54 protein-coding genes, 2 tRNA genes and 1 other RNA gene (1 of these 57 running past the window's edge) are annotated in these 57,671 nt (G+C 43.1%); 25 read left to right on the top strand and 32 right to left on the bottom strand.

What is annotated here, in order from left to right:
• Positions 1-1,751, bottom strand: the 5' portion of a protein-coding gene (locus tag WJR50_RS19320) for an ABC transporter permease (RefSeq protein WP_341294956.1). Its footprint begins 616 nt before the window's first position; the window shows 1,751 of its 2,367 coding nt (coding positions 1-1,751); the start codon lies at positions 1,749-1,751; the stop codon falls past the left edge of the window.
• A gap of 450 nt (positions 1,752-2,201) precedes the next feature.
• Between WJR50_RS19320 and WJR50_RS19315 the strand changes: the two genes are divergently transcribed.
• Positions 2,202-3,320: a glycoside hydrolase family 43 protein gene (locus WJR50_RS19315; RefSeq protein ID WP_341294955.1), complete on the top strand. Its 1,119-nt coding sequence runs from the start codon at positions 2,202-2,204 to the stop codon at positions 3,318-3,320.
• An 86-nt stretch (positions 3,321-3,406) separates the two neighbouring features.
• Here the strand turns inward: WJR50_RS19315 and WJR50_RS19310 are convergent, their stop codons facing one another.
• The 8 genes from WJR50_RS19310 to WJR50_RS19275 form a co-directional block, all read right to left on the bottom strand.
• Positions 3,407-4,255 carry a helix-turn-helix domain-containing protein gene (locus WJR50_RS19310; protein WP_341294954.1) on the bottom strand — a complete coding sequence of 283 codons (849 nt, stop codon included), beginning with the start codon at positions 4,253-4,255 and terminating at the stop codon, positions 3,407-3,409.
• Positions 4,256-4,540: 285 nt separating this feature from the next.
• Positions 4,541-4,921: a hypothetical protein gene (locus tag WJR50_RS19305; protein WP_341294953.1), complete on the bottom strand. Its 381-nt coding sequence runs from the start codon at positions 4,919-4,921 to the stop codon at positions 4,541-4,543.
• Positions 4,922-5,072: 151 nt separating this feature from the next.
• Positions 5,073-5,849, bottom strand: coding sequence for a 2-oxo acid dehydrogenase subunit E2 (locus WJR50_RS19300; RefSeq protein WP_341294952.1), 777 nt, complete (start codon positions 5,847-5,849; stop codon positions 5,073-5,075).
• Between the two features lie 36 nt (positions 5,850-5,885).
• Positions 5,886-6,245 (bottom strand): cupin domain-containing protein, encoded by a 360-nt coding sequence (locus tag WJR50_RS19295; protein ID WP_341294951.1) that lies wholly within the window; start codon positions 6,243-6,245, stop codon positions 5,886-5,888.
• A 10-nt stretch (positions 6,246-6,255) separates the two neighbouring features.
• Positions 6,256-6,483: a toxin-antitoxin system YwqK family antitoxin gene (locus WJR50_RS19290; protein WP_341294950.1), complete on the bottom strand. Its 228-nt coding sequence runs from the start codon at positions 6,481-6,483 to the stop codon at positions 6,256-6,258.
• A 20-nt stretch (positions 6,484-6,503) separates the two neighbouring features.
• Positions 6,504-7,040, bottom strand: coding sequence for a YciI family protein (locus tag WJR50_RS19285; protein ID WP_341294949.1), 537 nt, complete (start codon positions 7,038-7,040; stop codon positions 6,504-6,506).
• A gap of 188 nt (positions 7,041-7,228) precedes the next feature.
• Positions 7,229-8,359 (bottom strand): AAA family ATPase, encoded by a 1,131-nt coding sequence (locus WJR50_RS19280; RefSeq protein ID WP_341294948.1) that lies wholly within the window; start codon positions 8,357-8,359, stop codon positions 7,229-7,231.
• A complete protein-coding gene (locus tag WJR50_RS19275; RefSeq protein WP_341294947.1) occupies positions 8,356-9,156 on the bottom strand; it encodes an RNA ligase family protein in 801 nt (266 codons plus the stop codon). The genes WJR50_RS19280 and WJR50_RS19275 overlap by 4 nt, the downstream gene beginning before the upstream one ends.
• A 455-nt stretch (positions 9,157-9,611) precedes the next feature.
• Here WJR50_RS19275 and WJR50_RS19270 point away from each other — a divergent pair, with 455 nt between their 5' ends.
• A complete protein-coding gene (locus WJR50_RS19270) occupies positions 9,612-9,740 on the top strand; it encodes a hypothetical protein (RefSeq protein ID WP_341294946.1) in 129 nt (42 codons plus the stop codon).
• A gap of 167 nt (positions 9,741-9,907) precedes the next feature.
• Positions 9,908-10,552, top strand: a complete 645-nt coding sequence (locus WJR50_RS19265; RefSeq protein ID WP_341294945.1) for a PQLLE family protein — start codon at positions 9,908-9,910, stop codon at positions 10,550-10,552.
• 90 nt (positions 10,553-10,642) lie between these two features.
• On the opposite strand, the gene WJR50_RS19260 is transcribed toward WJR50_RS19265, so the two are convergent.
• The 6 genes from WJR50_RS19260 to WJR50_RS19235 form a co-directional block, all read right to left on the bottom strand.
• Complete coding sequence (locus WJR50_RS19260) at positions 10,643-10,807, bottom strand: hypothetical protein (protein WP_341294944.1); 165 nt, start codon at positions 10,805-10,807, stop codon at positions 10,643-10,645.
• Between the two features lie 78 nt (positions 10,808-10,885).
• Positions 10,886-11,464 carry a nuclear transport factor 2 family protein gene (locus WJR50_RS19255; protein WP_341294943.1) on the bottom strand — a complete coding sequence of 193 codons (579 nt, stop codon included), beginning with the start codon at positions 11,462-11,464 and terminating at the stop codon, positions 10,886-10,888.
• 96 nt (positions 11,465-11,560) lie between these two features.
• Positions 11,561-12,502 carry a helix-turn-helix transcriptional regulator gene (locus WJR50_RS19250; RefSeq protein ID WP_341294942.1) on the bottom strand — a complete coding sequence of 314 codons (942 nt, stop codon included), beginning with the start codon at positions 12,500-12,502 and terminating at the stop codon, positions 11,561-11,563.
• A gap of 99 nt (positions 12,503-12,601) precedes the next feature.
• Complete coding sequence (locus WJR50_RS19245) at positions 12,602-13,522, bottom strand: endonuclease/exonuclease/phosphatase family protein (RefSeq protein ID WP_341294941.1); 921 nt, start codon at positions 13,520-13,522, stop codon at positions 12,602-12,604.
• A 65-nt stretch (positions 13,523-13,587) separates the two neighbouring features.
• Positions 13,588-14,109, bottom strand: coding sequence for a DinB family protein (locus WJR50_RS19240; protein WP_341294940.1), 522 nt, complete (start codon positions 14,107-14,109; stop codon positions 13,588-13,590).
• A 54-nt stretch (positions 14,110-14,163) separates the two neighbouring features.
• On the bottom strand, positions 14,164-14,667 hold the full coding sequence (locus WJR50_RS19235; RefSeq protein WP_341294939.1) for a hypothetical protein: 504 nt from the start codon (positions 14,665-14,667) through the stop codon (positions 14,164-14,166).
• A 476-nt stretch (positions 14,668-15,143) separates the two neighbouring features.
• Between WJR50_RS19235 and WJR50_RS19230 the strand changes: the two genes are divergently transcribed.
• Positions 15,144-15,593: an Hsp20/alpha crystallin family protein gene (locus WJR50_RS19230; RefSeq protein WP_341294938.1), complete on the top strand. Its 450-nt coding sequence runs from the start codon at positions 15,144-15,146 to the stop codon at positions 15,591-15,593.
• A gap of 91 nt (positions 15,594-15,684) precedes the next feature.
• Positions 15,685-15,894 (top strand): hypothetical protein, encoded by a 210-nt coding sequence (locus tag WJR50_RS19225; protein ID WP_341294937.1) that lies wholly within the window; start codon positions 15,685-15,687, stop codon positions 15,892-15,894.
• A 57-nt stretch (positions 15,895-15,951) separates the two neighbouring features.
• Here WJR50_RS19225 and WJR50_RS19220 read toward each other — a convergent pair whose 3' ends face one another.
• Positions 15,952-16,164, bottom strand: a complete 213-nt coding sequence (locus WJR50_RS19220; RefSeq protein WP_341294936.1) for a hypothetical protein — start codon at positions 16,162-16,164, stop codon at positions 15,952-15,954.
• Positions 16,165-16,309: 145 nt separating this feature from the next.
• Here WJR50_RS19220 and WJR50_RS19215 point away from each other — a divergent pair, with 145 nt between their 5' ends.
• The gene (locus tag WJR50_RS19215; protein WP_341294935.1) at positions 16,310-18,088 is read left to right on the top strand and encodes a GH39 family glycosyl hydrolase; all 1,779 of its coding nucleotides are present in this window, start codon (positions 16,310-16,312) and stop codon (positions 18,086-18,088) included.
• A 145-nt stretch (positions 18,089-18,233) separates the two neighbouring features.
• Here the strand turns inward: WJR50_RS19215 and WJR50_RS19210 are convergent, their stop codons facing one another.
• Positions 18,234-18,806 carry a DUF4136 domain-containing protein gene (locus WJR50_RS19210; protein ID WP_341294934.1) on the bottom strand — a complete coding sequence of 191 codons (573 nt, stop codon included), beginning with the start codon at positions 18,804-18,806 and terminating at the stop codon, positions 18,234-18,236.
• Between the two features lie 344 nt (positions 18,807-19,150).
• Between WJR50_RS19210 and WJR50_RS19205 the strand changes: the two genes are divergently transcribed.
• Complete coding sequence (locus WJR50_RS19205) at positions 19,151-21,520, top strand: TonB-dependent siderophore receptor (RefSeq protein ID WP_341294933.1); 2,370 nt, start codon at positions 19,151-19,153, stop codon at positions 21,518-21,520.
• Between the two features lie 2 nt (positions 21,521-21,522).
• Positions 21,523-22,713: a PepSY-associated TM helix domain-containing protein gene (locus tag WJR50_RS19200; protein WP_341294932.1), complete on the top strand. Its 1,191-nt coding sequence runs from the start codon at positions 21,523-21,525 to the stop codon at positions 22,711-22,713.
• Between the two features lie 56 nt (positions 22,714-22,769).
• On the opposite strand, the gene WJR50_RS19195 is transcribed toward WJR50_RS19200, so the two are convergent.
• Both WJR50_RS19195 and WJR50_RS19190 read right to left on the bottom strand, forming a co-directional pair.
• Entirely contained in the window at positions 22,770-25,100 is a 2,331-nt protein-coding gene (locus WJR50_RS19195) for a WG repeat-containing protein (protein ID WP_341294931.1), read from the bottom strand.
• Positions 25,101-25,267: 167 nt separating this feature from the next.
• A complete protein-coding gene (locus tag WJR50_RS19190; RefSeq protein WP_341294930.1) occupies positions 25,268-25,723 on the bottom strand; it encodes a DUF2383 domain-containing protein in 456 nt (151 codons plus the stop codon).
• 552 nt (positions 25,724-26,275) lie between these two features.
• Between WJR50_RS19190 and WJR50_RS19185 the strand changes: the two genes are divergently transcribed.
• From WJR50_RS19185 to WJR50_RS19160, 6 genes are all read left to right on the top strand, one after another.
• Entirely contained in the window at positions 26,276-28,372 is a 2,097-nt protein-coding gene (locus WJR50_RS19185) for an OmpA family protein (protein ID WP_341294929.1), read from the top strand.
• Positions 28,373-28,453: 81 nt separating this feature from the next.
• Positions 28,454-29,176, top strand: a complete 723-nt coding sequence (gene ubiE / locus WJR50_RS19180; protein ID WP_341294928.1) for a bifunctional demethylmenaquinone methyltransferase/2-methoxy-6-polyprenyl-1,4-benzoquinol methylase UbiE — start codon at positions 28,454-28,456, stop codon at positions 29,174-29,176.
• On the top strand, positions 29,125-29,871 hold the full coding sequence (porT, locus tag WJR50_RS19175; protein ID WP_341294927.1) for a type IX secretion/gliding motility protein PorT/SprT: 747 nt from the start codon (positions 29,125-29,127) through the stop codon (positions 29,869-29,871). Before ubiE ends, porT begins: the two co-directional genes overlap by 52 nt.
• A 48-nt stretch (positions 29,872-29,919) precedes the next feature.
• Positions 29,920-31,395: an FAD-binding domain-containing protein gene (locus WJR50_RS19170; protein ID WP_341294926.1), complete on the top strand. Its 1,476-nt coding sequence runs from the start codon at positions 29,920-29,922 to the stop codon at positions 31,393-31,395.
• Positions 31,396-31,408: 13 nt separating this feature from the next.
• Positions 31,409-31,564, top strand: coding sequence for a DUF2256 domain-containing protein (locus tag WJR50_RS19165; RefSeq protein WP_341294925.1), 156 nt, complete (start codon positions 31,409-31,411; stop codon positions 31,562-31,564).
• A 79-nt stretch (positions 31,565-31,643) separates the two neighbouring features.
• Positions 31,644-32,027, top strand: a complete 384-nt coding sequence (locus WJR50_RS19160) for a DUF7009 family protein (protein WP_341294924.1) — start codon at positions 31,644-31,646, stop codon at positions 32,025-32,027.
• A 12-nt stretch (positions 32,028-32,039) separates the two neighbouring features.
• Here WJR50_RS19160 and WJR50_RS19155 read toward each other — a convergent pair whose 3' ends face one another.
• Positions 32,040-33,248, bottom strand: a complete 1,209-nt coding sequence (locus tag WJR50_RS19155; protein WP_341294923.1) for a siroheme synthase domain-containing protein — start codon at positions 33,246-33,248, stop codon at positions 32,040-32,042.
• A gap of 277 nt (positions 33,249-33,525) precedes the next feature.
• Here WJR50_RS19155 and WJR50_RS19150 point away from each other — a divergent pair, with 277 nt between their 5' ends.
• The 5 genes from WJR50_RS19150 (at position 33,526) to WJR50_RS19130 (ending at position 41,034) form a co-directional block, all read left to right on the top strand.
• The gene (locus WJR50_RS19150; RefSeq protein WP_341294922.1) at positions 33,526-33,678 is read left to right on the top strand and encodes a hypothetical protein; all 153 of its coding nucleotides are present in this window, start codon (positions 33,526-33,528) and stop codon (positions 33,676-33,678) included.
• A gap of 126 nt (positions 33,679-33,804) precedes the next feature.
• On the top strand, positions 33,805-34,944 hold the full coding sequence (locus WJR50_RS19145) for a BamA/TamA family outer membrane protein (protein ID WP_341294921.1): 1,140 nt from the start codon (positions 33,805-33,807) through the stop codon (positions 34,942-34,944).
• A gap of 118 nt (positions 34,945-35,062) precedes the next feature.
• Positions 35,063-37,264, top strand: coding sequence for a glycogen debranching protein GlgX (glgX, locus tag WJR50_RS19140; RefSeq protein WP_341294920.1), 2,202 nt, complete (start codon positions 35,063-35,065; stop codon positions 37,262-37,264).
• Positions 37,265-37,489: 225 nt separating this feature from the next.
• Entirely contained in the window at positions 37,490-38,671 is a 1,182-nt protein-coding gene (locus WJR50_RS19135; protein WP_341294919.1) for a THUMP domain-containing class I SAM-dependent RNA methyltransferase, read from the top strand.
• 26 nt (positions 38,672-38,697) lie between these two features.
• Entirely contained in the window at positions 38,698-41,034 is a 2,337-nt protein-coding gene (locus WJR50_RS19130; protein WP_341294918.1) for a patatin-like phospholipase family protein, read from the top strand.
• Here WJR50_RS19130 and WJR50_RS19125 read toward each other — a convergent pair.
• The 3 genes from WJR50_RS19125 to WJR50_RS19115 form a co-directional block, all read right to left on the bottom strand.
• Complete coding sequence (locus WJR50_RS19125) at positions 41,031-41,960, bottom strand: histone deacetylase family protein (RefSeq protein WP_341294917.1); 930 nt, start codon at positions 41,958-41,960, stop codon at positions 41,031-41,033. The two genes, WJR50_RS19130 and WJR50_RS19125, sit on opposite strands and share 4 nt — an antisense overlap.
• The gene (locus WJR50_RS19120) at positions 41,941-44,052 is read right to left on the bottom strand and encodes a ComEC/Rec2 family competence protein (RefSeq protein WP_341294916.1); all 2,112 of its coding nucleotides are present in this window, start codon (positions 44,050-44,052) and stop codon (positions 41,941-41,943) included. Before WJR50_RS19120 ends, WJR50_RS19125 begins: the two co-directional genes overlap by 20 nt.
• A gap of 97 nt (positions 44,053-44,149) precedes the next feature.
• On the bottom strand, positions 44,150-44,911 hold the full coding sequence (locus WJR50_RS19115) for an L-type lectin-domain containing protein (RefSeq protein ID WP_341294915.1): 762 nt from the start codon (positions 44,909-44,911) through the stop codon (positions 44,150-44,152).
• Between the two features lie 195 nt (positions 44,912-45,106).
• Here WJR50_RS19115 and WJR50_RS19110 point away from each other — a divergent pair, with 195 nt between their 5' ends.
• Together WJR50_RS19110 and WJR50_RS19105 are read left to right on the top strand one after the other, a co-directional pair.
• Entirely contained in the window at positions 45,107-45,316 is a 210-nt protein-coding gene (locus WJR50_RS19110; protein WP_341294914.1) for a hypothetical protein, read from the top strand.
• Between the two features lie 77 nt (positions 45,317-45,393).
• Positions 45,394-45,789 (top strand): hypothetical protein, encoded by a 396-nt coding sequence (locus tag WJR50_RS19105; RefSeq protein WP_341294913.1) that lies wholly within the window; start codon positions 45,394-45,396, stop codon positions 45,787-45,789.
• On the opposite strand, the gene WJR50_RS19100 is transcribed toward WJR50_RS19105, so the two are convergent.
• Positions 45,773-47,041: a DUF5723 family protein gene (locus WJR50_RS19100; RefSeq protein ID WP_341294912.1), complete on the bottom strand. Its 1,269-nt coding sequence runs from the start codon at positions 47,039-47,041 to the stop codon at positions 45,773-45,775. The two genes, WJR50_RS19105 and WJR50_RS19100, sit on opposite strands and share 17 nt — an antisense overlap.
• Before the next feature lie 48 nt (positions 47,042-47,089).
• Positions 47,090-48,715, bottom strand: a complete 1,626-nt coding sequence (locus WJR50_RS19095; RefSeq protein WP_341294911.1) for a hypothetical protein — start codon at positions 48,713-48,715, stop codon at positions 47,090-47,092.
• Between the two features lie 212 nt (positions 48,716-48,927).
• Here WJR50_RS19095 and WJR50_RS19090 point away from each other — a divergent pair, with 212 nt between their 5' ends.
• A complete protein-coding gene (locus WJR50_RS19090) occupies positions 48,928-49,911 on the top strand; it encodes an ABC transporter ATP-binding protein (protein WP_341294910.1) in 984 nt (327 codons plus the stop codon).
• On the opposite strand, the gene WJR50_RS19085 is transcribed toward WJR50_RS19090, so the two are convergent.
• A complete protein-coding gene (locus WJR50_RS19085; RefSeq protein WP_341294909.1) occupies positions 49,908-50,615 on the bottom strand; it encodes a hypothetical protein in 708 nt (235 codons plus the stop codon). The two genes, WJR50_RS19090 and WJR50_RS19085, sit on opposite strands and share 4 nt — an antisense overlap.
• A gap of 62 nt (positions 50,616-50,677) precedes the next feature.
• Here WJR50_RS19085 and WJR50_RS19080 point away from each other — a divergent pair, with 62 nt between their 5' ends.
• Entirely contained in the window at positions 50,678-51,685 is a 1,008-nt protein-coding gene (locus WJR50_RS19080; protein ID WP_341294908.1) for an acyl-CoA synthetase family protein, read from the top strand.
• A 277-nt stretch (positions 51,686-51,962) separates the two neighbouring features.
• Here WJR50_RS19080 and WJR50_RS19075 read toward each other — a convergent pair whose 3' ends face one another.
• The 6 genes from WJR50_RS19075 to WJR50_RS19050 all read right to left on the bottom strand — a co-directional run bounded on the left by WJR50_RS19075 (position 51,963) and on the right by WJR50_RS19050 (position 57,157).
• Positions 51,963-53,114, bottom strand: coding sequence for a sigma-54-dependent transcriptional regulator (locus WJR50_RS19075; protein WP_341294907.1), 1,152 nt, complete (start codon positions 53,112-53,114; stop codon positions 51,963-51,965).
• Positions 53,115-53,129: 15 nt separating this feature from the next.
• Positions 53,130-53,550: RNase P RNA component class A (gene rnpB, locus WJR50_RS19070), an RNA gene on the bottom strand.
• A gap of 30 nt (positions 53,551-53,580) precedes the next feature.
• Positions 53,581-53,988 carry a hypothetical protein gene (locus WJR50_RS19065; RefSeq protein ID WP_341294906.1) on the bottom strand — a complete coding sequence of 136 codons (408 nt, stop codon included), beginning with the start codon at positions 53,986-53,988 and terminating at the stop codon, positions 53,581-53,583.
• Between the two features lie 101 nt (positions 53,989-54,089).
• Positions 54,090-55,268, bottom strand: a complete 1,179-nt coding sequence (locus tag WJR50_RS19060; protein ID WP_341294905.1) for an acetyl-CoA C-acyltransferase — start codon at positions 55,266-55,268, stop codon at positions 54,090-54,092.
• A 39-nt stretch (positions 55,269-55,307) separates the two neighbouring features.
• On the bottom strand, positions 55,308-56,192 hold the full coding sequence (locus tag WJR50_RS19055) for a hypothetical protein (protein WP_341294904.1): 885 nt from the start codon (positions 56,190-56,192) through the stop codon (positions 55,308-55,310).
• A complete protein-coding gene (locus WJR50_RS19050) occupies positions 56,189-57,157 on the bottom strand; it encodes a vWA domain-containing protein (protein ID WP_341294903.1) in 969 nt (322 codons plus the stop codon). The genes WJR50_RS19055 and WJR50_RS19050 overlap by 4 nt, the downstream gene beginning before the upstream one ends.
• Before the next feature lie 231 nt (positions 57,158-57,388).
• Here WJR50_RS19050 and WJR50_RS19045 point away from each other — a divergent pair.
• Positions 57,389-57,477 (top strand) — tRNA-Ser (locus WJR50_RS19045).
• A 54-nt stretch (positions 57,478-57,531) separates the two neighbouring features.
• Positions 57,532-57,606 (top strand) — tRNA-Pro (locus tag WJR50_RS19040).
• Positions 57,607-57,671 lie beyond the last annotated feature (65 nt).

The raw sequence follows: 57,671 nt of genomic DNA, 5'->3' as shown, positions 1-57,671 counted from the left end.
CCAATCAACGTGCGTTTACCTCCCCATAAATCCAGTTCCGTACCGATAGGCTCTTCCAGCCCCATGATATCCAGCGCAGCTTTGTTAATCACCATCGCAGACGTATCGCTAATAAAATCCCGGGAGAAATCGCGTCCTTCCAGTACTTTGATGCCCATGGTCTTGGCATAGTCGTACTCGGTGGCAATGGTGGTAAAGATCACCCGCTGGTCTTCCGGCTTGCCCGGCCAGCCCACAAAGTTGTTGGAGTTGATTTGGGTAATGGAACTGTTGGAGCGCGTTACAGCTTCCACTGCACCACTTTGCAATAGTTCTTGCTTCAGCACCTCGTAGTTTTTACCAATCTCTTCATTGAAGTCTACTGTGATCAGGTTTTCCTGATCATAGCCCAGTTGTCTTCCCTTCACCAATTGAATCTGCTCATAGATCACAATCGTCCCGATGATCAGCAGGATGGAAAAGCCAAACTGAAGTGTTACCAATACTTTGCGGGGCGTGCTGGCTTTCTTGCCTACTTTTACTTTGCCTTTGAGCACTTTGACCGGCTGGAAAGAAGAGAGATAAAATGCCGGATAGCTTCCTGCAATCAGCCCGGTAAGGAGTATCATGCTCAGGGAGAACAGCCAGAACAGGCTGGAAGTATAATCTATTGCCAGCTTTTTTTCTACCAGATCATTGTAGAAAGGAAGCAGCAGTTGTGTCAACAGGATAGCAATCACATATGCAATAAAACTGATAAAGATTGATTCGCCTATGAACTGTCCCATGAGGTCAATCCTACGGGAACCCACGCTTTTGCGTATGCCAACTTCTCTGGCTCTGCGCTCCGAGCGGGCGGTAGCCAGATTCATAAAGTTGATGCAGGCGATGATCAGGATAAATATAGCAATGATGGTGAAGAGGTTGACATAATCAATCATCCCTCCTTTCACGACGCCATTCTCAAAGTTGGAGTACAGCCGCCAGCGCTCCATGGGGTGCAGGAACAGCTCCGGCTTAAGGTCTTCCTCTCCATGCTCAATCAGTATATTTTTGATGCTACTCTCCACCGCTTCTTCACTGGTAGGATCATTCAACTCCAGAAACACCTGGAAGGAATAATTGCCCCAGTTATCTTCGTTCTCTACTACCCAGGGACTCACCTGTCGCCATTGAGAATAGGGAATCAGGAAGTCAAACTCAAAAGAAGAGTTGCTGGGCACATCTTTGAGGATACCGCTCACCTTAAGGTCGCTTTTGTCATCTACCCGGATAATCTGGTTGATGGGATCTTCATCGCCAAACAAGGCCCGGGCAGTAGACTCGGTAATCACGATAGAGGAAGCATCATCCAGCACACTTGCCGCTTCACCATACTGCAAAGGAAACTCAAACATCTCCAGAAATTCTTCCCCTACATAATAACCCTGCTTGATGATAGGATTTTCATCTACGGTGAGCAGATGCTCACCCCCCCAATCGGTTACCACTGAGTTTTTGATGTTTACATCTACATCCTTAACTCCCTGATAAGTAGGTAAAGGTACAGAATTCCAGGAGTTGATTTTCCCATCAAACTCTGCATTGACCATCAGCTGGTACAAACGAGCTGACTTAGGAATAAACTTATCGTAAGACATCTCATCAAATACCCAGAGCAGTATCATGATACTACAGCAGATACCGATAGAAAGACCTGCCACATTGATGAAAGAATACACACGATTCTTCAGCAGGTTACGAATGGTAACAAGGAAATAGTTTTTGAACATAGCGGCGAGGTAGTTTAGCGGGGTAACTCAAGCTTTGGTAAAAAGTAACAGATAATTGAAAATAAAATCCTCTCACTCCTTAGATGCTTAACCTGTACAGTAGGTTGCACCACTCAGCCCGGCAAAACATAAAAGTCAAACATTGTACCGCTACTTTACATCCTGTGTGATATAGCTGCCAAATGTCTCTCTATGCCTGTCTAAGGGCTGATAAAGTAAAATTGATGGCCAACTATTGTTTGATTCAAACTCTTCGGTATCGTACAGAAACGTACAGCACATGTTCATAAGCGAACACTTGTCAAAAATCTTTCCTGTACCCTTACTTAATTCTGGCGACTTTCTAAATATCAGTGCTACCCTATGTCACTCAGAAGAAGTCTTGTTTGTTTAATACGTCGTATATTTTTACCTTTTAAGCATATCAAACTACCACAAAAGCGATACAACATGAATAAACATTTTTACCGCACATTAGCATTCATCATTTTTCCCCTTAGCATTTTTATGCTTGCTGCCTGCCAGAGCAGTACTACCGAAAGCAGCAGCGATACCGAAGCAGAAGCTGCCAGCGATAGCCTAAGTGAAGATACGCTCAATGCCATCTCCGAGCCGCTGGTTTCTGACATTTACACAGCAGATCCTTCCGCCCATGTATTTGATGGCACCCTGTACATCTACCCCTCCCATGACATAGAATCGGGTATACCGCAGGATGATCTGGGTAGCCACTTCGCGATGGAAGATTATCATGTCTTCTCTATGGAAAGTATAGACGGAGAGGTAACCGATCACGGGGTAGCGCTACACGTAGATGATGTACCCTGGGCCAGCCGCCAGATGTGGGCACCCGATGCCGCTGAGAAAGACGGTACTTACTATCTATACTTCCCTGCCAAAGACGAGGAGAACATCTTCAGGATAGGCGTAGCCAGCAGCGACTCCCCTACCGGCCCTTTTACCCCTGAGCCTGAGCCGATTACCGGTAGCTACAGTATTGACCCGGCTGTCTTTAAGGATACCGATGGCACCTATTATATGTACCTGGGAGGTATCTGGGGAGGACAGCTACAGCGATGGAGCAGAGGCAATTATGCAAATGAGGATATTTACCCTGCCGATACCGAACCTGCCCTTACGCCAAAGATAGCCCGCCTAAGTGACGATATGACCAGCTTTGCCGAGGAACTTAAAGACGTAGAGATACTGGATGAGAATGGGGAACCACTGACCGCGGGTGATAATGAGCGAAGATTCTTTGAAGCGGCCTGGGTGCATAAGTACAACGATCAATATTACTTCTCCTACTCTACCGGCGATACCCATTACATCGCCTACGCCATCGGTGATAATCCTTACGGACCGTTTACCTATCAGGGCGTAATTCTTAATCCGGTGATTGGCTGGACCAACCATCACTCTATTGTGGAGTTTAACGGGCAGTGGTATCTTTTCTATCACGATACTGAGCTATCGGGTGGGCAGACGCACCTCAGAAACATCAAGGTTACTGAGCTTACTCATAATCCCGACGGCAGCATTGAAACCATTGACCCTTATCTGGAGTAAACACTGCTTTTATAGTAGAATGACCGCGTCACGGTGACTGGGCCACGGTGACGCAGTCATTCTACTCTTATTATCTTATCCTATATCTAGGCCAGACTACTCTTTACTGTTTTTGCCTTCATCAGTTCTATCGCTTTATAAAGCAGAATAACTTCTGCCAGTTCTGCCGGCAGCAAAACCATAAGTCCCAAAGGGAATAAGAATACCGTCAGAAAAAAACAGGCAGCAATTACTTCTAAGACTCCGGCTATGGTGGCAATGGTACCTAAAGACTTCTGCAGCCTGAAAAGCGCGAGGCCATACACTATGCCTATCCCTCCCAAAGTAATCATGGCTCCGAACAGCACCAGATCACGTGCCAGAGGGCCATAGAAGATAGAAATGATATCGTAAGTAAGGATGAGTGCGTAGCAACCGATCAGCATGACAGCGATTACTTTGAGCAAGTAATTACTGAACAGGCCACCGAGTATTACAAATCCCCGCATAAAGAACACATAAGAGATAAGTACAAATATTTTGATGCTGACATAAAGCGTACTCCCTACGACCATTTCTCCATCAGCAAAGCGGTAATACTCTACAATGCTCTCCGGTATGCCCAGCACAAAGTAAGCGATACCCAATATCCAGGCTATGTTCAGCTGCTTCATCAGAAAGCCGGATGCCTGGCTGAGGTCTACACCGCTTAAGAATAAGCCTTTTACGGAAAACGATTTTATATCCTCCTCTTCCTGTACGGCTATTTTGTCCAGGTCAGCATCCAGGGCGACAAGGATAGTCTTCACGGTATAACTTCTGGGAGTAACTTCTCCGGTTTCTATCCGCTGTATGGTCCTCACGCTGATGTTACACATGTCTACCAGTTCTTCCTGCGTGAGTCCTTTGGCTTTTCTTAGTTCGGCTATTTTTCTACCTAAATCTGGTTGTCTCATTGGTCTTATAAGCTTTTGGAGATTACAAATAAGCCTGATACTTCGGTATTATAGATGCCTTGATTGATAATATTGACACTGTAATCATGAGTATGGCTTTTTGATCTTTCAGCAATTTTGCCTTTAGACCTAAATTGTGCAAGGTATTGGTAGAAACTTCACCCGACATTCACCCGACATTTGGCATACCGTACTGTACCTCAGTGTATAGAGAACACTCTTTAATCTTTTTTTATCTGCTATAGTATTTATAATAATGAGCCTGGGGAGCAACATTTACTTTGTTCAGTAAGCTATTTCTTCTACTTCTGAAGAGAAATGATAGTCTTGTTTTTGGTCATAATCAGTAAAGAGGTTTACTGATAGCTGCACAGAGTCGCCCGGGGCCAGGTTTTCAAAGCGCGCTTCATTAGGATGCATTCCCTCTTTGTATCCGAGAATCAGCAAGCGGAGCTTGGCAGCCTTTATCGTTTGCTTATTATTGTTCTTGACAAAAAATGCGTAATGCGCATAGCCGTTTTCATCTTCGTACAGGCTTTTATGTCCGATTTCCAGCCCTTTCTTAAGTTTTTCCTTTTCCTTATCCAGGGCAGGTTCGCAGCCCATCAGGCAGATGAATAAGGTAATAGCCCATATCCTGTACTGATACTTTGTAGTCTTTAGCATACGTCTGGTGTTTAGTGTTTATGAATAGGGAATTACCTCTTTGCTGGTAGTTGGTGAATTGTAGTTTTGGAGCAATGAATAGAACTCCTCAGATCAACCAATGTTTAGGATATATTTTTCCTGTATATCCCAATCAGAAAAAGGAAGAAACCTATAGGGTTACTCCCGCTTCAAGATTAGCGGATAACTGACTGACAAAGCGCGCCATAGGCGCACCGTCCATCACATCATGGTCCAGCAAGACGGTCATGTGCAACACTTCCCGGATAACGATCTCATCCTTTATCCCTCTGGGCTTTCTGATGATACTGCCTATGCCAAAAGCCAGCGGGTGTACAGAAGTAGGAATGAACCAGCCGTTTACCTTGCCCATCATCCCGATAGAGGTGATAGACACATTGCCCATCTTATGATAAGCCAACTGAGGATGAGCCAGCAGATAATGCCAGAATAAGCGCCTGACAAAAGCTGGTAAGACGTAGTAAAGCTGCTCCCACCGGCTGCTCCTCCGCTGAAGTACAATATCATCCTTATCAAGGGGATTCTCCCGGGCCTCCTGTATCTGCTTCGTGATGGATGCAAGGCTTCGTTCATTGGCTTTTTCTATGAGCAGCGGCATAGGCACCTTATAGCCATTCAGTTCTTTTTCCACGATGATGGAAACATTGATGTCGCTGAAGAGGATAAGGCTTCGTTTTCCTTTCAGGTAAGCCGCTGCCTGTTCGTAATCTTTGAGCGTATGGCTGATGACTTTGATCAGCCAGGCGGTAAAGGAAACCTTCTCATGCTGCTGCCGGAGTTTTTCTCTGCTCTCCGTAACATCTACCTCAATCAGTGCGGCAATGTGGTGTTTCCTCAGGCCGAGGGAAAACACATCATGCGTAGCGATCCTGCTTTTGGGGAACTGTTGCACCCTATAATCAGCCATTACTGATAGTTTAAGTACACTGCCTGAAGTTTATTTTTATATCCTGTCCAGCGTATGCTTGGTCAACTCACTCTCAGTGTCGCCGGTATTTAAAGTTGAAGCAGGTTCAAACAGCATCACACTCACCTCTTCTTCTGCCACAGGCCGGTGTTCTATGCCCCGGGGTACGATCAAAAACTCTCCTTCATGAATCACCTCTGTCCTGTCGCGATACTCCATCCGGAGCGTACCTTTGATCACCAGGAAGAGTTCATCCTCCTGCTCATGCGTATGCCAGACAAACGCTCCCTTCAACTTAGCCAACTTGACGTGCTGCCCGTTCAGCTCACCTACAATCTTGGGCGACCAATGCTCGGAGAATAGTGATAGCTTTTGCGCGATGTTTACTTTATCCATAAGTTCTTAATTATTCAGCAGTGTTGCTTTGCATGTTTGTCACCTTATGTACCTTTCCTTCCTGGTCATAGGTAATCCACTCGCCTACCTGTTTTCCCTCATCAAAATAGCCGGAACGCTTGAGGCTGCCATCCTTCCTATACCATTCCCAGTAGCCATGCATCTGCTCTCCCAGCATTTTACCCCGGGCACAGACGCTGCCTTCCTTATGATAGTGTGTATATTCCTGCTCTTCCATATGTATTATTTGTATGATGACTAGGGATTTGCTTTGCTGATGCGGCTGTGGATGTCATTAAGCTGCATCAGGGCAGCCGAACCGTACCAGGGGTGCAGTTCCATCTCCAGCCGTCCGGCCTGTATGGCGGGATCGGTCTCGGTGAACTTACGGGCTTCTTCTACGTCTGATACATTAAACACATAAATACCCCTCAAAGCCCCTCCATCCAGCATAGGGCCGGCCAGTACCAGCTTACCTTCCTCCGCCAGCCTGCGAATATTGGCCATATGGGCCTGCTGTAGCTGCATAGCCTCGGTAGAATCCTGACCCTGATTAGGCCCCGCCCTGAGGAAGGCCATCACATACTGCCGCATCCCATACTGATCTGCCCCCAGTTCAGACGCCAGCAGAGAGTCATACCCCACTTCCGCAGCACCTGCCGGTGTATCCGCAGTCATGCTTTCCTGACTGCCGCTGCCATTACATCCTATCAGCAGCAGGAAGAGGAGTAGCAGACATCCTACCTCAGCAAGCAGGTTCAATCTGAAGGTGGGGATAGAAGGCGGTATCATCATCGTTAGGTTTAGGCTTGATGCATATACAGTACTAAAGATAACAGCTCGCCCGGACTTCTACCAGCCCGGAGGGCTACAAATGTATCCAATAAAGTTCATTCTCCCTCTGTCCATAACTCCCATCCATCCCGCAGTGCAACGGAGGGATCTTATCGACATTGAAGTAAAAGAGGGAAGTGTAGTTTCTTTTAGCTTACTACAAATTGGATGTCATGAGCCTCTTTTGGAGTAGGTATTTCCAACTTACCGATCATATTTTCAATCACCTTCTCAGGTACTTTATGTTGACGGTTATGGTTTTGAGCAATCAATTGCTTATACGGGACTTCCAAGTAGATGAGCTTTGCTCTTCCTCCATATTCTGTAAAGAGCGAAATCCATTTGCTACGCATATCACTGGTAATATTCGTGGCATTAAACACAAATGATTTTCTCGCACGCATAAATTCCTTTGCCTTTTCTTTTCCAAGTTGAATCACCTGACCATTCTTCTTTTTATCCGTAGGCTCTATTTTATTTTCTCTGCGTATGTCGTCTAAAGAAAGAATTGGTAGATCAAGATTTTGCTTGATGTAGGTGTCTTTTCCGCTTCCTGGCAATGCACACATTACGAAAACATCAAACTTCAGATCATCAAATGGAACATAATCAGGCGAATTATCAGGTTTATTCAAATATAAGTAGCGCCCATAGTCAGACTGAAACGCTCTTTGTATTCCGAAGCATTTGTTATCTCTGCATAACTCATTGAAAAGTTCTATGCGTAACAGTATCTCCTCCTGATCTTTACAAATTCTCCCCAGAACATCTGCTTTAGCTAGCATAGAAAGGTGCTTTGTATTTACCACCAAGCTTGCGCCAATCACCGCTTTATTTGGGTCTGACTTTTCAATGGCCCAAAGAGGCAGCCCGTGAAGTCTTACCAACTTGCAGATAGCCTCTCGGATAGGAAAGGACGTAACAATATCCTTATACAATATCTTTCGGGCAGTAAACTCTCCTTTCTTTGCATGTTTAGGGGAGACTATTCGTTCATTTCCATCAATAACTTCGGTAGTGGTAGTAGATCGCTTTTCTACGTCATGAAGCAAAGCAGCACTGAAAAGAACATGCTTGTCTTGTTCACTAAGTGAGTTGAATTCCGGCAACCTAATTAGGGCTTCAACTACCATTTTCGTATGGGTAAACACATCCCCTTCAGCATGCCATATTTCATCTTGAGGCACACCTTTCATCTCCCGAAACCAATCATATCTGGATTCTATGGCATCCCAATTTACGGGTTCACCAACTTCATATAGGGGAAACTTCCAGATCATAGCTTATTCATAAACTCATACCCAAACCACTTATACTTTTCATAGTCAACCAAAGAGGCAGGTTTCCATGATTTAGTCCAGTGAATATCCGTCTTAACATGCGACTGCCGTACTAACTTGAATAGATTATCAAATTCATTATCCGCTACGGGAAGATCACCATTATTTGTTATATAGTCAGCTTTGTTTCTGACCACAAACCCTTCTGAGCAATCTTTATGAGTGAGCGGGTCATAGCCCCCAAGAAGCCCGGAGGTTTCCACACTTTCTTCCCATGCCATTCCCAAATTCTTTATTAGCCAGTTTCTAAGTATTTGGTTCTCATCTTTATCTTCTTCAAATACTTCTTTAAGCTCAGTTGTAACAGGTACTTCCGGCACTACAGGAAAATCAAGCATGGCTGCATAAAACTTTACTTCTTCCCATGAAAGCCATCTGTCACCTTCACGGACAGCAAATACATAGAAATATGATTCAAGCTGCTTATACGCAATAGAGTGAATCCCATACATGTTCTCGCCAAAGATTTCAAGATCATTCAAGTCGTTCTTAATCAACTTCCACCTTTCACGCAGTGGCTTATCCCAAGGGTGTTCAGTAGGGGCACTATGAGAACGGGCAAATACACCGTATTTACTAAGACAGTTGTTTTGCCCATCAAGCTTTTCAGTAATTACCAATGCTTCCTTTTCTGCAAATGATTTTATGTAGCCATCAGGCATAAACCTGTCATCTGAGGTTGTACCCAGACTGATCTGTGCATGGAGGCTTCTACAATATTTTCGTGACTCATTCACTCTCGCAATCTGGTTTGTATGGTTAAATTTTCTTGTGCCGTTGCCTATATGCTTCTCACCTTAAACCTACAAATATAATGAAGTTTATAAACTTCAGCTTATCTATAAAACCTAAGTGGACAATACATTGCGGCAAAGATTCCTCCTTCGTCGGAATGACAGAACTAAAGAATTATCCATACTCTCCACCCTGCTGTCATCCCGGAGGGATCTTAGCCATGCTGAAGGTATATAGTTATCTTGGTCATTAAGCTTAGTGCAATAGAAGTGTATCGTGCGGACGCATTACAAATGTCCGGCGTGGAGCCCGAGATAGGAATAAAGTATAACGCAGTTTCACAGCAGTAAGCAAGTTTACGGATGCTTCCGGAAGCGTACTTTCGGGAGTGAGCAAGCTGTTACTCTATTGCTGCTACCTAATAACCGCTGGTTAGCATGACCAACACCTATGTCAGATGCTTCCCCTCCGTGGTGAGCATGCACCAGAGGTGGGTAGGGTATGTCCCCACGGGGGTGGGCGTAAGGCTGACGTAAGTTTTTGCGCGCTCTCCGCGGAGGGCACGCACTTTACCGCTTACTTTTAGGCGCCCTCCACGGTGGGCACGTCCCGGAAGTAAGGTTTGTACATCCCCACATCGGCGGGTGTAAGCTTGATGTAGGTTTCTGCATCCCCTCCAAGGGTAAAATGCACTGCTTAACTGTACATTTGCCCCAAAAGCCGGTATTTTTAGCTATTGCACTCAGATACTAAATGAGATTGGACAATGAAATGAAGATCATGGAAGCCGCCCAGCTGGCGCTTTCAGGTACGGTGCGGGAGGAGAGTGTCCGCCTGCAGATGGAGCCTTACGGGCTTACGCCTGCTTTTCAGCAGCAGGGGAATACGCTGATTGAGAAGGCCAAAGGCTGCCAGAGCAGGCAGATGAGCCTCTACGATGAGCAGTGGAGCATATCGCAGCAGCTTAATGCTGAGCTGGATGCGGTACATGGGCTGTTTAAGGAGCATGCCAAGGTAACGCGTATGGCACTTCGCAAAGAGCCTGACCTGCTGCATAGCCTTAAGGTAGAGCGCTTTGTGAAGCAGGCCTGGCCGCTGGTAAGGCAGGCAGGGTATTTCTACGGCCGTGTGCTGGAGCAGGAGCTTAACCTGCAGCCCTACGGCATCAGCAAGAAAGAGGTGGAGCAGGCCAGTGCGGCGGTCAACCGTTTGCTGGAACTGAAAGAGACGCGTACCCACAAGAAGGGGCTGGCAGAGAGCTGCACGCAGGAAAAGAACGCTGCCTTCAAGGAGTTGCGCGATTGGGTAAGCAGGTTCCGTGCCATCGCCCGCCTGGCGTTCAAAGACAACCCACAGATGCTGGAGATATTCGGCATACAGGTCCTCAGCAAGGTATAATGTACGTCCCTGAATGATTCCCCTGCGGTAGTTTTACAAAAAGTAAAGCTATGGCAGGGGATTATTGAATGAAAGTAGCCGCGTAATACCCTAAGATTTTTTCCTTGCAGCTTCTCTTTTCTTTTTCAGCATCGTTAGTTCCTTTTTGATGTATGACTTTTCCTGCTGAAAACTCATATGCTCAAACTGCTCATTTAATTCCTCCCTGATTGCTCTCATTCTTTTAACCATACTTTCTTTTTCAATCGTGCTCATATCCGAATATTTCTTTAGGAGTTCTTATTCATAATATACGCATCACCTAAATTACAGATTCCTTTTGCATAGGATTAATCAGGCTTTTACCTTCTTCAGCCTGCGCCTCAGGCGAAACATAAAAAAGGTGGGCACTAAGGCAATGCCCAGGCCTATCAGCAGTCCCTGCAGTACATACTTCATCGTCTGCGGTGTATCAATGTCATGGCGATGGTTCCAGATCTCCACGATTCTGCCCTCCTTTATTCGGAATACATTGATGATGGGAATCTCCCCCTTTCCTATTGCTACATTCCCCAGCAGGGTCTTAGGCTCATAAGCGGCGGTCCAGCGGGTAGCCACCAGATCACCTTCCGCAATCTGGTAGTCCATCTTGCAGTGTAAGGTGCCATTATTCCAGAAGAAGTCGGCGATCTTCTTTTGCTCCAGGGCAGTCTCGGTCACTCCTTTTCTGTCTCCGATATCATGCACCACATAGGTATCGGCTACGTAATCCGCATAGCGCTCGGTATGATTACTAAACCAGAGGTCCTGGTAGAAGCGGGCAACGATCTCTTTGTTGAGCTCAGTCTGGCTTTTTGATTCCAGACTGTCCTGCTGAGCATATAGATTGATACTAAACAGTAACATAAGGGTGAGGCTTAGCGTATTTTTCATCGTTTATGCATTTTGTTTGATGCAAGCTACTGCATCATGCATCAACGCTGTTAATGCGAAAGGTCACAGGATTAGTGCCAGCGGACGAAATGAAGCTCAGAGACCGGAGGGTAGCTCTCCAAAATACTTCTTATAAGCCGCGGTGAAATTAGAAGGGTGGGCATAGCCTAAGGCATAGCTGAGCTCGGTAGGGCTTTTGCCCTGTGTGCTAAGCTCCTGCCGGGCGAATTCCATGCGTATCTTATTCCGGTATTCAAAAGGGGGCATACCGAATAGCTGCCTGAAGGAGGTTTTGAATTTGGTAGTGCCCATATTGGCCTGCCGGGCCAGTACTTTCAGGGAGGGGACTTCCCGGGCAAGCGGGTCTCGCAGCACCGCCATTACCCCAAACAGGCTCTTGATATCTTCGGGGTGCAGCTTTTCGGCCTCTTTGACTTCCTCATGTTGCTTAAGTTTGTCAAAGTAGCGCTTCAGGAAGTCCAGGATAAGCGCGTGACATCTGATTTTATCCAGCATGCTGTTTAAGGCGGAAAGGAGTATGCTTTCCAGTCGCGCATCCAGCTCTTCATAAACGATATTCTTGTTCATATCCATCACCTGCTCAGCTGCACCGAAGTAATCCTTCAGGAGCGAACGGCTGAAGCGTAGGGTACAGACTTCGGAAGGGGTATTGGTGGGGAAGTGGGTACTGATCTCCAGCCCGGGGCCGTAGAGCAGGGTACCGATGGGCAGGTGTTTCTGAAAAGCAATCTTATCACCATTCACCTCTTTGATCTGCTTCACATGGGAGAGGTTGATGTGTACCACAAACCAGTCGGTATCTGCCGGGTTGACCGACTTCATATCAATCGGAACCTTAAACTCGGTCAGGCCGAAGTGATAAAACTCCAGTTGTCCGGGAAACTCAACATATTTAACGACTGCATTCTTTGTTCCTATATCAGGATGTATCCGGTAACCCTCTTCTGTAGGGATAAGCTTGAAGTAGCGGGCAAACTGCTCCTTTATATTGGTATTGATATCTATGAATACATCCATAATGGGTAGAAGGCGGCTTTTGGATTGCTGTACAAGATAAGCCTGTGCAGCGCATTTTACAAGTCTCCTGCCTGGCACTCCTTATTGGCAGTTGGTACATTACTTCCAGTCCAGCACCAGCGCTAGCGGAAAGTGATCGGAGCCTATGTAGGGCCCTTTAGCCCGTTGGAGCACTTCTACACTATCACTTACCAGCGCATGGTCAATGCTTACCGAGAGGATGAACCAGCGGGCATGCCAGCTGGGCAGCAAGCCGAAGCCCAAACGGGTATCTCGCAGCGATGTCCCTTCGGTGATCCGCTCAAAGTTGGGAGAGAAGCTACTACAGTTGAGGTCGCCCATCAGCAGTATTTCTGCTTCCGAGTCTTTTAGCAGTTGGTTGAGCTTTTGGAACTGCTCATTTCTGGCTTCAAACTGAAAGGCACCTACCGGAGGCACAGGATGTGTACCGATGATCTGTAGTACCCTGTCCTCATAACGTACAGAACTCACCAGCGTAGGCATATTTGCTTTGCTTAGAACCAACTCCCGGCTATCCCCTAAGGGAAGCTTGCTCATTAGGCCAATGCCAAAGTTATCTTCCCTGATCAGCTTTTGGGTGTAAGGGTAAGTATTGTCCAACCCACTAAGTGCTTCAGCCCATCGTTTGTTAAACTCCAGGAAGAGTACGATATCAAAATTTTCCTCCTCTATATAGCGGATCACCTCCTCATACTGATGGTTAGATGATAGCAGGTTGATGGAGCAAACTTTCAGCCCCTGCTCTCCGCTCTCGTCCGGTGCCGGGAAGTAAAACTTATAGAGGGAAGTAATGATGAACAGAGACGGCAGCGCATTGATCAGGAAAGCTACTTTCTGCTTACGGATAAAGGAGATGATCAGCAGCAGGAAGAAGTACAGCAGGAAGTATACCCTGAAATGTGTAAAAAGGTCAAGCAGCCAGCTATGCCTGCCCAGAAAGCCCAGTCCAAAAGCCAACACCCCGACAAGGGTTAGGGCACATAAGATATTCTTCTTCATAAGTAAAGTACACTGTCAGATCACGTTTGCAAAGCTAAGACAATAGCCCAGGCTGCGAACAGTTATCAGACTTTTTGTAGGCCAAAATCATAACGTTCGTGTACTACTCGTTTCAACATGCCTAATTGTCCGCAGTGCCACATGGTATGTTTGATGTTCCAGTCCAGGGCTTCAAACTTGGTTTTGGCAATGGGGTGTGGTGTACGGGTGGGTTCTAGCGGTTGCTCAAGGTCTTCCGGAGATAGTGCACGAATAACCTCCAGTGATTTACTTTCCATCAGCATTAAATGCTCATGAAGCTGTTGGGGTGATACTTTTCCCCGGGCACCAGAAGGTGCGGCATTGGTGTAGAGGGTTGCATACTCACGGAGAGGCACTTCCTCCATAATATCCGGCTGATGTCCCACAATGGTCATGACCGAGTGAAAATAAAAACTCATGATCAGGTGCCCTGCCTGCCAGCTTATGGTGGACTCCATAATGTCAGGCATGATGTCCCACCTGTCATGGGGAATGCCAGTGAGCAGCTGATTGGTCCAGTCATAAGCGCCTTCAGTTTGTCTAGCCAGGAGTTCTACGGTATTCATGGGATTGGATTTTTAGTTTTGCTGTTTGTTGTAGTATGCGCTTATCCATTAAAATTAAGTCTTACTATCGCTTTGCATATGTTTGGCTTGTACTTTTCTATATACCTCCTTCATATGATTCTCAAAGTTAAGCTCCCATTGCGTACCTAACCTTTCCCATGCTCTCCTGAAGTTATCTCTCTGCATCCAATCTTCCATGTACCTATTCCATCCTTCCCACTGTAGCTTCTTGATTTTTGAATCCTGATCGCGATACATCAGAAAAGCCCTTTCAAATAGGGAAATAAGTATTTCAAATATTATGAGCTCACGTGCATTTTGTTCGGGGGAATACTCACTTTTACCTTTTTTAGCTATATGATAAATATCCAGGTCGTGGTTTTCTAGACACAGATTGAGAAAATCAATGTACTTATCATCCAAGGCATTATAAGTACCATATTCGCGTTCTTTCCTTTCCTTGGATTTTTGCTGCCAATAGACATATATAGCAGATGGTACTCCAAATAACGTCACTAAGAGGGCGCCAATCTCTAGGTATAATTTATACTCTTGCATTTGACCCGATCATATAAAATGTAGACTTAAAAGAAACGAATCTTTGCCAACCAATTTAGCTATTTCATTCAGCAACTTCCTAATTACATTTCTGCAAATTGAAATTTACATGCTCAAAAAGCTGTTTGATATACTACCCCTTTACTCCTACTTATTAAAACTATGCCTGTCATATATCAGAGAAACCCTGTAAAAATTGCAGTCAGCATACGCTTTCTCTTCTTAAGTAAGGTAAAATACTGTCACAGTTTCTGCCAATTTGACATTTTATACTACATAACAAGGCTATACATTGTCATATTTTGAATTGGCATCTGATTTGTTTAAAATATGGTAGATCATGATCTAAGTTTTATTCTAACTTAATCACAAATGTTTTAACGCTCACGGCATCTAATAACAGGCTGTAGCGGCTGATTAGCGAAAGCTTATTTGTTTAATGTTTCACTTTTAAAATGAATAAAACCATGACACTTATGAAGAGAAACGGAGATTATGTACCTGAGAGGTATGTTCCCTCTGTATCACGATTCTTTGACGACTTTTTTACCCGTGATTTATTTGACTGGCCTTCTTTTTCCAATACCAACACTACCATCCCTAAGGTGAATGTGCAGGAAAACGACAATGACTTTAGGGTAGAAATGGCAGCCCCCGGTATGAAAAAGAATGACTTCAAAATAGAGCTGGATAATGATATGCTTACCATTTCTTCAGAAGTGAGCCATGAAGATGAGCATGAGGAAAAAGGCAAGTATTCAAGAAAAGAATTTAGTTATCAGTCATTCCAACGTTCCTTCCGCTTACCAGAAACGGTAGAAGCTGATAAGATTAAAGCAAAGTACGAAGATGGTATCCTCAAGCTGGTCATCCCTAAAAGGGAAGAGGCAAAACGTAAACCAGCCCGAACCATCAATATCTCATAATCCTTTTTGTAAACATTCAGGTGGTGTGTCCTGCAACAGGATGCACTACCTTATTTTTATTCATTTGTGTGGAAAGAAAATGCAATCAATCATGAAAACCTCTTTTCTTGACTACTACAAAATGATTCTGGAAAAGGTAAGTTTTGACCGTCAACTGCTTGCCAAAGAATATCGCAAAGCCCTTAATATACTGCATACCCACGAAGCCCGGCAGCTTGATCAATGGATGAAAGCCAAGGGGCTACAAATCAATAACACCTTCAACAATTCTACATATCAGGGTACAAGGGTCAGCGCTTAAAAAAAAGGCAAGTCTTATAGAATAGGGCTTGCCTTTTTTATTGCTTATGCATAAGTGCTAATGCTTTTTCTTTACTTTCTTTTGTTTTTGCTGTCCGGGCGCATACTGCCTGGCAGATTTAGCACCTGTCATCTTTTTCATCTGTCCCGGTGGGATATGCTGACCTGAGGGGGCAGGCCCCGTTGTGATAATGGTAGAGCTTCTACAGCCCATGCTAAGCGCAGAAAAGCCAATAAGTAATGCGGAAAAATATAAAGTGATTCTTTTCATAATGGGTTTAGTTGATCCACTTGCAGGATACAAACATTATGCGCAATAGCTTAAAAAGATAAATAAAGACGGTGCAAACAGTACTTAAAACAATTTATACTTACCTTAATACGAGACAAAGTATTATGCTACAACCCAACAACCTATGCTACGATTCGCTGCTAAGCAATTTTTTACAGCTCTGCTGATTAACAGCTTATTCCTCCTATTCATCTCTGTTCACTCCGCAGAAGCTCAGAAGGTGGATAATAGAGGAGAAGAAGTATCCATCCATGTCAATTTTGCCCAGAACATAGGGCCTATGAAACCCATCTGGGCCTGGTGGGGACATGATGAGCCTAACTATACTTACATGAAAGATGGACAGAAACTACTGACCGAGCTTGCTGATTTAAGTCCGGTACCGGTCTACATGCGGGTCCATAGCCTGCTGGTTACGGACGAAGGTCCACGAGCGGCACTCAAATGGGGTTCTACCAATGCATATACCGAAGATGAAAACGGCAATCCGATATACGACTGGACTATCATTGACAGCATTTTTGATGCTTATATTGAGAGAGGTATGAAGCCTATGGCACAGATAGGATTTATGCCCAAAGCATTATCTACTCAACCCGAACCCTATCGCCATTTCTGGCAACCGGGTGCGGAATACGACGACATATATACCGGCTGGGCCTATCCACCCAAAGATTATGAGAAATGGGCCGAGCTGGTGTACCAATGGGTAAGGCACAGTGTTGAACGCTACGGAAAAGACGAAGTGGAAAGCTGGTACTGGGAACTGTGGAATGAGCCTAACATTGGTTACTGGCGCGGCACTACTGAAGAATACATCAAATTGTATGACTATACCGCAGATGCGGTAAAAAGAGCTTTACCTACTGCCAGAATGGGTGGGCCGGAAACCACCGGCCCGGGTTGGGATGAGGCTGCTGATTTTCTTAGCACCTTCCTGGACCATGTGCTTCATGGAAAAAACCATGTGACCGGTGAGACGGGTGCTCCACTGGATTTCATTACTTTCCATGCCAAAGGCAGTCCCAAAGTAGTGGACGGCATGGTACAGATGAATATGGGGCAACAGCTCAGAGATATAGACAAAGGTTTTGAGATCGTAGCCTCCTACCCTGAGTTTAAGGATTTGCCCATTATCATTGGAGAGTCGGATCCCGAAGGCTGTGCTGCCTGCTCGGAAGCGGATTATCCCCACAATGCCTATCGCAATGGCACCATGTATTCCAGTTATACTGCGGCTTCATTTGCCCGTAAATATGCCCTGGCTGATTATCATGGGGTGAACCTGCTGGGGGCCGTCACCTGGGGCTTTGAGTTTGAAAACCAGCCCTGGTTCGCTGGCTTCCGGGATATGGCTACCAATGGGGTAGATAAGCCGGTATTAAATGTATTCCGTATGTTTGGGATGATGCGAGGACAGCGAGTAGAAGTAAATGGCAGTACCGAAACCAGTTCCAGCAATACACTCACGGCCAGTACAGAAAATGACCTAGCCTATGACTTCAGAGCAGTACGGGACGAAAGTGTTAGAGGAGAACAGGCGGATATCAATGCCCTGGCCGCCATCCACGAGGATGAGGCTACAGTAATGATCTGGCATTATCACGATGACAATGTAGAGGCACCAGTCGCCAATGTAACCGTAAAGATGGAGGGCATTCCAACTTCTCAGGTACTGTTGCATCATTACCGCGTGGATAAAGAGCATAGTAATTCTTATGAAGTATGGAAAGCCATGGGTTCTCCTCAGAACCCTACTGCCGAGCAGGTCGCCGAGCTTGAAAAAGCAGGACAACTACAACTGCTTACCTCTCCGAAATGGGTCAATATTGAAGAAGGAAGTGCTACCATTCAGATGCAACTTCCCCGCCAGGGTGTATCTTTGTTAAAGATGAGTTGGTGAGATTGGACACATGCTTTACTCTATAACAAAGCGTACGCTTGTTTTCTTTTGGACTACTGCAAATAACAAAAGAGCCTGAAACTATTCCATAGTTTACAGGCTCTTAAATAAGTTTTACTTATTCGTTATCAGCAACTACATAAAATTAACGACCCACACTAGTCTCACCTGCACGATGCTGATATTTGGAAAGTATCATTACCACTGCTTCATTGATCTCCTCCTGTCGGTTCTCAGTATCGGTATCTAATACACCAGAAGCATATCCTTGCCAAACCAGTTGCTGCTCGTTTTGGTCAATCAGTTCAATCACCACATCACCTTCTTTCTCACTGTCGGCTGAACGATAATTATTATATCCCCATCCCCAGTAAGAATAAGGGCCATAAGCGTAATTCTGAGAACTTCTCTCTTCCACCAGGACTCTGGCATTTACCAGCAGGTCAGGATTGTTTTCGGAAAGTGTATAACCTTTGCCTTCCAGTTCACGCTCAATAGCTGTCTTCAGGCGCTTCTTGTTTAGCGTATTGTAGAAGAGAGGATTATTTTCACCTTCCTTTTCATCATGCTGAAATTCATCAGACCAATAAAATGTCTCATACTGGCTAAATTCAGCATCTCTGTCATAGTCAGTATTTACCATCAAATTAGGACTACAACCCACAAATATTAAAGCTGCTCCTACTGTCATTATTAATTTATATGATATTCTTTTCATTGTTTTCAGTTTTTTGAGTTCAAAAAATGTGTTTGTATACACATCAACACAACAGCATTTGCATGGGGAAAGTTGGTTATTATCAGGTTTTATAAAACACAACTAACTGATTATCATAAATATATATGAGAATCAGACCAGCTTGTTACACTCTCCTTCGCTTACCCATTAATTTTAATTTATCCGATGCACCTGATTACACTACTACATGTAGTAGTATCAATTACTAATTATAGCTATTAAGCCTATCAGCATTAGTAAAAAAATAGGCTAAGACAAGGGATTGATGATAAGATATGCAGCTTATAGCTTTGCATTAATTTAAAATAAGTCTAAATAAAATAATGATACGTACTTTTACTCATCACCTATTATTTATTCTATGTCTGGGAATCGGCATGATTTCCCTTTCTTGTGATGTTGCTTATGCACAATCTGTCGGAGCCATCAAAGGGAGCATACAGTCTCCCGGAGGAGATCCGCTGGCTAATACCAATGTAGCATTGCAGGGAACCAGTCTGGGGACCTCTACTGATGAAAAGGGAGCGTTTACCATCACCAACGTACCGGCTGGTAACTATACCCTGGTAGCCACCTCTGTGGGATACACAGCAAAGAAACTGAATGTCAATGTGAAGCCAGGAGAAACTACTACGCTTGAGTTGCAACTGAGTGAATCTGCTTTGGAACTGAACGAAGTGCAGGTCAGCGGACAAACAGACTCTTATAAGGTAGATATTCCTTCTCCTACCTTACGCATCAGAACACCCCTGATAGAAGTCCCTCAGAACATTCAGGTGGTCAACCGGGAGATCATAGAAGATCAGCAGATTTTTGACATGCTGGAAGGTGTCTCACGCAATGTCAGCGGAGTCACCCGGCTAGAGCACTGGGACAATTACGCTCGCCTTAACATGAGAGGTTCACGCATTGCCCCTTTCAGAAATGGTATGAATATTCAGTCTGCTTGGGGACCGTTGACAGAAGACATGTCTATGGTAGAACGTATTGAGTTTGTAAAAGGACCTGCCGGCTTTATGATGGCCAATGGGGAGCCTAGTGGTTTTTATAATGTAGTGACCAAAAAGCCTACCGGCATCACCAAAGGAGAAGCTACTATTACTGTAGGTAGTTTTGATACTTATCGCGCTACTACCGACCTGGATGGTAAGCTTAGCGAAGATGGAAAACTACTTTATCGCCTCAACCTGATGGGACAGGCTAAAGGTTCGCATCGCCCTTATGAATACAACAATCGCTACACAGTAGCTCCGGTACTCAAATACCAGATTGATGAACGGACTTCCATCACAGCAGAATATACCTATCAGTACGCTCAGACTGGGCCTATTGGCTCTGCCTATGTATTCTCAGCCAATGGTTACGCGGACTTACCGCTGGACTTTACCATTGCCGAGCCAAACATGGACCCATCTACCATTCACGACCATAGCTCATACTTCATTCTGGAGCATCAACTTTCTGAAAACTGGCAGTTGACTGGTCAGGTAGCTTATTTCAACTATCAGGCAAGTGGCAGCTCTTTCTGGATAGCCGGAGTGGATGAAGCAGGAAATATGCAGCGTACTGTTAGCATCTGGGATGCCTTAAACATAGGTAAGTTTGGACAATTTTTTGTCAATGGTGATGTGCAAACTGGTGGCGTCAAGCACCGCATCCTGGCCGGGCTGGACTTAGGCTCTAAGCGATATATTGCTGACTGGAACCAGACTGTGAACCTGAACGGAACAGTACCTTTCAATATTTACGACCCCGTATATTCCGTGCCTTTGGATTCTTTACCTCAGTTTGATCGTACCCGCAGCCTGCGCCAACGTGCCGGAGCCAATATTCTGAGCCAGTCTTATTCCGGAGTTTATGTGCAGGATGAGCTACACTTCTGGGAGGATAAAATACGCCTGACATTAGCAGGAAGAATTACGTCTACCCAAGATAGCCAGTATGGTACCGGAACGGATGAGACTAAGTTTACTCCCCGAGCAGGTCTGAGCGTATCTATAAACCCTCAAACCTCTGCATATGCACTCTATGATCAGGCTTTTGTCCCTCAGGCGGGTGCAGATGTGAACGGTAATGCTTTTGATCCTATCACTGGAAATAACCTTGAAGCAGGCTTAAAGAAAGACTGGTTTGATGGTCGCTGGAACTCTACTTTGGCAGTTTACCAGATTACTAAAAATAATGTACTAGTGGCAGATCCTGAAAATATCAATTTCTCCACTCAACTAGGTCAGACGCAAACTTCAGGAGTAGAACTGGATGTAAAAGGTGAGATTTTGCCTGGCCTTACCATGATCTGGAACTATGCCTATACCAATTCTGAGATTACTGAGGATACTGATGAGTCTAACATTGGCAATCCTGTCCCAGGTTTTGCCAAACATCTCACCAATGGATGGATGGCTTACCGTTTTAGCAATGTGCTAGAAGGCTTCGGGATTTCTCTGGGTTATCAATGGCAGGTAGATCGTACTACCTGGTCCTGGGCAGGCAGCACCGGACAGGAAGCTCTGCCAGACTATTTTCGTATGGATGGCTCTGTTTCTTGGCAAAACGACAAATTTAATGTTGCTCTAAATGTTAACAACCTACTTGACGAGTACCTTTACTCCGGCTCTGCCTACAGTACTTATTACTACTGGCAGACCGAAGCGCCCAGAAATTTCCGTTTATCATTAGGTTATAAATTTTAAATATGACTTTTAAGAAAATCGTTGGGAAGATACACCTCTGGCTCGGAATTGCGTCCGGGCTGGTGGTGTTTATCGTAGCTATCACTGGCTGTCTGATTGCCTTTGAAGACGAGATCAAAAGTGTTACTCGTTCATTCAGGAATATTGATATTCCATCCGATGGAAAAACTATACTACCTCCCACCCAGCTCACTAGCATTGCCAAAGCAGCTTTAGAAACTTCAGACGAACCTAAGGGCTTTGTTTATAATGAGCAAGGTAAGACCACCAGCGTATGGTTCTGGGGATTTGAGCCGGAACATTTTTATACCGTTCATGTCAATCCCTATACTGGTGATGTAGTGGAAATTACCAATGAGGAAACTGATTTTTTCCATATCATGATCCACGGCCACTACTACCTCTGGTTACCCCCCAACATTGGCCAGCCGGTAGTAGCCTACAGTACGCTGATCTTTGCCTTCATGCTCATCAGTGGATTGATACTGTGGTGGCCTAAAAACAAAAAAGTACGTAAGCAGCGCTTTACCATTAAGTGGGATGCAAAATGGCGCAGAGTCAATTATGATCTGCATAATGTGATGGGTTTTTATATATTTTCTGTAGGGCTGGTACTGGCATTTACCGGTATGGTGATGGGTATGCAGTGGTTTGCCAACACAGTACATGTTGCTATGGGAGGCGATGGAGACGGAGTGTATACGATGCCTCCTTCAGACACCACTGCCTCGCTTACGAATGAAGAAATGGCAGGAGTAGATCAACTATGGACTAAGTTGGCCCAACAAAAACCTGCTAATGGTATTCTATACATTGGCCTGCCACAAGGTAAAGAAGGCGCTTATTACACCTACATTAATCATGATGCTGACTCTTATCATCAGGTAGACTATAAGCATTATGATCAGTATACACTGGAGCCATTGGATACTACAGGACCCTACGAAGGCAAGTATGAGGATGCTGATCTGGCAGATACCGTACTGCGCATGAATTATGACATTCATAGAGGTGCAATTCTTGGCTTACCTGGTAAAATTATTGCTTTCATCGCCAGCATAATTATCGCCAGCATGCCCGTAACCGGTGTAATGATCTGGTGGGGTCGCCGAAAAAAAGCTAAGAAATATTCACGAAGCGGTTCACCAACAATAAAAAGGAAGAAAGAAAAAGAGCTTGTAAGCAGCAGATAAATTATTGGTACTGCAAAAAATACAAAAGCGGCATGGTGGCCGCCTTTTTTATTCTTTTATTTCCCCGCTGTAGTAGGGGGTAAATCTATTGATTGCCAGCTTTGCTCTTCCAGCACCAAATAAAGTTCATTGTAAGGATCGTATTTAATATGATCATATTTGAGCGGAATAGTGCTTTTCCCTTGTAAAGTTAATAGCCCATAGCGACCATTTCTGCTGATGATGACATACCCATTTCCCAGGTCCTCCAGGGAGTCGTATTTAGGGTAGATAAGAGTATGGCCAGTTTCGCTTACTAACCCCATTTGGGCTTCTTTCTCCCCTTCGTCTACTTGCTCCACAATAAAACGATCTTTGATAGAAGGCCGAATTTTATCAAATTGGTTAAGGACAATAGTCTCTCCTTTTTTATTAACCATACCATACTTTCCACCTTTTTTAACAATTGCCAAACCACCGCTGTAGGGTTGAGCCTCTTCAAAATGAGGCTGCACTACCAGGTTTTCGTGAAGATCAATATACCCCCAGCGCCCCAGCAACTTAATGGCTGCCATATTACTCTGAAAACGACTGATTGAGTCATAACGGTTAGCAATACGTAGCCGTCCCAATGTATCTACAAAGCCAAATTTGTCATCAATCTTTACACCCAGGTAGTAATTGCTCATTGTATAGAGCTCCTGAAAGTTGTTGTCCAGATCTACCAGTACTTCTCCATCCCTGTTCATAATTCCGTAGTGTCCATCCTTTTGAAAGGTATAAATTGTGCCTTCCTGTAGCGCAGAGATCGTATCATATTTGGTATCCAGCAGGCGTTCACCTTCATAGGTAACTAAGCCATATTTACCTTGCTCATTTCTTTCCCATACTGTATGTCCATTGTTAATCAGGGCGTAGTTGCTAATGTAAATTTCATTTCCTTCATTATCCACCAGGCCATATTTTGCTGATTCGTAGCGATGCGCTTTGGTACTAAAAATGAAAAGGTCATCATGAATTCTTTCCAGATTCAGGCTGGCGCCTTGGTATTTGAAGGGCTTAATGGTCCACTGACCGTATGTATCAATAATCCCCTGTCCATCAATAAAGTCAACACTGGCTCTGCCCTGACGAAAAGGCGAAGCCGAAAGATACTGGCAGGGAATCACTTCTTCCCCCCTGCTATTCATATAGCCCCAATAATTCTTTCTTTTCACCGGAAATAGCGCTTCACTTTGAGGCTCTATATCCTGATAAGCATAACTTGTCAGTTGCTCGCCATTTGTATCAAACATGGACCAACTGTAAGTATCCTGGCTTACCTGCTGAGCGGCAAGCAGATAATTTTCTTCTACATACAAGGTATCATAGATCGTATCCAGAATAATTTCATTATTTTCTGACTTTATACTTTTCATCGCACCATACCTCTTTCCTTTCTTCAGAATGGCAAAACCATGCAATAAGGTATCAATCTTCCAGTTTTCTGAAAGTATGAGTTCTCCTTCCTGGTTTACAAAAGAATACACATCACCGATTTTGATCTGGTAGAGATTAACACCGGCAGGGCTCATATCTTCAAAAGTATAGGTGCGAAGCTTTTTGTTGTCTCCGGTATAAGCATGCCACTTGCTAAAAGGTAGTGCAGAGACTTCTCCCTCATCACTGATTCTAACCTTCTGATACTTTATAGGCAGAATAATATGTCCATCCTCCCTGATAACACCCTGCTTTCCGTTTTCATAAACCTTAGCTAAATGATGCTGATCAAACGGAGTAATACTATCGTAACGAAAAGTGGTAAGTGGGTTACCTTCAGAAGTGTATATTGCCAACTTATCTTGCTGATTGTATACAGCATAAGTGGTATTGGAGAGGCCTACGATTTTACTGTATTTGAAACCAATAACTGCCTGTCCGTCTTCATCAATTACACCATAGAGAGGTATGTGATTACTCATGACCGCAGCGATAAGTTGCTCATGGTTGGCCTGAAGAGAGTAGTAACGGAAGCTAAGTTCCTGTTCTCCTTTGGCATTGATAAGCCCATAAACACGCTTACGACTTATCTCTGTACCTTTTGAGGCAATTATTAACTTATCATAGAAAGGCGACAGACTATAGTACATAGCCTCTGTCACTTTTTTGTTTTTCACATCTATGAGCCCCCACTTCCCTTTTTCACGATAACCAATTACTTTATTGTATACTTTAGGAAGGCTACCCACCCAACCTAGATCTTCATATTCAATAGGAATAATCGTTTTCCCCTCTTCGTCAAACAGTCCTTTCAGCTCGTTCTTTTCTACAATTGTGAAGCGTACTTCATCATTATCAGGCGCATAAGAAGCGTAAGTATTAAAAGTAATCGACAAGGTAAAAAGAGCGAGAGCTATTCTCTTCATCATAAATTATCTCCGTAAAGCTTATTGATGTAAATTGTAATCTGCTGAATAGTGAATGATACAAATTTTTCTCCAATTTTTAAAAAAAAGCTATCCGAAGAAAGAGTTTTAGCCTAAAAATTCTGACTGCATGTAAGCTGAGAGAAGTTTTTAGTAAAAACTACGCATAATCAGTCACTTGCATACTGTTTTTCAAGCGCATCAACCTCAGAAGATAAGTTTTTGGCATAATCACGTTGAGCCCTGATTTTCTCCTTGATAGTATTATCTATGTCATTTCTATCTACTGCTTCATCATATAAGACAATAGCTTTCTCTTCTGCTTTCAAGCAGTTTTTCAGCATCGCTGATTCATTTCTTCGCACAATAATAGAGGCAAAGTCAGACCAGAAATTGTCTGTACTTACATTTACAGAGCTCTTCTTGTCTACCTTACTGCCCATTTGGGTGAGTTCATTTTTCAGCTCATCGGCAAATTTTTCGTGAGAAACTGCCGCTGTTTCAAAAAAAGAAGTGAGTGGTCTGTTGTGAACATTTTTTGAAGCATTACGGTATGTTTCACTTGCTTTAAGTGTTCTCCCGTATATTTTTTCCAAAAGTTTGATATTATCCTGTTGTGTATTCATACGATTAATAGATTAAAAAACATTACCATTTCATAACAAGTAAAAAATCATTTTGTGAGATAAAATATATATAAACACATTTTTACATGGTTTAACGCATAAAATTTGTACTACTCTTTGAGGCATTTTAGCAGTAGTATAAGGAGGGTAAATCTCTTGGCAAGCGCTTCTCAGGGGCAGTACAAAGTTGAAAAATAATATTTGCATGGGTGTTTTTTTGATAAATATCCTTCCAAACTGAGTAATTCAGGTGATGTTAATTGATTTCATTACGAATATCTACCCTTCTGAAGCTTAATTTATTTCTTGTCTTTAGATGAATTTGCAGCAGTTATACAAGAATAGTCATACTAAAAAAAGTAAAATTTATATAAATATTATTCTTTTTGCCGTGATGTACTCCTTAAATCCTTTTTCTCTCCATTAATATTACGTTGTAAAACATTGACATTTCATGGTAATGGAATCAATCCTAAATTGCCGACACTTATTTAACAGAATTTCAGACGTTTATCAATCAACGTATTTAATAAGCATAGTTTTGAAAACTTTATGGTAAGAGAAACGCCATATATACTATTTATTTTTCTGCTGATATGCATTTCTTTGGATACCTGGGGGCAGGATAATAAAGAACTTGCCCGCCAACAAGTAGAAATTGGGGATGAAATTTACTATGAACAAAAGGCTCCCGAAGTAGCCAAGGAATTCTATATCCTTGCTGCTCAGGCTGACCCTGATAATATTAAAGCCAATTATATGGCTGCCAAAACCATTACTGAAACGATCAATAAAGGTGAGGCTACGCCCTATTTCCTCCGTGTGCTTGAGCTTGACCCTGATTATCGCTTTGACCTCTTATACTCAATCGGTAGAGCATATCAGTACGGATTAGAATTTGAGAAAGCTTTTGAATACTATAGCTATTATCTGGCAAAGCTAGATAAGGATACCGAATACCGGGGTGAAGATAAAATTCCTCAAAGCCAGGTGAAAAGACGTATCTATGAATGTGAAAACGGGATGGAGTTTGTAGCCAATGCCCGTAATTTCACAATCACCAATATCGGTAGCGAAATCAATTCCAATAGTCTGGATTATGCACCTGTAATTAATGAGGATGAGACGATCATGATCTTTACCTCTCGTCGTAAAGAGGGTAACCTGAACGAAAACGTATATGATGACAACTTTGCCTATGAAGATATCTTCATCTCCCGTAAAGTAGATGGGAAATGGATGCCTGCCGAAAACATAGGTGAAACTGTTAACACACTTTATTTTGAGTCCAATTCTTCTTTATCCGCTGATGGACAGCAACTTTACATCTACCGAGATGAAAATAATGGCGACCTCTTTGTATCAGATAGGAAAAGTGATGACACCTGGTCACAACCGGTTCCTCTAAGTGATAATATTAACTCCAGCTATTCTGAAAACTCAGTATCTATATCTCCTGACGGACAAACGCTTTATTTTTCCAGCAACAGACCGGGAGGTTATGGTGGAATAGACCTCTATAAATGTGAAAAAGACCGAAGAGGAGAATGGGGTAAGGTGACTAATCTGGGAGACAAGATCAATACTCCTTTTGATGAAGATGGTGTTTTCATTGATTATGATAATACTACGCTTTACTTCAGTAGTAGAGGCCGCAAAGGAATGGGCGGATACGATATATTCAAGTCTGAACATGACCCAGAGACAGATACCTGGGGAGAGCCTGTCAACTTAGGTTACCCTATCAATACACCAGATGACGACATATACTTCGTAAGTACTAAGGATGGCATGCGGGGTTATTATGCTACTGTACGAAATGATGGGGCTGGTTACCTGGATATCTACATGGTAGAAGTGCCCGATTTGGACTCAGATCAGGAGCAGTTGGAAAAGCAAAAAAACAAACAACTTGCTGAAAACGAACAAAACCAGCTTAACAGAAACCTAAATAAGGTACAAAATAAAAACACCAATAGCACCTCTGCCTCTACCCTTCAGCCTGTACAGTTGCTACTCAAAGTAGAAGATGCTGCTACGCAGGAAACTATCTCAGCCAGTGTAAGTATTAAGGAGATGCAAAGCGGCAAATCCATCCCCGGCCAAAGTGTAGCAGAAGGAATCTACCGTTTTGATATCTTAAGTGAAGAGGAAACAAACTATGTTCTGGCTGTTGAGAAAGGGGGATACGTGTACAAAAGCCTTAAAGTAGGCATTCCTGCAGCTACCCAAGAAGCTCAGGAGTTTAGAAAGAAAGTAGCACTGGATAGGATTTCTTCCAACTACAAAATGATTCTGAACTTTATCTACTTTGATTTCAATAGTGCCCGCCTAAAAGAAGAGTCATTTGATGAACTGAACCGTCTGAAGCAATTTATGATGAGTAACCAGGGCACCAGCATTGAAATAGCCGGTCACACGGATGCAGTGGGGCCTAAAACTTATAACAAAGAACTTTCTCAGCAGCGTGCCCAGGCTATCGTAGACTTTTTGATCAACGAAGGCATAGATGCAGGCAGATTGATTGCTCAGGGCTATGGTGAAGAAGACCCTCTTGCCTCCAATGATGACGAAGTAGAAGGCCGAGAACTTAACCGCCGGGTAGAGATGCGTATTCTCAGCAATACCCAGATCAGCAGCAAAGAATAAAATAAGATCTCTTCTGCTAATCAGTAACAAATTTGTTTTTTGCTGTGTTGGATACTCGGAAAACCTTTACCTTTGTCCGCCATGGCAGTAGTCCCCTATAAAGATCAAAAAAGCAGTAAAAAAGAGCAGGTAGCCACGATGTTCAACAACATCAGTAAGCGCTACGATTTGTTGAATCACCTCCTCAGCCTGGGTATTGATATTATCTGGCGCAAAAAAGCCATCAAACAGCTTAAGGCAGATCGCCCCCAACTCATTCTGGATATGGCCACCGGCACCGCCGACTTCGCCATAGAATCCCTCTCTCTGAATCCTGAAAAAGTCATTGGCGTAGATATTTCAGAAGGCATGCTGGAGGTAGGTCGCAAAAAGCTCAAGAAGATGAAGCTTGATCATAAGATTGAGCTAAAGCTGGGTGACTCAGAAAGAATACCTTTTGATGATAATATATTTGATGCCATCATCGTTGCTTTTGGTGTACGGAACTTTGAAAACCTGGAACAGGGCTTGTCTGATATGTTCAGAGTACTTAAGCCCGGAGGCAAAGTAGTAGTACTGGAATTTTCCAAGCCTACAAAGTTTCCGCTTAAGCAATTGTATAATTTTTATTTTAAAGCAATACTGCCGGTGATTGGCCGGATGATCTCAAAAGATCAGTCAGCATACACCTATCTGCCTGAATCTGTACAATCTTTTCCTGATGGAGAAGCATTCTTAGAAGTACTTAAGAAGGTAGGTTACCAGAAAACAACATGCAAGACACTCACATTTGGCATCAGCTCCATATACACTGGCAAAAAGTAGCAGTTTGCTGCCTTTTGCTTACTACTCTGCTCGTTTCTGACGCTCAGGCTCAGCTTACCAAGTCGGAGAATCTCCCTAACTATGATAATCGCTGGCTTCACTATGGTTTTTCCATCGGAATGCATACTTCCAGCTACAGAGTACAGTATAATGATAACTTTACTTCTCCAGCTTTTGACTCTCTGCATTCTATCATGCCTTCCAATGCTTTCGGTTTTTCATTAGGGCTGATCGCCAACGTTCGCCTGGCAGAGTTCCTGGATCTTAGGATTACTCCGGAAGTAGTTTTTTATGAAAACAAGGTAGATTACAATTACATCCGTGGTGGTCAAAGTGTGGTGGATGAGCAAATTGTGGAAACTACTTTCGTAGAATTTCCACTCTTATTCAAGTATAAATCCATGCGACGGGGCAATACCCGTATGTACCTGATCGGTGGTGTAGAACCCGGCATTGAAGCTACCGGAAAAAAGAAAGATCAGAGTGATGAAGACAAACTACTGGTCAGCGGTACAAATTTATCAGTACAAGTGGGCTTCGGGCTGGATGTGTATTTTCCACTATTCAAATTTGCCCCTGAGGTTCGTTTTTCCCGGGGTCTGTTGAATATGAAGAACGATACAGAAAATGTCTATGGCGCCCCTATTCAGCAGCTTACTACCAATACAGTGACCCTGTATCTGCTTTTTGAGTAAATAGCATCTTACCCTGAACATTTCATTTTCTTCCTCTGTTTTTCCTGTGTGGAAAATCAGGGAATTAATATCGTATGGTTTAAACGAGACCTTAGGCTTACTGACCATACACCTTTATACAATGCCATCAAAAGTCAGCGACCTACGCTTCTCCTTGTCTTCCTTGAACCTTCTCTAATTAATGCTGCTGAAAGTAGCCACCGACACTGGCGTTTTGTTTTGGAATCTGTGCGTGAGATGCAAGCCAAACTGGATGAGCATCAGATAGCCTTATATGTTTTTCATCGCGAAGTATCGGAGGTGCTCAAGGCCCTGCATGCAGCTCACCCTATTGCAAATATTTATTCTTACCAGGAAAGCGGCTTACAGGTAACTTTTAACAGAGATAAAACAGTAGCTAAATTCTGCAAAAGTTCGGGAATTCAATGGCACGAATATGAAAATAATGCTGTAGTACGTGGCCTGAAAAACAGAGAGGGTTGGAGTGAACACTGGCACGCGTTTATGCAAAGTCCTATACATGAAGTAGCTCTCAGCAAGCTTATATCTTTCAACTTATCTCTGGAATTCTATCATAGCCAATCCGGTAAAGATTTGCCTCCCGCGATCACCTCCCCTGATACAAATTTCCAGCCGGGAGGAAGTGAGTTTGCATTCAAATATCTACGTTCTTTTCTTAAGGAGAGGAGCATAAACTACAGTAAACATATTTCCAAACCGCATTTGAGCAGGAAGAGTTGCAGCCGACTTTCTCCCTATATCGCCTGGGGCAACATATCAGTCAGGCAGGCATACCAAACAGCAGAAGCCTTCAGGAACTGGGTTTCACATAAAAAACAGGTTAATAATTTTATCTCACGACTCCGCTGGCAGGGGCATTTTATCCAGAAGTTTGAGATGGAATGCGATATTGAGTTTGACAACTTTAACCGGGGTTTTGATGGTACGCGCACCCAATGGAACGATGATTATTTCCAGGCCTGGAAAAGTGGCATGACCGGCTATCCAATGGTAGATGCGGCAATGCGATGTGTCAACAATACCGGCTATCTCAACTTCAGGATGCGGGCGATGTTGGTTTCTTTTCTAACACACCACCTCTGGCTACCCTGGAAAGCTGGGGCCACACACTTAGCCCAACAGTTTCTGGATTTTGAGCCAGGTATCCATTACGCACAATTTCATATGCAGGCGGGTACTACGGGCATACACACCATCCGTGTGTACAATCCGGTAAAGCAATCACTTACGCATGATGCAGAAGCTGAATTTATCAAGAAATGGGTACCTGAAATTGCTCACCTTCCACTCGCTTTTGTCCATCAGCCCTGGGAAATGACACCCATTGAACAGCAGATGTATAACTTTACACTAGGTGAAAATTACCCTTTGCCTATTGTGAATTTGAAAGAGAGTGGAAGGTTCGCAAGAGATCAGTTATGGCAAATGCAGGATAAAGAAGAAGTCAGAAGAGAAAGTGAACGGATTTTAGCAAAACATACTACCCAAGATCGGCGTGTTTGACTGATTTATAGAGATGAAGCAAAGAAAAAAAAGCGATTTTCCCACTAAAATCTGCCCGGTCTGTAGAAAGCCTTTCACCTGGCGTAAAAAGTGGGAAAAGAACTGGGATAAAATCGTTTATTGCAGTGAACGCTGCCGGAGAAATAAGAATCGGCCTAAGGAAGCATAATTTTATACTTTAAGCTTTTACTTCCATTGTGCTATTCTGTAGATTTAAATTTTGAAGCACAGTTTTACCTACCAAAATTATGAAACTCAGAATCAAAGGGAATAGCATACGATTACGCCTCACACAATCTGAAGTAGAGGACATTGCCAAGGGTGAAGCAGTAAAAGAAACAGTTTCTTTTGGTGATGCATCCCCCTCGTTTCATTATTTGCTGGCATCTGATTCCACTTCAAAAGCTGTGTCGGTACATTATGCTGAACATACCATTTGCATTAAGCTCCCTCAAGCTCAAGCTAAGCGTTGGGCCACTACTGAGCAGGTAAGCATTGAAAGAGAAATTCCTCTGCAGGGAGATGAATCTTTATATGTGCTGATAGAAAAGGATTTTCAGTGCCTCCACCAGCGACCACGTGAGGATGAGCAGGATAATTTTCCCAACCCCGCTGCTGAAAGCAAAGCCTGATACAAACTACTATCAAGCTTTAGCCAGTGCTTTCTCTATCATTTTCCCTTCTTCTTCAGAAAGAGCTAATTTTTTAGCGGCTTCATGCCCTTCGTCCGACATTTTTTTCCAGGTTTTGGCTACAATATCTACAACTTTGTCTTCAGGATGTTGCCTGGCAAAATCACCAAAGTAATACTGTAGGAAAACCAGACAAATCACATCTTCCAAGATTTGTGTCTCAGGATCACTTTTGAGCTTTTGTTTCTTTAGTAGAAAAGCCACTCTGTCAATCGTTTTCTGATCATAGCCATGGGCTGCCATAATTTCACCCGCTTTCTCAGCATGGAATATTTTGAGCTGGGTGCGCCATTTCAGATAACCTTTTCTGTCCATGGGATAACTGTCGCGAGGGATTTCCCAACGTCTGATATGCTGACAGCGGGCAGCCAACTGCAACTCTTCTGAGGCATCAGGAAAAAATACCGCCAAAGTATTGCTCATCCTTTGCCCGTAAACCAGCTCTTTGGGCACTTTCTGGCCACCTACCTTTTCCTGATGCGGATCTTCGGCATTGGCCTGATCAAAAGCGGTGATGGTTTTTTCAAAGCGCTCTTTATCCTTAACCTTACCCTTGGATTTCTTTTCTTTTCTTAGCCAGTCAGAAGTAACCTCATTGAGTTTCTGCACCTTGTACTCAAAATCCCCTTTGAGTTGGTCTCTCACTTCTTTGAGATTGTCTAAGAGTGACTGCACATCATCAGGAATCGCTTCTTCCAAGTACTCCCGAATCCGTTTGGTCAGGGTAGGCGACTTACCATTGCTGGAAACTGCTATCTTCAGATCGCCTTTTTTCACTACTGAACTCAGGTAAAAATCGCAGAGATCGGGTGTATCCGCCACATTGGTCATGATGTGTTTGCGACGGGTTATCTTCTTGATTTTCTCGTGCAGTTTCCGGTCGTTGGTAGCCAGAAACACCAGGTCTTTATCTCTCAGGTCTTTTCTTTTAAACTTTCTTTCAATGATCTTGATATGAGGGTATTTCTTAGCCAGCTTATAAATATCTTCTTGCAAAATCTCCTTGCCTACTAAGGTAATATGTGTGTCTGGACTGTTTTTCACCAGTGCCTGTAGTTTCTCCAGCCCCACATATCCTCCGCCCACAACCAGTACTTCCAGTTCGTGCAGTTTAAAAAACACAGGAAAGAGTACATTTCCTTGACGATCTATATCATTCATAAAAATTTATTTGTCGTTAACTTAAAACTCTAAAGAATTGCATCATTACCCTCGGACAAAAGATACTGAGCTTATATCGCTTAAAGCAATTCTCCAATTTACTAAGTGGTAAATTAATATACCAATGTAGATATGTCTGAATACTTTCCCAATAGGATATTCGTTTTTGACGATTAGCTATTGTTAAAAATGTCTCATGAATTTTATCTCCGTAACCAAACTGTTAACCTTAAAAGGTACAGTCAAATCTTAAGCACCAGTACACCGCGGTGGACAAATGGGACAGGATAAAGGATTGATCAGACAGAACGGCCTTGCCTGGTCAAAATTACTGCGACAAAAGCTGGAGAAGATTAGTTTGGAAACCTGTGGCTCTATCTACAATCAGCAAAAAGACGCCTACACAAAAGTTTCTTGGAGCAAACTCTAACTCCTGCCCCCTCTTTCTTCTCCTCCCCTTACAGTGTTTACATTTTGCAATTTTCCTAGAATACACATCTGTAGAGATGTTTCATACGTTACAATCCTGGTATATCATTTACAGATAGCCAATTTTATGACGCAAGCCTTTAGAAGACTTGTCCTGCTCATGAGCTACGGATTAGTTAACACATTAGCAGTACAGGCCCAGGTACTTGAGTGGACAAAAAAACAAGTCAATAACGTACTGAACGACACTGTTGCTACTGAGCAGCCTAAGTTTATTGCTTATCCTACCATAGCTTACGCACCCGAAACCCGCTGGGAGATTGGAGCTAGCGCTATCTATGTGTACTACGCGCAACAGGATACTGCCAACCGCCTGAGTGAAATCAATGCCTTTACTTTTTTTACCTTGGAGCGACAGTATGGCCTATGGGTGGATCATGCTTTATATTCAGACCGGAGTGAGTGGTTCTTCCTGGGCAGGCTACGTTACCAGCGCTTTCCGCTGCTGTATTATGGAATAGGACCCGATACCCCTGAAGAGGAACTGGCACAGGTAGATGCCAATAGCCTGGTAGTCAGGGAAAGGGTACTGCGCAAAATCACGGGTAGTCTATATATGGGTGTAGAGCTGGACTTTCAACGGCTGGGCAATGTAGACTTTATTCCTGTTCAAGAAGAGCCTTTTCCATTACCAACTGGCAACGCAGGTTCTACCAACATGGGGATCGGTATAGGTCTGGTTTACGACGACCGGCACAATGTGCTGAATGTAAGAGAAGGATTCTTTGGGGAAACAGGCTTTTTGCATTATGCCGGTGCCTGGGGTAGTGACTTTTCATTTACGCAATACTTTCTGGATGCCCGCTATTATTATCCGGTCAACCGCAGTCAGGTGCTGGCCTACCAACTCTATGGCGTAAGCATGAATGGCGAAGTACCTTTCAACCAGCTGGCGCTGATGGGAGGAGAAAGCCTCATGCGAGGTTACTATACCGGACGCTACCGGGATAAAACCCTGCTGGCTACCCAGGTGGAATACCGCTTTCTGCCCTTCCCCTTTAGTCGTCGCTGGGGTGCTGCTGCCTTCCTGAGTGCCGGGGGAGTAGCACCGGAGCCAAGAGAAATTAATCTGGGCGACTGGGTTGTAGCCGGTGGAGCGGGAGTGCGCTTCCTGCTATTCCCTACCAAAGACATTTATACTCGCCTTGATGTAGCTTTTACTGAGGAAGGTGTAGGCTACTATTTCTTTATTGGAGAGGCGTTTTAACTCAATTTGCTCAGTTCGTATGTTCAGTTTTTGATAGGATAAACTATTGGCATTTTTATAGTTTAACTTTTCTTTAATTTTACTGTTAAACTGAAGAACATTATCATTTTTTAATTTTATGCACCAAACTACTGAAATTGAGTTTCCCTACCTTAAGCATCAAGATTACGAAACATGGCCTGGCAAACCTTATCCTTTAGGAGCTACTTATGATGGTAAGGGAGTTAATTTTGCCATTTTTAGTGAAAATGCCACTGCGGTTTACCTCTGCCTGTTTAATGCTCCTGAAGAAGAAGAGGAACATGCCTGTATACAGCTCAGGGAACAAACAGACCATGTATGGCACATTTATATCCCCAACGCAAAGCCAGGACAGCTTTATGGGTTTAGAGTAGATGGACCATATGCCCCGGAGTTGGGAATGCGATTCAACCCTCATAAGCTGCTGATTGACCCCTATGCCAAAGCCATCAATGGCCCGATCAAGTGGAGCAGTGCCATCTTCGGTTACCCTGTTTCTTCTGAGGAGGAAGATAGAGACTTAATTCGAGATACTGAAGATAGTACCGCAGGGATGAACAAATCAATTGTCATTGATCATGTTTTTGATTGGGAAGGAATAGAAAAGCCTGATATTCCCCTGCACAAAACCATTATTTATGAAGTACATGTGAAGGGGTTTACTGCCCAGCATCCAGACATTGATCCTAAGTTGAGAGGTACTTACAGAGGTATGGCTCAACCCGAAGTTATTGAATATTTTAAGAAGCTGGGCATCACTGCTATTGAACTGCTACCTGTCCATCATTTTGTAAATGACAGTGTGCTGGTGGATAAAGGTTTGAGCAACTACTGGGGCTACAATAGTATCGGTTTTTTTGCACCTTACTCTGAGTATTGTTCTTCAGGAAGAATGGGAGAGCAGATTACAGAGTTTAAGGAAATGGTAAAGGCTTACCATAAAGCCGGGATAGAAGTTATCCTGGATGTGGTCTACAACCATACGGCAGAAGGTAATCACTTTGGTCCTACCCTTAGCTTCAAGGGCATTGATAACTCGGCCTACTACCGGTTGGTAGAAGATAACAAACGGTACTATATGGACTATACCGGAACGGGTAATAGTCTGAATATGCTCAACGCCCGCTCCCTCCAACTGGTCATGGACAGCCTGCGCTACTGGGTCACTGAGATGCAGGTAGACGGCTTTCGTTTTGATCTGGCCTCTACCCTGGCCCGAGGTCTGCATGAGGTGGGTAAACTTTCAACTTTTCTGGATACTATTCACCAGGATCCAATTGTTTCACAGGTGAAGTTGATCGCTGAACCCTGGGACATCGGCGAGGGAGGATATCAGGTAGGGAACTTTCCCGTACAGTGGGGGGAGTGGAATGGTAAGTACCGCGACAGCGTACGCCGTTTCTGGAAAGGGGACGAAAGCCAGGTAGGAGAACTGGCTAACCGCCTGAGCGGAAGTAGCGACCTTTATGAGGATACCGGGCGTAAACCAACCGCCAGCATTAATTTTATTACCGCACACGATGGCTTTACGCTACACGATCTGGTAAGCTATAATGAAAAGCATAACGAAGCCAATAAGGAAGATAATCGTGATGGAGAGTCGCATAATCTGAGTTGGAACTGTGGGGTAGAAGGTCCTACTGACGATCCGGAAATTATTGAGCTAAGGGAGCGACAGAAACGTAACTTTATGGCTACGCTCATCTTCAGCCAGGGTATTCCTATGATCAGCATGGGCGATGAATACGGACGTACACAGCATGGCAATAACAATGTGTACTGCCAGGACAATGAAATCAGTTGGTTTGACTGGGAGTGGAATGATAGACAGAAGGCTTTTTGTGATTTTACCCGTGAGCTGGTAGCCATACGCACAGCCTCACCCGTGATGCGTCGTCGTCGCTTTTTTCTGGGCAGAAAGGTGCATGGCTCAGGTGTGAAAGATATCCGCTGGCTGCGCACCGATGGTAAAGACATGACCAATAAAGACTGGTCATCTTCATATGTGCGCTGCCTCGGCATGCAGCTCAACGGCAAAGCAATGGAAGAATATGACGAAAAGGGAAATCGTATTACCGATGATGTATACTTACTTTTGGTAAACAGTTATTGGGAAGACGTCCCATTTACTTTTCCCAGAAGACTCAGAAATGCCCATTGGGAAGTACTGGTAGACACCTATCAGCCAGAAAGAATGTTGGAAGACAAACTGGTTTCTAAAGAACTGGTGCTGCATTCTCGCTCACTATTCCTGCTGAAGAAAAAAGATATGCGGAAGAGGAAGCGGAAGAAGTCGTAATATAGGGTGTTATGGTGTTATGGTGTTATGGTGTTATGGTGTTATGGTGTTATGGTGTTAACTTGGATTTCAGAAGAGAGTTATTTCTTTCTATAAAGAAAGGTCAGCCGTTGTTAAATAAGCAAACCCTTAACTACTTAAAACTATAACATCATAAGACTACGAACTATAACACTCTTCCCCCTCCTGCTTTCATTTGCCGTTGAATAGTGCCAATTTTACGGCATGAAAGATACTCAGACCATCGTTATCACCTGTGCGCCTCATGTGAGTAAAATACTGGCCGAAGAAGTGAAGGCATTAGGTTATCCGGTTAAGGCAAGCAGCATACTGGAAGTGACCACCGAAGGCAGCCTGCACGATTGTATGTACCTCAACCTGCATCTACGTAGCGCACATCGCATATTATATGAGCTCAAACGTTTTCGCACGGCTAATGCCGATCAGCTATACCATCAGTTGAAAAGTATTGCCTGGGATGAATATATTCCTGCCAACAGTTATTTCAGTGTCAGCTCTTTCGTCAAGAATCCCACCATCAGAGATACGCGCTTCGCCAATCTCAAGGTCAAAGATGCAATTGTAGACTACCTGCAGGATAAATACGGTCGTCGTCCCGACAGTGGCCCCCGACAGGATAGGATCGTAGTCTTTTTGCACTGGAAAGATCGTGACGCAGGAATCTTTCTGGATACCTCCGGTGAAAGTATCGCTAAACATGGCTATCGACAAGTAACGGTTGAAGCCCCTATGCAGGAGGCTTTGGCGGCAGCTATTATCGCCTCTACAGCCTGGCAGCCTGAATTGCCTTTTGTCAACCCTATGTGTGGGAGCGGTACCCTGGCTATAGAAGCTGCACTGATCAAAGCCCGAAAAGCTCCCGGGCTGCTCAGAGATAACTTTGCCTTTATGCATCTCAAAACATTTGACTCCAGCCATTGGGAAAAGATTAGAAAGGAAGCCGAGCAGGAGTTCAAGAAAACCATTGCTAACTTTACTAATCAGCTCGCCAACATCATTGCTACCGACCAGGACCCCAAAGCCATTGCTGCTGCCCGACAAAATGCTGCCAGAGCAGGCGTAGCAGGCCTGATTCGTTTTGAAGTAGCCGACTTCAGAGATACTGAACTACCTTCACCCCAGGCTAGAGAAGAAGGTAAGCCGGTAGTTGTCATCAACCCACCATATGGAGAAAGATTAGGCGAAGAAGAGCAGCTTCTCAGCTTATATCAGGAAATGGGCGACTTCTTTAAGCAAAAATGTGTCGGCTACTGGGGTTACATTTTTACCGGAAACCTCAACTTATCTAAAAAAGTTGGCCTTAGAACTAATCGCCGCTTAGAATTTGTCAATGGAAAGATAGAATCTCGACTTTTGGAATATGAATTGTATACTGGTAAGGGCTAGGAATACGTTATAGTAGTGCAATAGAGATGAAGCGAGTTAAAGAAAAGATCATAGACCCCATTTATTATTCCTTACCGGTGCAGCTTCTGGTATTGCATTTACGCAAAAACCAGCTGCTGTTATTGGCCTGGGTCTTTCTTTTCGCGGCAGTAACGGGCAGTGTAGGCAAAAATCTGGGTATCCCTTACCTTTTCCTTGACCCTGAATATATGGGGAAGGTGGACTTCTTCAGCTTCTTTATTGTGGGCATTACAATAGGGGGCATGACGATGGCCTACCACATCACCTGCTATATTTTGGATGGCAACAGTTTTAGCTTTTTGGGTGTACTAACACGTCCCTTTGCCAAGCTGGCGTTCAATAATGCCATTATTCCTACGGCTTTTATGATTACCTACATTTTTCATATTGTCAGTTTTCAATTGAAAAATGAATACAATACGCATTGGGATATTTTTGTAAAAGTAGCCGGGCTTGTATGTGGTTTTATGCTCATGCTGATCTTTCTCTTCGCTTATTTTAAGCTTACCAATAAAGATATCTTCAAGTTTGTAGCTTCCAATGTCAACAAGCAGCTTAAAAGGGTGACAATCTCCCGGGTAAGGATTATGCAAAATCTTAAGGCTGCCCAGAAAAACCCAAATCGGGTGGATCATTATTTTGACATTAACTGTAAGCTACACAAAGCCCCCACCGGCTCATATGATAAAGAGCTGGTAACCAGAGTATTTGACCAGAATCATCTCAATTCTATCATTATTGAGTCTTTCATTTTTTTACTGATACTGGCGCTAGGCTTATTTCATGATCGTCCTTTGTTTCAGATTCCGGCAGCGGCCAGCGGTGTTTTGCTGCTGACCATCATCATGATGGTGATTGGTGCCATCACTTACTGGTTGAGAGGTTGGGCTACTACTGTGGTCATTGTGGTATTTTTTCTGCTGAATGCAGTGGTAAAAAACAACTGGATCAGCAGTACATATAAAGCGTTCGGACTTAATTATGAGGTCCCTTATGCCAGTTATACACTAGAGAGAATTCAGGAAGAAAATGATAGCTTGCAATACGTGCAGGACAAAGCAGTCACACTCAGTATACTGGAAAACTGGAAGCAAAAAGTTACGCCCAAAGATACGATAGACAAGCCCAAAATGGTCTTCGTGTGTACCAGTGGAGGAGGTTTACGCTCAGCGCTCTGGACGATGGTAGCACTGCAGACTGCCGATAGTCTTACCCAGGGTAAGCTCTTTGAGCATACCCAACTCATTACCGGCGCCTCTGGTGGACTGATCGGTGCATCTTATTTCCGGGAACTGGCATTGAGAGAAAAGCTTCAAAAGCAGAAAAATAAGGTCAAACCACTTGCTCAGTTTACTGCTCAGGCAGAAGAATCCTACCCTTCTGTATACGATTCTCGCTACGTAGACAACCTAGGAAAAGATAATCTTAACGCAATCATTTTTACGCTGCTAGTTAATGACCTTTTTATCCGTTTTCAGCCCTTTGAATTAGAAGGGAAGAATTATATCAAGGACCGAGGGTATGCTTTTGAGCAGCAGCTCAATAAGAATACGGAAGGCATTCTAAACAAACGGCTGATGGATTACCGTGAGCCGGAGCAGCAATCCTTAATTCCTATGATGATACTTTCTCCGGCGATTGTAAATGATGGGCGTAAGCTTTTTATCTCTCCCCAGCATGTCTCCTATATGAATACCAGCCTGGATCTTTATCCCGCCCGGAATGGCCACCAGGAAAAGGTGAAAGGGATTGACTTTATGCGCTTCTTCGCCGAACAGGATGCAGGTTCGCTACGTTTTCTGACTGCTCTCCGTATGAATGCGGCTTTTCCTTATGTTACGCCTAATGTGAGCATGCCTACCGAGCCACGCATTCAGATTATGGACGCTGGCCTTACGGATAATTTCGGTGTTTCAGATGCTACCCGGTTCATGTATGTGTTTAAAGACTGGATCAATGAGCACACTTCAGGCGTAGTGTTTCTGAGCATACGCGACTCCGAAAAAATAGAGCCTATTCAACAACCCTTAGGAAGTTCATTGCTGCAAAGGATGACCGCCCCTTTTCGTTTTCTGTATAATAATCTGTTCAATATACAGGATATCAATAACGATGACCGTCTGGAATATATGCAAAGCTGGCTGGATGTTCCTTTCAATCAGATCAACTTGGAATACCATTCCCGCTGGGATGATCTGAATGACACAAATGTAGCTACAATTAAAGAACGACCTTCTTTAAGCTGGCACCTGACCAGTCGGGAAAAGTATAATATTATTAATAACATACAGCACCCAAAGAATCAGGCAGCGTTACAGAGATTACAGGAAATTTTGAACTAGCCAAAAAGCTCAACTGCTGCTCTGAAGGTATTGCAATGCGCATCTACGATATCCGCCATCCGTAGAGAGTAGCCTCCACCCATGCAGTTTGCCACCGGAACCCCAAAACTTTTACAAGTCTGAAAAACAAGCTTATCCCGCTCATAACATCCTTCTTTTGTCAGCAATAGCTTACCCAGTTTATCAGTAGCCAGTACATCTACTCCGGCCTGAAAGAAAGCAATATCAGCTTGATGTTGCCTAAGCAATGTAGGAAGGGTTTGCTGAAGCAGGTCTAAGTACTGCTTGTCTCCGGTACCGGTAGGCAGCGCTATATCCAGATCAGACTTTTCTTTTTTCAGAGGGTAATTATCTTTTCCATGCATGCTAAAAGTAAATACAGCAGGATTATCGGCAAATATGAAAGCATTGCCATTCCCCTGATGCACATCCAGGTCAATAATCAGTGCCTTTTGAACCAATTTATGCTTAAGCAAAAATGAAGCAGCTATAGCAATATCATTGAGAGTACTGAAGCCTTCGCCCCGATCGGGATAAGCGTGATGCGTGCCCCCTGCCAGGTTCATGCCTATACCACTTTGTAAGGCTGACTGAGCTGCTTTTAGAGTGCCTGCTACACTATTTCTTGCTCTCTTTACTGAAATCTTGGTATTGGGTAGCCCTATTCTTCTGACCATACGAGGAGGAAGCGTGCATGTCTTCACCTGCTGCCAGTACTCAGGAGTATGAACCAGCAAAATCGCCTCCTCATCAATCAGTCCGGGATCAGTGAGTTGATTTTCAGTAATTAAGCCCTGGTAGAGCAATTGCTCTTTGACCAGCACATATTTATCAATAGGAAAACGGTGATGATCCGGTAAAGGGTAGTGATAACGTTCGGAATAAAAGATTTCAATAGGCGTCACATCAGTCAATCGTATACTCAAAAGCTCCCTGTAGAGGTACACAATGATAAGGAATTTTTAATTCCTTTGCCTCTTCCGCCAGTCTGTTTGCCTGATAAAAAGTATTAGAACTGTCAATGATCAACATGCCAAATGCAAAGTTCTGTTTTACTTGTTCCAATGACTTGAGCGCATTGTTGCAGATGACCACGATATCTACTTTCAGCTTATTTTCTACTGAAAAGCCGGGAGGAAAGGGGGCTTTGATCGTTACGATTTTTTTACCCTTCCAGGCCATCAGTTGGAGGTTATTCCGGCTTCGGACCGCTAGTTTCTCCTGCATTTCATGCTCATCCAAGAAAGTAGTCACTCCCCCTTTGAACACCTGATGGGCAGCTACATGATACAAAGCCTTAGGCTCAGCTTCTCCTGCATGATATGTATACCTGCCACTACTAAAGTCCATTCGGCTTTCTTTCGCTACGTTATAAAAATTAATATTTGAATTGTGGAATTGTTGATAGGTATGTGAAAGCCTTAAAGTAAGTACCAGTAGAATGCATACGCTAAACATCCATGCATACCTGAATCTACGGTAGTAGAAAAGCATCAGTAAACATATTATGCCCCCATATAAAAACACAGTTTCTTCAGTGCTGAAATAAATGTGCTTGAATACGCTGAAAGGTAGCTGTTCAATAGCCTTCACTCCCAGATTAACGAATATGATGCTTTTTTCAAGAAAATAAGCAGGGTAAAGCAGTAATGCAGGAATTGATAAACCGACGACAAAACATAGTAGTCCTAGTGAAAGAATCACGTAGGCTGCCGGAATGACCAGCACATTGGAGAGCCAGAAATAAACCGGAAACTGCTGAAAATAATATAAACCCAGAGGGAAAGTAGCTAACTGTGCGGCTATGGAAACTGAGGTCAACCTCCAAAGCCAATCCATATATTTATGATTTGGATTAAACCAGTGATAGATTTTTGGTTGCAGATATACAATGCCCAGTACTGCAAGATATGAAAGCTGAAAGCCTACTGACATGATCAGCAGTGGATCATAGAGTAGGAGAAAAAATGCAGAAGCTGCAATGGTATTATAAATATTGGTTTGCCTCCGCGTAGCTTCTGCCACTATGATAAAGCTAAACATAGTAGAGGCTCGCATTACTGAGGGGGATAAACCGGTAAGCAGCGCATAGCTCCACAAGGCCAGCAGGCAAAGTAAAGCCTTTAGTACATTTCCCCATCGTCCAGTTTTCTGTAATGGCTTAAGCAGAAAAGAAAGCACCAGGTAAATAATGCCGACATGCAAACCTGATACTGCCAAAACGTGCATGGCTCCCGCTGCCGCGTAGGCATCACGGATCTCATCGTCCAGACCAGTTTTGATACCCAACACTAAGGCCAAGGCTATTCCTCTGGCTTGTTCATCGTGAATACTCTGCTCAAAAATCTGTCGGCATCGCTCACGCATAGAATAAGCAAAAGATAGAATTGGATTAACAATACCCTTTTCTTTAATCACCCATTTTTCCTTGCCGAGATAATGCTGATGATAGATATGTTGAAGTGCTAAAAACTGCCGATAGTCAAACTCATGTGGATTAGTAGGTGGTTTTACCAGTTGTGGATTTCCTTGAATGAGCACCATGTCTCCGTAGGTGAGTCTAAACAGACTATCAGCTTTAGGCTGATATACAATAATTTTACCTTTTACCGGATATGTGCTAATGGTAGAATTGCTATCCTTTTCTACCAGACAATCTACTTCTAAGAGAGTACTATAAGAATTTGTTTTAGACTCACTTGGAGAGACCGCCGTAGCCACATAGTGGGTATATTCTTTTTCTGTGTGCTTCAGGTGAAAGCTACTACGATCCTCTTGCCGATATTGGGCATAGAAAAAAGAAGTGGCGAATAACCACAAAAGGCCTATAAACCCAGTAAGGGAAGACCACTGATACCTTGACTCCCTGGGAATACCAAAAGCAAGTAAGGTATACACTGCTGCTACGAGTAGCAGGTAATAAGCAGGAAGAGACCACGAAAAGTAATAGGAAAGCAAAATTCCGACAATAAATACCAGCGTTAACCGCAGAAAAGGATAAGGCACCCACTTAAACATAGCTGACGTATTTTCTTAACTACTAAAAATACGATGAGCTATGCTCTAAAACTTGCTCTTACTTTCTACAACATGACTTTGTAAGAAAGTACAAAAATTATTCTGTAGAATGATCTAAGCTTTCAGCCAGGGTAGGCTCAATGGAAGGCTTTCCGTAGGCAATACGGCGGAAGCAGAAATATTGTAAATTGTACTTCCTACCTGTAGAAGCTGTAAACCCCCAGATAACTTCCGTCTCTCCGCCAAAAATATCTTCTACCAGATTTCTTGTACCCTGAAATACAATAGTGTTATCTAATCTTACAATCACTTCTTTGGTCTCTGGATTCCAACTAAAGCGAAAATTGTGCATGCGATCGTCTTCCATATCAAAACCATCGTCTCCTCCGTTCCAATAATTTTCGTGGTAACTGCTTCCATTTTCCAGATAGGCTACATGGTCGGATGTAGGGTCGTTTTGGATGGGGTTATAGTATGTATCAAATTCTACTGCTACCGAGGGTGCTATAAAATTACCTGAAGCAAATGCCGGATTGAATCGTCCGTAGCCTATACCCTCCCCGTAAGTACCAAAGGCATTATATCCCCGTCGGTCATTGTGTATCACAAAAGCGATTCCATCAGCGCCATATTCATCCTTATCTCCCAGATAAATATCAAATTCTATCTCAAAATAATCTGAAAGGTCAAGCTTATTGGTACTGTAGGCAATGCCTTCAGCATAAGGCTCATTAGGAGTGAGCATAATACAGCCGGATGGCATATAATCTGCGGTGCCTCTAAGTTCAAACTGTGCATAGGCCAAAGAAGAGATTAAGGTAATCCCTACAGTAAAGGCAATGGTAAAACTTCTTTTCATCAGAATAGTAGTGAGAATACAAAACCTGAGACAAGCCTGATTGTTGCGAATCAACCTATTTTAAGATAAGAAAATTATGTAGTAAACGCCAAGCTTACAAAAAGCAGGTAACAAAAATCTTAAAACAATTTGCAGGAAGTCTTGTATTAATAGTATTAATATTTGAATAAAGTTTTAACGCAAATTTTTAGAATTATGGCACAAGAAGAAACTAAAAGCTGGCCAGAACTAGCGATAGGTCTATATGATAAACTGACTGGCCGCAATGCTGAGATCACTTATAAGTTTGATGATTTTGACCTATATGTACCCAGCAAGGCAGGTGGCAATGGTAATGCTGATTTTGCTCACTGGAAAATGAATGGCACGGTGAAAATCACTACAACTGACAACGTAAATCAATAGCTTTTTTGGATTATACATAGGCAAAAACCTAAGTTTTTGCCTATATTTTTTTGATTACTTTTCTTAAAATCTCCTCTATGACTAAGCCAGTGAAGGTAATTGCTGATTTGAGCATACAAAGTGAAACGGGTGAAATAAAAGTTAACAATGCAGATGATGGAAGTCTTATTTTTGACTTTCCCAATCGCCAAACTTTTAACAATTTCAGTGAAATACCTCTTCCCTTTAAGCCAAGTTTAAAAGCCATTGGAAAAACAAACGCTGCCCTCTTAGAGCAGCGTCAGCCTGTCATCATTAGAGTAGACCATGAAGACTGGATCGTACTGGGTAAAACTTCTAAAGCTTCTTTGAAGTATATTAAACTCGCCCCATTTTATCTTAAGCAACAACTTTCCTGGAAAAACAGCTTATATATAATCGGGGCCGCTTTAGGCTTTGCCTTGGGTTATTTTGCCGTTAAAAAAGGAAGTTAAAACCAGTTCTCATATTTACAAGCTTGGCATTCCCAGGCTGCATCAGAGAGATAAGGTTATCAGTTACGGTATAAAACTGGAAGCCTGTACCTACTGCTAACCCAAGACCCAGATTATTGTATGAACGGGCATGCATGGTATATGAGGCTGATGCCTGAAACCATCGGCCTACTGTCTGGGTAATTCCCAGTGACATCCCCTTGCGAAATCCTCCAATAAAATCTGAATAAAGAGTAGCTGAAGCAGCTGTTTTGGGCGCTAGCTGATATAATCCTGTTAAATAGACTTGCGTTGGTAATGAAGTACTATAACTACCTGTACTTTCCTCAAACTCAAATACATTAGTAATAGAATCAATCACTTCGGTTGCATCAAACTCAAAAGAGCCGTTGAAAAGTTCATTATTATCAATTCCGGTAAAAGTGTACTCCCCATTGGATTCATAATTAGTAACCCCTTCTTTCCATTTGATATAACCAAGGTTAACGATAGATGCACTGAAATTTAAGGTGCTTGAGTACTGATAACTTGCCCCTAGGTCTACACCTAGTCCTACATTAGCCATATTTGTAAGGTACTCAATATCTCCCTTTTCCAGCATATCTACTCCGGCAGTACGTACCAGAATATCTGCATTGGCAGTAATAGCATATAAATCTTCTTCTCCAGCTGTGTTCAGTTTAACATCAGAGCGTATCGTACGCACATTTGACATTCCAAATAATGTTTTGATTCTTCCTCCCACTACCATCTTGTCATCGGTAAGTATCTTCCTGTTGAAGCCTAGCCCGATCTCACGATAATGCATGCCGTTAAGCTTATAACCATCCAGGCTTGTGGTATTACCGGGAATGTTTCCCTTGACCCCGAGGTCTAACAAACTACTAGAGTATCCCAGCCTGGCCTGCATATGCTCTGTTACATTAAGTGAAAAGCGGTTTTTGCCAGCACTGAAGTTCAAGCCAAATAAATCTACAGAAACGCTAGTGTGCACATAATCTTTACCATTCAGCTTGAGATCGCCGGCTAACCTACCGATGTCCAGCACGCGCTGTCCTGTTTCATCAGTCTCTACCTGAGCAAGCAACTGATTATATGTAAAGCCGGTATTCTTGACATTGATGTGATAAGATGAGCCGAGGGTAATGATCACTTTGTGCTGAGGTAATATTGCAGGGTTTGTATGCACAGACTGAACTATTCCATTCATATTATGTAATGTAAGCTCCTGCTGGGCTTGTGCTACATGCATGGATATTATGATGAGGCTAAATAAGTAAATATATTTCATCGCAGCAGATTAATTAGAGAGGTTTAGAGAAGATTTAATTTGCATTGCCAGGCTAAAGCGTATGTTATAATTATCATAAAGCTTAATCAGGTCTTCATCTTCGCTTTCACTTTGCAAGCTTGCCTGTACTAGCATGCTACCTGCCTGTTTAATTAAATCATACATCTCTGCATTGATCGTAGCGGATATCGGCATATCAATGCTGGTTGATTTTGTTTCCCCAGTTGCCGAATTAACAATCTGAGCTGCTTTGAGTAGCTGGGCATCTTCGCCAAATAAACGAACAGCTTGTCCATTACTATCATATATTTTATCGCCCTCCTTATCTAAAAAGAATATTTGTAATCCGGCATCAATCGGAAACCCATTTTCAGTTTTGATCAGGACTTTTAACTCTTCCACTTCCTGATCAAAGCCTAAGTCCACAGCGATGGTATCTTCCAGAACGATATCAAACCTACCTTCCAAAGGCAACTCTACTTCCATATCAATGCCTATAGAGCTGTTTTCAGAAACAAAGCTGGTATCTCCTTCAGTACTGTTTAGCTCAAAACCAAAGAGATAAGCAATTCCTCTGGGAAGTTCGGCAAATGCATCTTCCAGATTTGAGTTAGTTCTGTCTACCAATTGGGTTTTCATGGCAGGCAGTTCGTTACGGTCCTGCAGGTAAGGAAATTCATACTCTCCGCTGAAAAAATGACTCTCCCCTTCATCTTCTAGCTGTACTACTACACCACTTTTCCGCTTCACATAGATATTACTAAAATCCGGTGCTATAGGTGCTCCGAAGCTATTAATAAAGTCAAGCTTTAAGTTGGGGTTCAGTGCAACTTCTCCATTGACGGCATTGGCCAGAAAAGGAATTTTTAGTGTATCTGCATCTACCGGAATACTGATCTCTTTAAAATTCCCTTCCAAATAAGAGAAGTCTATATCCATCATATTCAGATCAAAATATATTTTATCCGTAGCATCAATGGCATTCCCAGACCCCACTATAGATACTTCCATAATGTAGTTGATCTTCTCCTGATCAATATTCAGGCTATAACCTGCCAGATCCTTAGTCTGTATGCTGTAATTACTGGCCCAACTAGGAAGGTTAAAATCCAGTATCAGCGGCTCTTCATTGGCATCTAGAATCTCAGGAAGAGTAAGGGTAACATTGAGATCATGATTGTAATCTGAGTTGATTGCTACACTTAGCTCTCCTTGTTTACATTCAATTTTGTAAAGCGTAAGTTCTCCGAGCTCAAGAGGAATTTCGCCTTCAAATGAAACCGGTTCTGGTGCTAAGGAAAAAGCCGGAGCACTGAGCCCCAATGATACATTATCGCTGAACTGCTGACTAGGAATAGGAGGAAAATATTCTCCTACCATTTTACTCTGGATATTCTGACGATAGAACAAGCTATAGCTTCCGTCAGAATTTTTCTCCAGTAAACCTCCGTCATCTGTTCTGATAAGGTCACTCACTTTGAGATTAGTATTCAGGATGGGCAGAGAAAGAGATGGGGATGGAGCCAGTACTTCTATATCCCGAAAATCATCTTCTGGCATACAAGCGGCTGTAAATAGGACAGTAGCAGCCAATGCAGTATGCTTTAATTTGCTAGTAGATATTTTTCTATTCATACAACTTAATGAACCTGTTGATACATTTGAGCATAATTCAAATGCAATATCACCCCTAAAAAATGATAAAAATAACGCTACTACTGTGTTTCTGTACGCAAGTGATATATTGGGTGGAATTCGTACTTCTCCAAAATCCATACTCAATAAATTGAAGAGAAATGGCAGACTAATGATAGAAAATGACTATAATCCGCTTAAAGAATTTGTTCATGATAGAGGTAAAAGAACTGAGTAAATACTTTAATGATAAGGCTGCTGTTGATCACATTTCCTTTCAGATTGATGAAGGGCAAACGATGGTCCTGCTGGGGACCAGCGGCTGTGGAAAAACCACTACCATGAAGATGATCAACCGGCTGATTGAACCCAGCAGTGGAGAAATTTATATTGGTGGTAAAGATATTCGTAGGCAATCACCGGAAGTGTTAAGGAGAAATATTGGCTATGTAATTCAGAGTATTGGGCTTTTCCCTCACTTTACGGTAGCTCAAAATATTGGGCTAGTCCCCTCCCTGCTGGGCTGGGATAAAAAAAAGATCAAAGTACGCTGTGATGAGTTAATGGCACTGATAGGCCTTTCGCCCAATCTGCTGGAGAGATTTCCCCATGAGTTGAGTGGCGGACAGCAGCAAAGAGTAGGTCTTGCCCGTGCCCTGGCAGCTGACCCTCAGCTTATCCTGCTGGACGAACCTTTTGGTGCTCTTGACCCTATAACCAAACAGCAAATACAAAAAGAGTTTCTCACGTTGGAAGCTTTAAAAAAGAAGACTATGCTGATGGTCACGCATGATGTTTTTGAGGCGGTTAGCCTTGGCGATAGCATTTGCCTGATGGATAAGGGAAAAATACAGCAACAGGGCACTCCTTATGAGCTTATTTTCAAACCTGCAAGCTCATTTGTTCATAAGTTTTTCAATACTCAAAGGTTCAGGCTGGAGTTGCAGGTTATCAAACTGAGCGATATTGTTCATCTTCATACTTCCGAAACAATTGAAGAATTACCATCAGAGGACACAGCTATAAACATGCCCTCCGATACTAGCCTGCTGGAAGCCCTGGAAATGCTGGAAAGAGAAGATACAGCCTGGCTCAAGGTAGTTGACGAGCACGCAGAACAAAAAAGGCCGAGTCAACTACTCAGCCGTGAAAACCTTATGCAATATTTCTATCAGTTTAAGAAAGAAGTACGCTAATTTTCCTCATCTGCATATATACTTCCTTCACTACGTAATATAAATGGCCTACTTTCAATTACATTACTCACATTCAAGGACCTATCTTTTATCTGCACTGTCAGTTTGAGGGTATCATTTCGGAAAAGGCTTTGTAAACCCGCGGATGCGATGCCATATTGGATTACCCCTTCCAGAGGCTTCGTATTGCTAAAATCTTCTTTCAAAGGAGGAAAACGTCCACCGAGGCGAGACCTGCAAAGTTCTTTCAGCAAATCATATTCCTGAAAAGCACCATCTTCTTTCACATAAATGCCTATATCAAAGTTAGAATAATAAGGATTACGCTCAACAAGTACCGTATCCCGGATAGTATCCCTGCCTACCACATTGACAAAGGCATAAGTAGTACAGTCATATTCACCATCTACTTCAGGATCGTAATAGTAATAATCTCCATTTTCGTCAATTGGAATAAAAAAAGGTTCGCGCAAAATAGGACTGGGCTCATCGCTAATTAGTCCTAAATCACCATTGCCATCCTGAAATTGCACCCGTATTATTAGAGAGTCAGCAACTGTATTAGGAACATCTACAAATCTAATCCCATTCTCCCCATCAAAGCCTACGAGATAAGGCTCCAGGGCAAAATCAGGTTCCTCATAACAACTACTCAGACCCAAAAGAAAGGTAAAACCTAACAATAAGAAAGAATAATACTTCATATGATTAGTCAACTAATATCATCTGTATAACGCACTAAATATCATTTTGATATATTTACACCATGCAAACTGCGCATTTCTTTAAAGATAAACTTTTCAGCACTAATGCTCAAAATTTTGAAGAGCATGCTTTAGCACTTTTTCGTTGGCAGGCAAAATACAACTCTGTGTATCGGCAATATCTTTCACACCTGGGAGTAAAACCTGAAAACATAAATAAAACGACAGACATTCCATTCTTACCTATCACTTTCTTTAAGCATCATAAAGTGATTACACAGGAGGTTAGTAAAGATGCGGACGCCTATACCTACTTTGAAAGTAGTGGTACCACCGGACAGCAGCGCAGCAGGCACTATCTGAAAGACACAGAATTTTACCTGCGCGTTTGCAAAACCATATTTGAAAAACAATATGGAGCTCTAAACGAATACCATATTTTTGCCCTTCTACCTTCTTACCTGGAACGTCAACATGCTTCATTGGTAGCTATGGCTGACGATTTTATACAGCAAAGCAAGTCTTCTTTGTCTGGTTTTTACCTGAATAACTATGAAGAACTTTTAGAGAAGTTGGACCAGGCAAAACAGAGTGACCGTAAAGTACTTTTGTTAGGGGTCACTTTCGCACTTTTAGAACTTGCTGAGAAGTATCGCCCAAATTTGAAAAATGTGGTGGTGATGGAAACCGGAGGCATGAAAGGAAGAAGAAAAGAGATGATCCGTCAGGAACTGCACCAGATCTTAAAGGCAAACCTGCAAGTTGACCACATCCATGCCGAATATGGAATGACTGAACTATTATCACAAGCTTATGCCAATCAAGATGGTATATTCCAGTCCCCTCCCTGGATGCGTATCCTTGTTCGTGATATTAATGACCCTTTCTCAATCAATCAGCATCAGCGTTATGGTGGCATCAATGTTATCGATCTGGCCAATGTACATTCTTGTGCATTCATTGAGACCCAGGACTTAGGTAAGTACAATACCTCTACAAATACTTTTGAAGTGTTAGGCCGCTTTGATCATTCTGATATAAGAGGTTGTAACCTAATGATTTCTGTATAGCAGGCAATTTATATAATTAAACTTTTCTCAGTTTAAATTTGACATATGTAATATTTATTGTATTTTTACATTAAATATTAACACAAAACCTACTTTAAGATGAGATTTAGGATATTATTTGTTGCGATAGTTTTAGCCTCTATGTCTGCCTGTGCTCCACGAGTGCTTTGCCCAGCTTATGCAATTGAAGATAATCAGGATTCAAAAGAGAAGATTGAAATTCAGCAAGACATGTAAGAAAAGTACAAAAGAGCAGAAGTTTCTGCTCTTTTGTTTTTTAAGCATATTTGGTTACATCCTGCCCTGTGATTTCTGTATCACACATAATAACAAGACGTTCCACTACATTGCGGAGCTCACGAATATTACCCGTCCACTCAAATTCTTTGAGCTTTTCCAGGGCATCTTCTGTAACTCCCTTCTTGGGGGCGCCATATTCTTCTGCGATATCGTTAAGAAACTTATCAACCAGCAGAGGTATATCGTCCTTTCGCTCTTTCAATGGAGGGACGTGAATCAGAATCACGCTCAGGCGGTGGTATAAATCTTCTCTAAAATTTCCTTCCTCTATTTCCTTCTTCAGATCTTTATTGGTAGCAGCTACCACTCTTACATCCACATTGATAGCTTTATCTCCACCTACCCTGGTAATTTTATGCTCCTGTAAGGCTCTTAACACTTTAGCTTGTGCTGAAAGGCTCATGTCACCAATTTCATCCAGGAACAGCGTACCACCAGTGGCCTGCTCGAAACGCCCTTTTTTCTGCTTTATCGCCGAGGTAAAAGAGCCTTTCTCATGACCAAATAACTCGCTTTCAATAAGTTCTGAAGGAATAGCTGCACAGTTTACCTCTACTAGAGGGCCAGAAGCACGATTACTCATAGCATGCAGCCATTTGGCAACCAGTTCTTTACCTGTACCATTAGGTCCGGTGATAAGAACTCTGGCTTCCGTAGGGGCAACCCGCTCAATCGTTTTTTTTACTTCCTCAATTGGCGCTGATTCTCCTACAATATCTACCACACCGGAAATTTTCTTTCTCAGTACTTTAGTTTCAGCTACCAGGTCGGATTTATCAAGCGCATTTTTAATGGTAACCAGCAGTCGGTTAAGATCCGGTGGTTTCTCAATAAAATCGTAGGCTCCGATTTTTGTAGCTTCTACTGCTGTCTCAATGCTACCGTGTGCTGATATCATGATAAACTGAGCAGAGCTACCTGCGTCTATGGCTTTTTGAAGTACTTCAATGCCATCCATATTAGGCATTTTGATATCCAGGAGCACAATATCATACTGCTCTCTGTTCAGTTTCTTTAGTCCTTCTTCGCCATCTTCAGCTTCATCTACTGAATATTTTTCGTATTCAAGAATTTCTTTCAGAGAACCTCGAATTGCTTTTTCATCGTCGATGATTAGGATTTTTGCCATACTAGGTTTTTGTAAAAAATAAGCAAGCCTGTAAGCCGGGTTCTGTAACGGTGTCTGCATAGCAATCACCGTTCTTGCCATTTATCTAGGACGTCTGTCACCAGCCGCCTCTATCGGTCTACCCGTACTTCGTCTTAAAAAGAATAGGGCGAGCAACCCTACATCCCGGCTTTGCCGGTCTCGAAGTACTTATTTGACCTTTCAGCCCGTAAGGTTTACCTTGCCTCCCAGGTCACCCCTGGAGCGGTGCGCTCTTACCGCACCATTTCACCCTTACCCCAACAAAAGTTAGGGCGGTATTTTTTCTGCTGCACTTTCTGTAAGCTGACCGTCACCAGTCAGCCCCCTTCCTGTTAGGAAGTACGGTGCTCTACGCTGCCCGGACTTTCCTCATGCAGAGTATTACTACTCTACATGCGGCAAGATGGCTTGCTATAAGTTCATGTAACAATTGTACGAATTTTTTTTAGAAAACGTCTAGCCCGGTGAGTTTATACTCCCATTTATCAGCCATTTCTGCTACTTCCCGGATCATTTTCTTCAGGAAACCCTTATTTTGCTCGTTCACAAACTCCAGAAAGACCGAAGCTTCAATCTTAATAAAATTTTGATTTACGGTAAATTTTGAGAAAACCATCTTTTTGTTTTCAAACATAAAATCTACCAAATCCATTTGATTGTAATAAGGACACACCTTAGAAGTAAAGGTAATCGTTTTGGTATCCTGATCGTCCAGCGTATGGATTTTGCCTTGAACAGACTGAAAGCGGCCATCGCTCAGAGGAACAATAATGACAGAGGTAAATTCATCATACTCTGAGAACCGCCCTTGAAGCTCCTCCGCTAAATTTTGCATGAATAGTACTAAGTCCATGGATTTTTGTGCTATTTAAATTAAGCTACGAATCTAAGGAACACTGCTGAGAGTATGCGCCCAACCTGCTAAACTCTCTTACATTGTACTATTTCACAAACTTATATCTGTTCAATGACCAATGCAGAAGCACCACCACCGCCATTACAGATACCGGCCACTCCGATTTTACCATCCTTTTGATGTAGTACGTTGCACAGGGTGGTAATAATACGCGCCCCCGAACAGCCTAATGGATGGCCTAAGGCTACAGCGCCTCCAAAAACGTTTACTTTTTCAGGATTAAGGGATAGCTGGCGATTATTAGCGATAGCCACTGCCGAGAAAGCTTCGTTGATCTCATAAAAATCCACATCAGAGGAGTTGACGCCTGCAAGCTTCATAGCTTTGGGAATAGCAAGAGAGGGAGAGGTAGTGAACCAGAGGGGGTCCTGGGCTGCATCGGCAAAACCACGAATTTTAGCGATGGGTTTAAGTTCTAATTCTTCCGCTTTTTTCTTACTTACCAATACTAAAGCCGCAGCTCCATCATTAATCGTGGAAGCGTTGGCAGCAGTGACCGTACCATCTTTGGAAAAGACCGGGCGAAGGGATGGGATTTTGTCAAAATTCACTTTCTTATATTCTTCATCTTCTTCTATTTTAATCGGATCACCTTTTCTCTGAGGTACTTCTACCGGAACAATTTCCTGTTTGAAAAAACCGGATTCTGTAGCTGTAGCTACTCTTCTATAAGAATTTACCGCATATTCGTCCTGTTCCTCGCGGCTGATTTTCATTTCTTTAGCGGTATTGTCCGCACAATTGCCCATTGCAAATTTATAATAAGCTTCAAACAAGCCGTCTTTTTCTAACCCATCAACTAACTCACCTCCACCGTATTTATAGCCAAAACGAGCTTTAGGCAAATAGTAAGGAATATTAGACATACTCTCCATACCACCGGCTACAATGATATCCTGCTGCTCCAACATGATAGACTGGGCTCCAAACATCACAGATTTCATACCCGAAGAGCAAACTTTGTTGATAGTTGTACAGGGTACTTCATAAGGAATTCCTGATGCGATAGCCGCTTGTCGGGCAGGTGCCTGGCCCAGATTGGCAGAAACTACATTTCCCATCAAGACCTCCTGTACCTGAGCTGGCTCAATTTTAGCTTTTTGCAGTGCTCCTTTAATTGCAGCAGCGCCTAGGTCAATGGCGCTCAGAGAGGCAAGACTACCCCCGAAAGAACCGATAGGCGTTCTGACTGCGGAAACAATATATACTTCTTCCATTTATTGGGTTGTTTAAGGTGAAAAAATCATTCATTCAGCCTACCAGTCAGGCTTGGTTCTATCCTGAGGCTTTTCAGGACGACGACGATTCTGCTGGATATACTGCATCTCATTATTACGCATTGCTTCCAGGATCATACGTGCTTTTTCTTCACTGATGTTCATCTCTTCCAGGCGTTCACTCATTGGAGAAGTAGATTGTTCTTCGTCTGATTTTTCTCCTTCCTGCTGCTGCTCTCCCTGCTGCGCGTTTTGCTCATTGGGGTCCTGAGGGCTTTCTTCACTCTCACCTTGCTGCTGCTGTTCCTGCTCCTGCTTTTGTCCTTCCTGGTTTTCTTCAGATTGCTCTCCCTCTTCTCCCTGCTTCTGTTGTTGCTGATTTTGCTGCTGCTGTTCCTGGTCCTGCTGTTGGTTTTGTTGATCCTGCTGTTCCTGTTGGTCTTGTTGCTGATCCTGATTCTGCTGATCTTGCTGCTGTTGCTCTTCTTGCTGTTTTTTCAGAAGTTCTTTTACCAACTCATAATTATACCGAGCCTCTTCATTGGCAGGGTCGGCTTTTAAAGATTCTTTAAAGATACCTAGTGCCTCTTCATACTTTTTCTGATCGCTGGCAATGACCCCCATCTGCTGATAGGCCACAGATTTTACGTTTCTGTCTTCTACGCTTACCAGACGGTTATAATTTCTTTGAGCAGAAATGGTATCACCCGCCTGAATCAATGAGTGGGCAAGGTTGAGACGGACATTGGGATCTTCCACATTTAGAGAGTCCACCAAGGTCTGATAGTGCGCAATAGCTGTCTCATAGTCGCCATTTTGATAAGCCTGTGCTGCTTCTTTTTTTAATCTGTTGATGGTCGCAATATTATCTATGACACCAAAAGCTGTAAAAGCCGCCACGACTATACCTGCGAGTAACTTCATATTTTTACTGTTTTAAACTTAAACAAGTGATCAACTGCAAAGAGTACTGCTCCTACTACTAAAAAGTAGAGGTACTTGTTGGAAGAAGTATCAACCTGACGAGAATCTCTCAGTTCTCCTTCAATCTGACTAATGGCATTGATCAGTCGGGAAGAGTCATCTCTCCGGTTATTAACTTCAAAATACTGCCCCCCGGTTTCATCAGCCAGTTGTTTAAGAGAAGAACTTTCTAACTTTGTAACCACCACATTGCCATCACGGTCTGTTTTCGGAACACCTCTCACCAGAATCTGACTGCCTTCTTCTGTACCCACACCTAAAGTAAATAACTTGATGCCAGCATTCTGAATTTCCTGGGCAACCTCCGAGGTTTCATCACCAAAGTCCTCTCCATCACTGATAAGAATAATCACTTTGGATTTTTGTTGAGAAGGAACACTCTCATTTCCTTCTAATTTTGATAGTGCCATGCGTAATGGAGGACCAAAATCAGTTCCTGTATTAGGGACCAAACCCGTATTGAGGGTTTCAATAAAGAGGTTTAATGCACTTTGGTCGTAAGTAAGCGGGCATTGGACAAAAGCTTCAGAAGAAAAAATAATCAAACCAATACGGTCAGAACTAAAAGCTTTCACCAAATCGCGTAGCTCGTACTTCACTTTTTCAAGACGGCTAGGCTGCACATCCGTAGCATTCATAGACTGGGACAGGTCTACTGCCACAAAAATATCTTTTCCTACTGCCTGAACTTCTTTAGTAGCATTTCCCATAAGAGGACCGAGCAAGGCCACCATAAATAACAAAAAATACATGGTGCGCAATACTACTTTGGCCACAATCGCTGAAAAGCCAGTATTCAGAATGCGGCTTATCCTGATCATGCGGGTGATATACAAGATGTAAGCAAGCAAAAACAGGCCTATGAAAATAAACTCAGTCTTTCCGAATTGATGATACCATTCCATAAATTATATCTCCTCAAAAACAAAATTACACTGTATAACGAAAAAAGCCCTGCCAAAGTGCGAAAATAAAGCTCCCGCTACAATGCAAGATATGAAAATATAAAAACGGAGAACAAATAGTCTTATAGGAGAGTATAAATTTCTTGACCAATACTTTGGTGATGTAAAAAATCTTATGCTATATTTGCACTTCCAAAAACAGGGGAGCATCCCTTGTTTTTGTTAAGCCACGGAGAGATGGGTGAGTGGCTTAAACCAGCAGTTTGCTAAACTGTCGTACGTGTCAAAGCGTACCGGGGGTTCGAATCCCCCTCTCTCCGCATTGAAGAAAAAGTTTTCGCTATTCTGACAGCGAAATTGATGTATTAGAGTTTCGGGGCGTAGCGCAGTCCGGTTAGCGTACCTGCTTTGGGAGCAGGGGGTCGCAGGTTCGAATCCTGCCGCCCCGACATTTTAAAGTTCATAATTCATTAAAACCCTTTAAATCGTATGATTTGGAGGGTTTTTTATTTTT

Source organism: Catalinimonas locisalis (assembly GCF_038039535.1).
Taxonomy (GTDB): domain Bacteria; phylum Bacteroidota; class Bacteroidia; order Cytophagales; family Cyclobacteriaceae; genus Catalinimonas.
This window is presented reverse-complemented; position numbering and strand designations above follow the sequence as displayed.

Bases quoted from the DNA above. Each gene is read 5' to 3' on its own strand.
- WJR50_RS19075 (WP_341294907.1), bottom strand. From the start codon at position 53,114: ATGGCAAAAATCCTAATCATCGACGATGAAAAAGCAATTCGAGGTTCT.
- WJR50_RS19250 (WP_341294942.1), bottom strand. From the start codon at position 12,502: ATGGATGTATTCATAGATATCAATACCAATATAAAGGAGCAGTTTGCC.
- WJR50_RS19225 (WP_341294937.1), top strand. From the start codon at position 15,685: ATGAAAACCTCTTTTCTTGACTACTACAAAATGATTCTGGAAAAGGTA.
- WJR50_RS19285 (WP_341294949.1), bottom strand. From the start codon at position 7,040: ATGATGATACCGCCTTCTATCCCCACCTTCAGATTGAACCTGCTTGCT.
- WJR50_RS19095 (WP_341294911.1), bottom strand. From the start codon at position 48,715: ATGAATAGAAAAATATCTACTAGCAAATTAAAGCATACTGCATTGGCT.
- WJR50_RS19305 (WP_341294953.1), bottom strand. From the start codon at position 4,921: ATGCTAAAGACTACAAAGTATCAGTACAGGATATGGGCTATTACCTTA.
- WJR50_RS19220 (WP_341294936.1), bottom strand. From the start codon at position 16,164: ATGAAAAGAATCACTTTATATTTTTCCGCATTACTTATTGGCTTTTCT.
- WJR50_RS19240 (WP_341294940.1), bottom strand. From the start codon at position 14,109: ATGAATACCGTAGAACTCCTGGCTAGACAAACTGAAGGCGCTTATGAC.
- WJR50_RS19120 (WP_341294916.1), bottom strand. From the start codon at position 44,052: ATGTTTAAGTGGGTGCCTTATCCTTTTCTGCGGTTAACGCTGGTATTT.
- WJR50_RS19065 (WP_341294906.1), bottom strand. From the start codon at position 53,988: ATGGACTTAGTACTATTCATGCAAAATTTAGCGGAGGAGCTTCAAGGG.
- WJR50_RS19150 (WP_341294922.1), top strand. From the start codon at position 33,526: ATGGGACAGGATAAAGGATTGATCAGACAGAACGGCCTTGCCTGGTCA.
- glgX (WP_341294920.1), top strand. From the start codon at position 35,063: ATGCACCAAACTACTGAAATTGAGTTTCCCTACCTTAAGCATCAAGAT.
- WJR50_RS19135 (WP_341294919.1), top strand. From the start codon at position 37,490: ATGAAAGATACTCAGACCATCGTTATCACCTGTGCGCCTCATGTGAGT.
- WJR50_RS19300 (WP_341294952.1), bottom strand. From the start codon at position 5,849: ATGGCTGATTATAGGGTGCAACAGTTCCCCAAAAGCAGGATCGCTACG.
- WJR50_RS19155 (WP_341294923.1), bottom strand. From the start codon at position 33,248: ATGAATGATATAGATCGTCAAGGAAATGTACTCTTTCCTGTGTTTTTT.
- WJR50_RS19270 (WP_341294946.1), top strand. From the start codon at position 9,612: ATGCTTCCCCTCCGTGGTGAGCATGCACCAGAGGTGGGTAGGGTATGT.
- WJR50_RS19050 (WP_341294903.1), bottom strand. From the start codon at position 57,157: ATGGAATGGTATCATCAATTCGGAAAGACTGAGTTTATTTTCATAGGC.
- WJR50_RS19245 (WP_341294941.1), bottom strand. From the start codon at position 13,522: ATGAAGAAGAATATCTTATGTGCCCTAACCCTTGTCGGGGTGTTGGCT.
- WJR50_RS19215 (WP_341294935.1), top strand. From the start codon at position 16,310: ATGCTACGATTCGCTGCTAAGCAATTTTTTACAGCTCTGCTGATTAAC.
- WJR50_RS19315 (WP_341294955.1), top strand. From the start codon at position 2,202: ATGAATAAACATTTTTACCGCACATTAGCATTCATCATTTTTCCCCTT.
- WJR50_RS19110 (WP_341294914.1), top strand. From the start codon at position 45,107: ATGGCACAAGAAGAAACTAAAAGCTGGCCAGAACTAGCGATAGGTCTA.
- WJR50_RS19185 (WP_341294929.1), top strand. From the start codon at position 26,276: ATGGTAAGAGAAACGCCATATATACTATTTATTTTTCTGCTGATATGC.
- WJR50_RS19200 (WP_341294932.1), top strand. From the start codon at position 21,523: ATGACTTTTAAGAAAATCGTTGGGAAGATACACCTCTGGCTCGGAATT.
- WJR50_RS19295 (WP_341294951.1), bottom strand. From the start codon at position 6,245: ATGGATAAAGTAAACATCGCGCAAAAGCTATCACTATTCTCCGAGCAT.
- WJR50_RS19265 (WP_341294945.1), top strand. From the start codon at position 9,908: ATGAGATTGGACAATGAAATGAAGATCATGGAAGCCGCCCAGCTGGCG.
- WJR50_RS19165 (WP_341294925.1), top strand. From the start codon at position 31,409: ATGAAGCAAAGAAAAAAAAGCGATTTTCCCACTAAAATCTGCCCGGTC.
- WJR50_RS19105 (WP_341294913.1), top strand. From the start codon at position 45,394: ATGACTAAGCCAGTGAAGGTAATTGCTGATTTGAGCATACAAAGTGAA.
- WJR50_RS19195 (WP_341294931.1), bottom strand. From the start codon at position 25,100: ATGATGAAGAGAATAGCTCTCGCTCTTTTTACCTTGTCGATTACTTTT.
- WJR50_RS19085 (WP_341294909.1), bottom strand. From the start codon at position 50,615: ATGAAGTATTATTCTTTCTTATTGTTAGGTTTTACCTTTCTTTTGGGT.
- ubiE (WP_341294928.1), top strand. From the start codon at position 28,454: ATGGCAGTAGTCCCCTATAAAGATCAAAAAAGCAGTAAAAAAGAGCAG.
- WJR50_RS19235 (WP_341294939.1), bottom strand. From the start codon at position 14,667: ATGCAAGAGTATAAATTATACCTAGAGATTGGCGCCCTCTTAGTGACG.
- WJR50_RS19160 (WP_341294924.1), top strand. From the start codon at position 31,644: ATGAAACTCAGAATCAAAGGGAATAGCATACGATTACGCCTCACACAA.
- WJR50_RS19290 (WP_341294950.1), bottom strand. From the start codon at position 6,483: ATGGAAGAGCAGGAATATACACACTATCATAAGGAAGGCAGCGTCTGT.
- WJR50_RS19090 (WP_341294910.1), top strand. From the start codon at position 48,928: ATGATAGAGGTAAAAGAACTGAGTAAATACTTTAATGATAAGGCTGCT.
- WJR50_RS19280 (WP_341294948.1), bottom strand. From the start codon at position 8,359: ATGATCTGGAAGTTTCCCCTATATGAAGTTGGTGAACCCGTAAATTGG.
- WJR50_RS19255 (WP_341294943.1), bottom strand. From the start codon at position 11,464: ATGAAAAATACGCTAAGCCTCACCCTTATGTTACTGTTTAGTATCAAT.
- WJR50_RS19055 (WP_341294904.1), bottom strand. From the start codon at position 56,192: ATGAAGTTACTCGCAGGTATAGTCGTGGCGGCTTTTACAGCTTTTGGT.
- WJR50_RS19145 (WP_341294921.1), top strand. From the start codon at position 33,805: ATGACGCAAGCCTTTAGAAGACTTGTCCTGCTCATGAGCTACGGATTA.
- WJR50_RS19100 (WP_341294912.1), bottom strand. From the start codon at position 47,041: ATGCATGTAGCACAAGCCCAGCAGGAGCTTACATTACATAATATGAAT.
- WJR50_RS19190 (WP_341294930.1), bottom strand. From the start codon at position 25,723: ATGAATACACAACAGGATAATATCAAACTTTTGGAAAAAATATACGGG.
- WJR50_RS19205 (WP_341294933.1), top strand. From the start codon at position 19,151: ATGATACGTACTTTTACTCATCACCTATTATTTATTCTATGTCTGGGA.
- WJR50_RS19230 (WP_341294938.1), top strand. From the start codon at position 15,144: ATGAAGAGAAACGGAGATTATGTACCTGAGAGGTATGTTCCCTCTGTA.
- WJR50_RS19115 (WP_341294915.1), bottom strand. From the start codon at position 44,911: ATGAAAAGAAGTTTTACCATTGCCTTTACTGTAGGGATTACCTTAATC.
- WJR50_RS19080 (WP_341294908.1), top strand. From the start codon at position 50,678: ATGCAAACTGCGCATTTCTTTAAAGATAAACTTTTCAGCACTAATGCT.
- WJR50_RS19260 (WP_341294944.1), bottom strand. From the start codon at position 10,807: ATGAGCACGATTGAAAAAGAAAGTATGGTTAAAAGAATGAGAGCAATC.
- WJR50_RS19310 (WP_341294954.1), bottom strand. From the start codon at position 4,255: ATGAGACAACCAGATTTAGGTAGAAAAATAGCCGAACTAAGAAAAGCC.
- porT (WP_341294927.1), top strand. From the start codon at position 29,125: ATGCAAGACACTCACATTTGGCATCAGCTCCATATACACTGGCAAAAA.
- WJR50_RS19130 (WP_341294918.1), top strand. From the start codon at position 38,698: ATGAAGCGAGTTAAAGAAAAGATCATAGACCCCATTTATTATTCCTTA.
- WJR50_RS19060 (WP_341294905.1), bottom strand. From the start codon at position 55,268: ATGGAAGAAGTATATATTGTTTCCGCAGTCAGAACGCCTATCGGTTCT.
- WJR50_RS19210 (WP_341294934.1), bottom strand. From the start codon at position 18,806: ATGAAAAGAATATCATATAAATTAATAATGACAGTAGGAGCAGCTTTA.